This window comes from Allobosea sp. OK403 (genome assembly GCF_900113835.1).
Taxonomy (GTDB): domain Bacteria; phylum Pseudomonadota; class Alphaproteobacteria; order Rhizobiales; family Beijerinckiaceae; genus Allobosea.
In genome coordinates this window covers 112147-169817 of sequence record NZ_FOQV01000010.1, presented here as the reverse complement: position 1 = coordinate 169817, position 57671 = coordinate 112147, and the positions used below count along the sequence as shown (strand labels likewise).

Genomic DNA, 57671 nt, shown 5'->3' with positions numbered 1-57671 from the left:
GAGATGCGGGTCCGCCTGCTCGACGGCAGCTATCGCTGGGTGTGCGCGCGCAGCGTCCCGGTCCGTGACGATGCCGGCGAGATCACCGAATGGGTCGGCGGCTGCATCGACATCCACGCCAGCAAGGAATGGCCCGCGCCGAGCTGTGCGACAGGCGGGCTCAGCGGCGCCCAGATTCGCGGCGGGCGCGGCATCGTCAACTGGTCGGTGAAGCAGCTCTCGGAAGCCACCGGCGTACCCGTCTCGACCATCCGTCGCATCGAGGAGTTCGACGGCTTCGTCGGCTCGCATGCCACTGCGGTCGAAAAAATTTATCACGCCCTCGTGAGAGCGGGTGCAGATTTTGTCACGCCGCCGAATGGCAAGCCGGCGGTACGCCCGGCCTGAGCCGGCACAATGGCCTCGCGATTGCGTTGGATGGTATGTCGAGCAAATTTCGCGTGTGACGTGTATTCTTAAGCGAAAGTTAACGCAAAAATTGCTCGAATTGACCCTAAATGGCATGAGAGGGCTGCAAGAAAGGTAAATTGCTCGTCAATATCCTGTGCCTAGCTTGGTCTCGTCGGCTGTCAACGGCTCAACAAGACAGCCATTCGGGGGACTGGCATGGCGACGAAATCCTTGGAAAAGCACCTTGTCGTTGCGGAGACGCAATCACATCGTGCGGAGGCCGCACATCGTGAGGAAGCCGGCACGTCTGCCTGGCTATCGGCAAGTGCGATGACGGCGCGCAATGAACTGCACGGGCTGGCGACGCTATCGCAAGCGCAATGCGAAACGGCGGACTATGTCGCCGAACTGGCGCAGTCTCTGGCGATCCTGACCCGCAAGAGCGGTCTGCGCTCGCTCGCGGATGTCCTGAACGTCGTCGCTCACGAGGCCGAAGCGATGGCCAGGACGGGCTTTGCGATTCTCGATGAGGCGCGCAAGGTGCCGCAGCGCTCGCAGGCGGGTTAGCAAAGGCTCGCGAGCCGGGGGGCGGGCGTTGCGCTCGATAGGCATCGCAGAGCTCAAACCCGGACAAGCGGGCTCGGTGTCGGGTGAACTCCCTTGGCTACGGCCCCGCCATCGGCTCGGTTGTGTCGACGGCAAGAACTCTATTGACGGCAAGAACTCTATCGATGGCATGAACCGCCAGGCGCAGGCTGGAGCGCGGTCGTTCAAATCCCTGCTGGTCCTGCGGGCGGATCTGCGCCCGCTCGGCCGCTCCCGCCACTGGCGCGGCCACCGCCGGCTGATCCGCCCGCGCGAGCGCCGTTAGGGCATTTTCTGTTCAGCCTGCCCCGTCATTGCGAGGAGCGTGAGCGACGAAGCAATCCAGGAGGGCTCGCTCTACGCTTCCTGGATTGCTTCGCTGCGCTCGCAATGACGGTGTGGCCCACTCCCGGAAACCTCAATACCGCTTGGTCGAGAGCACGTCGAAGGTCTTGCCGATCGTCGCCAGGGCCTTGTCGTAATCGGCCAGCGACAGGCAGGCGATCAGCGCGTCGATGATGGCGAGCTGGGCGATGCGGCTGGTCATCGCCTCCGTGCGGAACTGGGTTTCGCGCGCCATGGTGTGCAGCACGATATCGGCATGGGCGAGCAATGGCGACTTGCCGAAATTGGTGATGCAGATCGTCGTCGCACCGGCCTCCTTGGCGAGCCTGGTCGCCGTCACGGTCTCATGCGTGCTGCCGGAATGGGAGATGGTGATGACAGCCACATCCGGCCCGGTCAGCGAGGCGCTGATCGCCTGGACATGGGAATCGACCACCACCTTGGCCTCGACGCCGATGCGCAGCAGGCGGTAATTCGCGTCCTCTGCGATCGGGGCGGCGCTGCCGATGCCGTAAAGCTCGACGCGACGCGCTTTCAGGATCGCGGCGACGGCTGCCTCCATCGCGCCGGTGTCGAGCACCTTCATGGTGTCGTGCAGGGCCTGAAGATCGCTGCGGAAGATCTTTTCGATCACCGTGCCGGTGCCGTCGCTGCGAGCGAGATCCTCATGGATGAACTGGACTGGCTGCACCAGATCGCGCGCCAGCGCGATCTTGACCTGCTGGAAGCCGCGCGCGCCGAGCTGTTGGCACAGCGAGATGACGCTGCCTTCGCTGGCGCCGGTGCGCTCTGCCACTTCCGTGACCGACATATGCACCACCTCGCCGGCATGACTGATGAAGAAATCGGCGATGCGAGCGGCGGTCGGCGGCAGGTTGGTGCGCAGCGCCCGCAGGCGATCGAGCGCACCCTCCAACCCGGAGGATGACGGGCTCTTACGGATCTCCGCAGGCTTGCGAATCTCTGCAGATTTGGAGGCGGGCTTCGCAGCTGTCATGCGGTCAGGGCCAATGCGCCGGTGCTTCCGTGACGGGACGGGGCGCTTCCCAGGAGAGGGAACACCCCGTCGCGGATCTCGAAATAGCGCAGGCCGAAGCGCCGCGCACCTTCGCCATCGGTCGCGGGATTGTCGCCGACCATCATGACGGCGCGCTTGGGCAATTTGAGCAAGCCAAGCCCGGCCTCGAACAAGGCGGGCTCGGGCTTGCCGATGACGCGGTGCGGTACCGGGCCGGTGCAGGCGATGAGAGCCGCCAGCAGCGCGCCCGTCTCCGGCACGATCGCACCATTGGGGCCGGGATGGACAAGGTCGGGATTGGCGGCGACGAGCTCGGCGCCGTCGCGCACGGCATTGGCCGCGATCATCAGGCGCTCATAGGAGAACTGCCGGTCGCGCCCGAGGAAGACGATGTCGGGTCGTGTCTGCACCGGCACGAGCCCCTGGTCGCGCGCATAGGTCATCAGGCTCTTGCTCGCCATCATAGAGATGCGGGCGCGCGGCAGGCGCAGCGCGATCTCGTCGAGCGCTGTCGTTCCCGCAAGCACGATCCGGCGCTGATTGACTGCCAGGCCAAGCCGCTTCAGGCCGCGCGACAGCTCCAGCGGCGTATGCTCGGCGTCGTTGGAGACGATAACGAAACGGCCCTCCAGCGCTTCGAGAAAGGCGCTTGCGCCCGGCAGGGCCTGCTGGCCGCGCACCAGGGTTCCGTCGAGATCGACGAGACAACCGCGAACATCCTGAAGCGAGCCCATCGCGCGAATCTCAAAATCCACCAGCTAGAGGCCCGCAGCCATGAACTGAGATTATCTCAGTGTCAAATCTGATATTTACTGAGCTAAGTTCATCGTCCTGTCATGAAGCGCTGCCACCACATCGCCATCGCAGCACAGCCCGAGGCGGAAGCCGGGCAGACAACGCGATGTCCCGTGGCGACCCAGGCAGGGGGAAGACATGCTCGAATTCCTCACAGGCCGCGTGCTGCGGATGGCGATCACGCTGTGGGCGATCGTCTCGGTCGTCTTCCTCGCCACCCGCCTGACCGGCAACCCGATCGACTTCCTGATGCCGGAAGGGCTCGACGCTGCCTCGCGGCGCGAGATGATCGCCTATTGGGGGCTCGATCGCACGGTCGTCGAGCAATACTGGCTGTTCTGGCGCTCGCTGCTTTCAGGCGATTTCGGCCTCGGCCTGATGGAGCGCCGGCCGGTCGCGACGATCTTCACCGAGCGGCTCTGGCAGAGCGCCTCGCTGCTGGTCGCGACGCTGGCGCTGACGATCGGTGTCGGCGTGCCCGCCGGCATCCTGGCGGCGATCTGGCGCGGCCGACCGGGCGGAAGCGGCGTGCTCTTCGCGGCTTTCCTCGGTTACGCCATCCCGAATTTCGTGCTCGCCATCCTGCTGCTGCTGGTCTTCTCCTACACGCTGCACTGGCTGCCCAGCGCCGGCTCCGGCACGCTGCTGCATTACGTCATGCCGACGATCGCGCTGTCAGCCTATTTCGTCGCGGCGCTGGTGCGCTACACCCGCAACGCCATGCTCGACGTCCTCTCCGAGGACTATATGCGCACGGCCCGCGCCAAGGGCCTGTCAGAGCGCGCGATCATCCTCGAGCATGGCCTGCGCAACGCGCTGATCCCGGTCATCACCGTGCTCGGCCTGCAGATCACCACGCTGGTCTCGGGCGCGGTGGTGGTCGAGACCGTCTTCGCCTGGAACGGCGTCGGCGACCTCCTGGTCGGCGCGACGCTCAAGCGCGACTACCCGGTGCTGCAATTCGGCGTTCTCGTCGTCGCGAGCGCGGTGATCCTCGTCAATCTCGCGGTCGATCTCACCTATGCGCTGGTCGATCCGCGCGTGCGCCTGGCTGGAGCCTGAGCGGTCATGACCGATATCCTCGACGCCAAGATTCTGGACGCCAATATCGCTTTTCCGCCGCAGCCCAAGCCGCGCGCGCAGCCCAAGTCGCGTCGGCGCTTCGCCTTGCCGGCGGGCGTGAATGTCCTCGTCGCAGGCGCGGCGCTGCTCGCGCTCATCCTCGTCCTTCTCGCGCTGTTTGCGCCGGCGCTCGCGCCCTTCGAACCCGACCAGCAGAAGCTGCTCGCCCGCTTACGTCCGCCGATCGGCTTCGAGCGCGCCAATCCGGCGCATTGGTTCGGCACCGACCAACTCGGCCGCGACCTGCTCTCGCGCTGCCTCCATGGCCTCAGGCTGACGCTGGCGCTGGCCTTGTTCGGCACGCTGATCGGGCTTGCGCTCGGGGTTTCGCTCGGGCTCGTCGCAGGCCTGTTCGGCGGCTGGGCCGATGCGCTGATCATGGGCTTCGTCGACATCATGCTGTCGCTGCCCTTCACGCTCGTCGCGCTCCTCGTCATCGCGCTCGCCGGGACCGATGTCACGGTGCTGATCTGTGTGCTCGGCATCGCCTATTGGGCGCATTTCGCCCGGCTGGTGCGCGCCCAGGTGCTCGGCTTGCGCGAATTGCCCTTCGTTGAGGCGGCGCGGGCCGCCGGCGCGACGCGCTGGTACATCGCCACCGTGCACATGATCCCCAACATCGTCTCGCCCATCGTGGTGATGGCGAGCCTGAACTTCTCCAACCTGATCCTGCTCGAATCCGCGCTCTCCTTCCTGGGGCTGGGCGTCCAGCCACCGACCGCGACGCTCGGCTCCATGGTCGGGCAGGGGCGCGACTACATGGCCTCCGCGTCCTGGATCGTGGCGGTGCCGGCGCTGCTGATCGTGCTCGTCAGCCTGGCTGCCATGCTGCTCGGCGATTTCCTGCGCGACCATCTCGACGTGCGGCTGCGCGAACGCTGACGCCCGCCTGCCTGCCACGCCTCTTCCTCTCCCGCTCGTCTCGAAAGGGCAAAAACCATGCTCAAGACCTTGCTGAAGACCGCGCTCACTGCCGCGCTCGCCACCACGGCGCTCACCGGGCTCGCCGCCGCGCAGGAGCTCAGGGTCGGCGTGCAGAACATGGCGCCCTGGCTCGATCCCGGCCGCGATTTCTCCAATGTCGGCTCGCAATTCTACTTCAATGCCTTCGATCCGCTGATCGGCAAGGACGCCAGCCGCGCCGAGAGCGTCTGGCAGCCCGGCATCGCCACGAGCTGGAAGCAGGTCTCGCCGACGCAGATCGAGCTGAAGATCCGCCAGGGCGTGACCTTCCACAATGGCGACTCGATGACGGTGGAGGATGTGGTCTTCTCCTTCGACCGCATCATCAACTCGACCTTCCCGCCCTATGCCGTGCGCAAGCGCGACACCCTGCCCAACATGGCCAAGGTCGAGGCTGTTGACGCCGAGACGGTACGGATCACCGCCACCAAGCCCGAGCCGCTGTTCGAGACCTTGCTCAATGTGCAGCAGGGCATGATCGTGCCGAAGAAATACGTCATGGGGCTGACGGGCGATCCCAATGTAGCCGAGCCCAGCGATTTCGAGGCCTTCGCGCTCAAGCCTGTCGGCACCGGCCCCTACAAGATCACCGAATTCGTGCCCAACCAGAAGCTGGTCTATGAGCGTTTCGACGGCTTCTGGGGCGAGAAGGCGCCGTTCCAGAAGGTCACGGTCCAGCGCATTCCGGAGCTCTCGGGCCGCCTGACGGCGCTGAAGAACGCTGAGGTCGACCTCATCACCAATATCCCGCCCGACCAGCTCGATCCGATCGCGTCTGATGCCAAGCTCAAGGTCGAGGGCATGCAGACGCCGCTCTTCCACGTCGTCATCTTCAACACCCAGAACCCGAAGATGGCCAATCCGAAGCTGCGCCAGGCGCTGTCCTACGCCATCGACCGCAAGACGCTGAACGAGGCGCTCTGGTTCGGCAAGGCGAAGGTGCCGACCTCCCATACATTCGCGCAGTTCGGCCCGCTCTACATGCCGGAGCTCGACACCTTCGAATATGATCCCGCCAAGGCCAAGGCCCTGCTGAAGGAGGCGGGCTATGACGGTTTCCCGATCCGCTTCGACACTCAGGCCGCCTATTACACCAACGGCCTGCTCGCCGCGCAGGCGATCCAGGAGATGTGGGGCGCGGTCGGCGTCAAGACCCAGCTCAACGTCACCGAGCAATGGACCGGCTCCGAGCCCTCGATGATGGCGCGCAATTGGTCGAACCCGATGTATTTCCCCGATCCCGCCGGTTCCTTCGGCATCATGTGGGCGCCGACCGGCAACTCCGCCTCGGAAGGCCGCTTCAAGGCCGATGAGGCCTATAGCGCGCTGTGGGAGAAGTTCCGCTACTCGACCGATCTTGCAGAGCGCAAGCAGGCCTATGCCGGGCTGATGCAGATGATCAAGAACGACCCGCCGGTGCTGCCGCTCTACCAGCCCTACGAGTCCTACGGCATGAAGCGCTCGCTCGCCTGGCGGCCCCTGCCCGGGCACATCCCCTATGTGCTCGATTTCCGCGCCGGCCGCGTGACGCTGGCGGCCCGCTGACACCGCCTGACGCCGTCATTGCGAGGAGGCGCAGCCGACGAAGCAATCCAGGAAGGCTCGCTCGACTGCCCCTGGATTGCTTCGCTTCGCTCGCAATGACGGCTGCACCTTTGTCCCAGCCATCTCCAACCCTTCCGAGCCCCGCCATGGCCAAAGCCCTTCGCCTCGCCTTCGTCGCCGATATCCATCACGGCGAAAACAGTTTCACCAAGATGGGTGCCCACGCCCTGCCGCTGATGGCGGAGTTCCGCCGCTTCGTCGCGGAGGCACGGCCCGACGCCGTGATCGATCTCGGCGACCGCATCTCCGATTGCGACCAAGCGACCGATCTGCGGCTGGAGCAGGAGGTCGCCGAGGCGTTCTCGGCCATCGCCGCGCCGCGCTTCCATCTCTGCGGCAATCACGACCGCGACCATCTCAGCGTCGCCGAGAACGAGGCGATCCTGGGCCAGGCGCTCGGCCATCGCATCATTGATCTCGGCGACTGGCGGCTCGTGCTCTGGGCCGCGGATTCGAAGATCCACCGTCCCGGCGGCTTCGTGTTGCAGGAGGCCGATCTGCTCTGGCTCGCCGCGACCGTGAACGCCGCCGACCGCCCGCTCGCGATCATGAGCCATGTCCCGATCTCCGGTCATGGCCAGATCGGGAACTATTATTTCGAGCGCAACCCCGAATTCTCGACCTATCCCGGCGCGGAGCGGGCGCGCGCCGTGTTGCGGCAGGCTAAGGTCCCAGTCGTCTGCCTCTCCGGCCATGTCCATTGGAACACGCTGACGACCGTCGACGGCATCCCGCATCTGACGCTGCAATCGCTGACCGAGAGCTTCACCACCCTGCCGGAGCCGGCCGGTGCCTGGGGCCTGCTCGAACTCGACGGCGCGATCACCTGGACCGTCCATGGCAAGGACCCGTTCTCGGCGCGGATCGAGGCGGCGGAGACCCTGCGCCGCTGGATGACACCGCTGCAGCCCTTCCACGAGCATCCCGAGCTGCGCCTGCGCCGGCTGGCGCTCGCGGCGGAATAGACGCGCTCAGGCAGCCGTTATCTGCTCCAGGGCCCGCTAGAAAACGCTCTAGAATACGGCCAGGATGACGTGGGCCTGAATTTTGGCGGCGACCTCGCCGCTGCCATGTCTGTCTGCAATTGCGGATGTGGCGCAGTCGGTTGCCGCATTCAGCTGTCCCGCGCCTCTGGCCTCGATCTCGTTGCGAAGGGGAGTTCCCTGGCAATACGCAATGGCGGGAAGGCGCGGCGAGGCTGCACGGCTCTGCTCGGCTCTCGTCTCGATCGCCACATCGGAGAACCCTGCCGCCTCCAGTTCGCTGCGGATCAGGGCTGTGTCGTGGTAGCCATGCGGCGTGCGCGCCAGAAAGCGCGGCGGATCCTCTGGAAAGAGCCGTGCGAGGGCATTCGTCACATCATCGGCAAACAGGTTCTCCTCGATGCGGTCCCAGACGTTGAACAGGACATGCCCTCCGGGCTTCAGGACACGCCTTGCTTGCCGGTAGGCAGATACGCGGTCGGGAAAGAACATCGCGCCGAACTGACAACACACCAGGTCGAAGGCCGCATCTTCAAACGGCAGCGCCAAAGCATCCGCCTGGCGCCATGTGATGCGTCCATTGGGAGCTTGCCGCGAGGCGGCGTAGTCGAGCATCGGCTGGTTCAGGTCGGTGACAACATAGCTCGCACTGGCGGATAGTTTTGGCGCCAATGCGCGGGTGACGACCCCGGTGCCCGCGGCGATTTCCAGGACGGCGCTCGGCGACAAGGACGCTGCGCGTCGTGCCAGGTCTGCGGCGAACGGCTCGAAAATCAAGGGCACCATATAGCGGTCGTAGTTTTCCGGAAGCGAGCCGGCGAAGACCTTGTCCGTTTCCAACATCGCTATCCCCCGCCATCCGTTTGAGGCCTCGCAAGATCAGCCTATGCGAGACCGGCATATGATCATGCGCGTCGGGTGGTTTTCGACCGGAAGGCGCCCAACTGCATGCGGGCTTATGTCGGCTATAGTTGTGCGACAGCGGACCTAAGCTCGGGCTGCCGAAATCCATCATAACAGCCGCGGACGTTCGCCAATAGCGCCCAGGCGGGTGATTCAGACTCCCAAACGGGTATCTCTCATCATGCGTCGTCGAGCAGGGTCCAAGCCGGGAGAGTCAACGGCAAGGCATATTTCGTTGGTGCTCCGAGCCCGTTGTGTCATAGGCAGTCCTGAAACGGAGACACAATGGCCGAGATAACGATCACGCTGCCCGACATCGCGACATGGACGAAAGCCGTCCTCGTCGAGGCAGGAATTCCAGCCGGGGCAAAATTTACGTCGGTCCGCTTCCTGAAAGGCGGCACGAAGATTGGCCAGTCGACAGGTATGTCTGACACCTTGATTGCTCGCCTGATGTGCATCAAGCGCGGCGGCGGCGTCACGGACGCCAAAATGAACAAGGTTCTGAGCGGCTATGTGTCGTGCACCTTGGTGGCGATGATCGACTGATCGTCGCTTCGCCGTACGCCTCGTTGCATGAGAGCCAACCATCTGCTCCCGCGCTACCATTTGGCCCGCGATTGACAGTGGCCCAGGCCATCTGAATGCCGTAAGGCAGTCATGTCGCTCGCTGCTGGCCAGCTCTGGCCAGACTTGCGACATCCTAGGTTGAGCTACCCATAGCTCCCGATGGAAGGCGGCTCCGCAGTGATGCGGGGCCGTTTTCGTTCCGGCTCGCAACATGGAGCCAGGCGCGCTCCTGCGACCTGAAGCGCGCGATTGCGGCGTGAAGTCAGCGGAAGACGGCCGATGGCGGCAGCATTGATCATGATCGAGCCTGCAACGGCCGCATCGTCACGCGATCCCGGCGGGGGTGAACCATCCCGGAGAGAGTGTGCGGCGGAGAAATCCTCCCATGACGAGATCTCACAATGGAATTGTGATCACGCGGGTCCAGCACCACAATAGCGGCACGCCCTGGCCACCCGCCTTTGCATCTGGCCGGCTCCGGTTTTAAAAAGGACCGATCGATGACGCAGGTTTGCAAATGGCTGGTCGCAGCCGGCCTAGTGCTCGCCACGGCAACAACACCCGCGCTTGCGGGGGCGGACCGTTTCGTGGTGGACCTCGCAGCCGAGCCTTCGACGCTTGATCCGCAGGTTCAGTGGAATCCCGACAGCTACTACGTCTACCGCAACATCTTCGACAATCTCGTCACGCGCGACGATGCCGGGCAGATCGTCCCCGAGATCGCGACCGCCTGGCGCAACCTGTCCGACACGGAAGTTCTGTTCACGCTGCGTGGCGACGTGACCTTCCATGACGGTTCCAAACTCACCGCCGAGGATGTCGCCTTCAGCATCAGGCGCATCACCGACAAGGCCTTTGCGAGTCCGCAGCGCGGGCAATTCGACAAGATCATCGCGGCGGTTCCGCTCTCCGCGACCGAGGTCAAGCTCGTCACAGACGGTCCCTATCCCGCTCTGCTCGCCCAGCTCGTGAAGCTCTCGATCGTACCCAAGGCGGTCGTCGAGCAGGTCGGCAACGACGCCTTCAATCTGAAGCCGGTCGGTAGCGGTCCCTATCGTTTTGAGAGCTGGCAACGCGGCGTCGCCGTCACGGTGAAGCGCAATGATGGCTATTGGGGTACAAGGGGTCCGTTTCCGACCGTGCTCTTCCGGGCGGTGCCGGATGGTGCGACACGCGTCGCCAATCTCCAGGCGGGCAGCTCCGACCTTGCCGTGGGGCTCGACAGCGACCAGCTTGCCCAATTCACCGCCTCGCAGCGGGTCAAGCCGCTGACGGCGCTGACCGAGCGCCTCGCCTATCTGCGCCTCAACCCGAACCGGCCGCCCTTCGACAATCTCAGGCTACGCGAAGCCGTGGCGCGAGCCGTCGACAAGCAGGGCATCATCGACGGCATTCTCAGCGGGCAGGAGAAGCCGATCGCCCAGATGCTGACGCCGGCGCATTTCGGCTGGGCCGAGGGCATCACCGGCCCTGCTTACGATCCGGCGCGCGCCAAGGCGCTTGTCGCCGAGGCCGGGGCTGCCGCCAAGGTCTCGATTCCGCTCACCACCGCGCCGTTCTTCGATCAGCGCGTCGTCCAGGCGATCCAGCAGCAGTTGCGGGATGTCGGGCTCGACGTGACGATCGAGATGGTCGACACGCCGAGCTTCCTGCAACGCACCCAGCGCGGCCCCGTCGACTCGCCCGTGCTGGCGATCAGCCGTTCGTCCTGTGCCTGCCAGGATGCCGACGGCGCGCTCTACCAGCTGTTCCATTCCGGCAATGGCTGGACGATCACCGAGAACAAGGAGGTCGACGGCTTGCTCGACCGCGCCCGTGCGACGCTCGATCCGGCGGCACGGCTCGCCGATTACCGGAAGCTCCACGAAACGGTTGCTGCAACCTTGCCGGTCGTGCCGCTCTACCAGACCGTCGCGGGTTACGGCGCCGCCAAGCCGCTGCAGTTCACCCCGACGCCAAACGAAAGCCTGTTCCTCAACCGCATGCGCTGGGCGGACTGAGCGGGGTTTCGAGCGCGGGGAGGGCCTTCTCCCCTCATGAAGCGATGCCGCCGGCGCAAGCCGGCGCAGAGAATCGCCCAGAGACCCTTTGGAGACTCCGCGAGCCCTCATCCTGAGAGCGTGGCCGATAATGCGAGCAAGGATTTCAGTTGGTTGGAATCTCGTCTCGAAACGCGCCGTCATCCCGGGCGACTGCAAGGAGACCCGGGATCCATGCCGGAACCTCACTCGCAAGCGCTCAGGAATGGATCCCGGATCTCCGCTCCGCTGCGTCCGGGATGACGGTGCGCCTTTCCTTGATGTTCAGGCTTTTGAAAACAGCGGCATCGCTATCGGCCAGCCTCTGAGGAGCCATTTTCTCGGAAATGGCGTCTCGAAGGATGCTCCAGGAGGTTCCGGAACCATTTGGAGCATTCTTCGAGACGCCGCTTCGCGGCTCCTCAGAATGAGGGCTGGAATTTCCAAACGGGCTCTCAGGAGAGCAGGAGATCAATCTCCCTCCAAGGCCTTGCGATGACGAGGCCGCTGCATAGCTTTCAACAGGCGTATCCAGCTTCTGCAGTTGCGCGCGGCTTGCGCAAGGCACTGCCTCCTTTCAGGATGGAATGATGAGTTTCGGCCCGGCTTTGCAATCGATCGTGGGCGTTCGCACCTCGATCCCGGAAGACGCCTTCACGGCTGCCGCCCTGGGCACCCGGAGGGAGGGCAGTGGCGTGGTCATTCGGGACAACGGGCTGGTGCTCACCATCGGCTATCTGATTACCGAGGCTGAGGATGTCTGGCTGACGACCCAGGCCGGCCGCGTGGTTCCCGCGCATGCGCTGGCCTATGATCAGGAAACGGGCCTCGGCCTGGTGCAGGCGCTTGATCGGCTCGACCTGCCCGCCATCGAGTTCGGCGCCGCGACCGAGGCCGAAATAGGCGACCCCGTCGTCCTGGCCGACGGAATCGGTCAAGTGGTGCGGGCGAACATTGTGGCCAAGCAGGAATTCGCCGGCTACTGGGAGTATCTGCTGGATGAGGCGATCTTTATCGCCCCTGCACACCCGTCATGGGGAGGCGCCGCGCTGATCGGAGCGGACGGCAAGCTTCTGGGCATCGGCTCGCTGCACCTGCAAATGGGCCGGGGCGAGGAGATCTCGGAGGTCAATATGATCGTGCCGATCGATCTGCTTCCGCCGATCCTGAACGATCTGCTCGCCCGGGGCCATGTCGACAAGCCGCCACGCCCCTGGCTCGGTGCCTTCTCGGCCGAGAACAACGGCAAGGTCGTGGTGATGAGCGTGGCTGAGGGAGGCCCCGCGGCCCAGGCCGGCATGCGTCCCGGCGACATCATCTCGGATGTTCGCGATGGCGAAATCGATGGCCTGGCCGATTTCTACCGGAAGGTCTGGGCGAGCGGGCCGGCAGGATCGGAGGTTCCCATCAGGGTCGTCCGCAATGGCCGTGAAACCTGGCTGCGCGTGAAGTCGGCCGACCGCGGCAGCTTTCTGAGAAAGCCGCATCTTCAGTAGCGTGCAGGAGGGCCTTGTGGTGAAGGCCCGTCCCAAGCTCGCAATGACGATGGAGCCTCGACAGAGAACCCTCTCCTGTAAGGAGAGGGCAGGGTGAGGTGTAGGCCGTCATCCGCTGGGGCGCGGCCTCACCGCCGCGTGCGGATGGCTTTGCGCTCTACTGGTCCAGGGGCCGACACCTCATCCCTGCCCTTCTCCTTACAGGAGAAGGGTTCCCCGCGCCTCTCGATGAGGCGCGCGCCAAAGCCCTGCAGGCTTTCCCGACGCCTCAGCCATAAGTCAGCCTCAGCGGCCGTTGGTATGACCGTTCATCGCGAACACAGAGACCCGCATTGTCCTGGCAAGGGTCTCGCCATGTCCAAGCACGGCGAGTTTGCCATGCTGCGCGAGGTCACTGCGATTATGGGCGTCCGGGATATGGCTGACCGGCTCGATGCAGACGAAATCGCGATCAGGGCCGACATAAAGATGCAGGTTTGAAAAGGCCTCCTCGCCACTGACCTTGATCGAGAGGCCCGCGCCCGGCCGTTCCAGCGCGACGAGCCGCGGCTCCCAACCGGAATAGTGAGCATCGAAGCCGGCGACATCCGAAAGCGCGATGCCGCCGTCGAGATCGGGCTCGGTTTGCGCCGAAACGAAGCGCACGGGCAGGTATCGGTCGTCGGATTGCGAGCGGTGAGCGGCAGAGAAGCGCAGTCTCGCGCCCGCTTCCAGCCGAAAATAGGGATGCAGGCCGAGCCCAAAAGGCATCGCCGCGCCGCGATTGGTCACGGCAAGCCGCACCGCCACCCCTCGGGCGTCGATGACGATGTCCTGCACCAGATCATAGGCGAAGACATCGCCGCGATGACGATGCAGCAGGCTGATCGCGCCGTCCTTTTGGGACAGGATCTCAAATGGCGCGAAGCGCGAGAACCCATGGATCGCACATCTCTCCTGTGGCCGATTGATCGGCAGCGCGTAGTCGCGGCCGGCATGGCTGAAGCTGCCGCGATCGATGCGATTGGCGAAGGGCGCCATCGGAAAGCAGCCGACGGGCGAGGGTTCGCCTGGGATGAGCGCGGTGTCGTCGCATCCGCGCAGAATATCGATCAGCCGGCCGTCGGGATGCCGCCAGCTCAGAGCGGTGAGGTTGGCGCCGTAATCCGGATTGACGGCGAGTTCATAGCCATGGGCCGCAAGCGTGATCCGCGACATGTCGCTCTCCCAGCTCAGCGATGCCGGCTATAGCCGATGCCGCAATGAGAGCCGCCCTGGAAGCGGCGGGTGACCGCGTCGCCTGCCTCCGGCTCGACCTGATCAGCGAAGTCCTCGGCATTGTCCTGCGGCACGAAACCGATCCGATGCGCGTCGTCGCCTGTCCACCAGCGGCGCGTATTGGCCGAAATCCCCCATACGACGCCATAGCCGACCTCCGGCGCGGCCAGCGCGGCCAGCACGAGGCGAACAAGATCGGGATAGGACAGCCAGGTCGCGAGGTTCCGCGTTTCCAGCGGCTTGGGCAGGCAGGAGCCGATGCGCAGATGGACGCTCTCGATGCCGTGCTTGTCATGGTAGAGCCGGCCCAGCGCCTCGGCATAGACCTTGGAGACCCCGTAATGCCCATCCGGCCGGCAGGGGTCGGTGATCGCAAGCGGTTGCTGCGTGCGCGGATAGAAGCCGATCGCATGGTTTGAACTGGCGAAGATCACGCGCGCCCGGCGCTCGCGCGCCAGCTCGAAGATATTCAGCGTGCCCCAGATGTTGACCCGCAGGATCGCCTCAGGGTCCGCTTCGGTGTTGATGCCGCCGAAATGCACGATGTCGGTCACGTCGTCGGGGCAGGCAGCCGCAAGAGCTGCCTTGTCGGTGAGGTCGGCGGCCGCAAAACGCGCTCCGCCCGGCATAGGATCGGGAAAGGGCAGGAGGTCGCTGAGACGTAAGCGGTGACCGGCGGCACTGAGGCCCGGCGCGAGCACGCGTCCCAAGGTGCCGGACGCGCCCGTCAGCAGCACATGGCCGGCCTCCGTCGGGTGATGCCGTGATACCGGAGCCATCCTCAAAGCCCTTTCATGCGCGCAATCGGCACGCCGGCGACGGGAGCCTCCGCAATGAACAGGTCGCCATCGCCCGGGCCGGGCAGGGGGCTGATGCTGAGCGATGTCACCGCCAATTGCCGCAATCCCGGTCCGCAGAAGCCCGGCATGGTCGGTGCCTTGCAGGGCACTGGATGGCGCGAGACCAGCGTCCCATCCGGGGCGAAGCGATTGAGCATGCCGGCAGTGACCCCGGCACTCCAGTAATGAGCCTGCACATCGCAGGCGCCGCCATCGGGCCGTCCTGTCGCATCGTCCAGCGTCGCGAAGCGGCGTTTGCCGGATAATTCGCCGGTCTGCGGGTCGAAATTATAGGCGTCGATGGTGGGCCCGCGTGAATCGCTGTGATAGAGGACGCGGCCATCCGGCGACCAGGCGAGGCCGTTCGAGATCTTGATCCCTCCGAAAATCGCCTTGACCGCCCCATTGGCCGAGACCTGGTAGACGACACCGAGCGGCTCCTTCTCCGGGCGGTCATCCATGCTGCCGAGATAGAAGCGCCCGTCGGGCCCGACCTTGCCGTCGTTGAGGCGGTTGGTCTCAGGCTCGGGCGTCCCGGCAAAGCGGCTGAGGCTGCCGCTGTCGGGGTCGAACAATGCGAGCTCGCGCCCGAGAGCCAGGATCAGCCGGCCGCTCTCGGTGAGGCCGAAGGACCCGACCGGCTGCTCGAAATTCCAGCTCGCTGTGCGCGTGCCGTCCAGCGCGATGCCATGGATCGCCGGTGCCAGCACGTCGCAGATGAAGAGGATTTCGCGCCGCTCGTCCCAAAGCGGACATTCGCCGACGCGACAGCCGAGGGCAGAGAGCGTGCGGAAGGCGATCACAGATCGGCTCGCCTTGTCTTCTGGATGATCGCCTCGGGATGTTCGAGCACGTAGGGGCTGAGTTCGAGGCCAAGCCCAGCGCCCGCGAAGGGATAGACGTGTCCGTCCTCGATGCGCGGCATCACCGTGACGAGGTCACGGTACCAGGAGCTGTAATAGGCCCTGACGGATTCCTGGAAGATGGCATTGGGGAGGTTCATCGCGAGATGGATCGAGGCGGCGAAGACGACCGGGCCGGTGCAGTCATGGGGCGCGACCGGGCGCTGGAAGGCTTCGGCCATCGTGCCAATCTTCTTGGCCTCGCTCAAGCCGCCGCACCATGACACATCGAGCATGACGTAGTCGGCTGCCCCCTTGCGCAGCAGTTCGAGAAACTGCGACCGGGTTGCGACGGTTTCGCTGGCGCAGACCGGCAAGCCGGAACGCTGCGCATAGATGGCGAGTGCGTCCGGGTCCTGCATCTTGATCGGATCCTCCGCCCAGAACGGCCGGAATTCCTGAAGGCCGCGAGCGATCGCCAGTGCCGATGGCAGGTCCCACATCGAATGCAGCTCGACCATCACCTCCATCCTGTCGCCGACGGCGTCGCGGATCTGGCGGAAGGGCAGGAGCGCCTTGTCGAGATCGGCCCGGTGGATGAAGTTGCCGCCGCTTTCGACCGCGTAAGGGTCGAAGGGCCAGATCTTCATCGCCGTGATGCCTTCCTCCAGCAGGCTTTGCGCCAATGCGCCGGCATCGCGATGGAAGGCGATCTGGTCCTCATAGGGACCTTCCGCCGCCTGGTCGCCGGCACCGATGTAACGGCGTGCACCGCTCTTGTTGTAGGTGTATCCGGCGCAGGTGTTGTAGGTGCGGATGCGCTGGCGCGAGAGGCCGCCGAGCAGCTGGTGGATCGGCTGGTTCGTCGCTTTGCCGAAGAGGTCCCAGAGCGCGATGTCGACGGCCGACGCCGCGCGCATCTCGACGCCCGAGGAGCGGAACCCGACATAGGTCTCAATCAGCAGCTTCGAGATCGCGTCGATTTCCAGCGGATCGCGGCCGATGAGGAGGGGTGCGACGTCGGAATGCAGATAGCGCGCGACCGCATCCGCGCCACGGAAGGTCTCGCCCAGGCCGATCAACCCCTCATCGGTATGGATCTGCAGCCACAGGATGTTCTTGAGGTAGGGGAGCTGGATGGTTTCGAGCGCGGTGATTTTCATGGGCCGATATCCGTGAGAATGCGGGCGAGGTCGGCGCGGAGACGCGACCTCGCGATGGAGACAGGGCGTGTGCCTCTCAAGGCGCCGTTCAGGACGATGCGCAGTTGTGACGGGCATGATGGCACGCGCGGAATGCGATTGCGCGGAGGCGCCCGCCGCGACGGCGGACGCTCCATGGCGAGGCAAGTTACCACCGTCACACAAGACTCGGCGGTCATGCGAGACGCAGCCGTTATTTGGAGCCGATTTCTTCATCCCAGCGCCGGAAGGCCTGGACGAGCTGTACGGGCTCGAGCGGCAGTTCCTTGGGATTGTCGGCGATCAGCTTGTCGTATTCCGGCCGGCCAAATTCGGCGAGCGTGTCCTGGCTTGCCTTGGGCGCCATCGAGAGCGGCACGTCCTTCACCGCCGGGCCGGGATAGAAATAGCCTTCGTCATAGGCATAGGCCTGCTGGTCTTTCTTCAGCATGTGGGAGATCAGGTCAACCAGGATCGGAATGCGCTCCGCCGGGAGACCCTTCGGGATGCTGAGATAATGGGCGTCCACCACCCAGCGGAACCCCTTCAGCGTCTGGATCTTGGCCTCCTTCGGCACGATACCGAGCGCACGCGGATTGATGTCCCATCCCGTCGTGGTGACCATCATGTCGCGCGTGCCGTCGCCGAACTCCTTCATCACGGCGCCGGTCCCGGTCGGGTAATACTCGATCTGCTTGTGCAGCTCCTTCAGATAGGTCCAGGTCTTGTCCCAGCCTTTGACCGGATCCTTCGGATCGGTATCTCCAAGCAGATAGGGCAGCCCCATCAGGAAGGTCCGCCCGGGCCCTGAATTGGCGGGGCGCGCATAGATGAACTTCTTGGGGTTCTGCTTGGCCCAGTCGAGCAGTTCCTCGGCCGTGGTCGGCGGCGTCTTGACGCGCGCCGGCGCATATTCCAGCAGCGGACCGGACGGATAATAGCTGATGACGACGCCGCGGCCCTTGGCCAGGGCCTGCATGCGCCAGGCGGGATCGAGATAGATCGATTGGAGATCGGGCAGGTTCTTCGCCTGCTCGCCGATGAGGTCGTAGTAGATGTCGTCGGCGAGGCCGGCGGAGAGCGCATCGGGGCCGATGATCACAAGATCGATGTCGACGCGGTTTGCGCCCTGCTGGGCCTTGATCTTGCTCGGAAGCTCGGGCGCCGGAGCCTTGGTGAAGGCGATGCGCGAGACGAGCTCGGGATTGGCCTTGCGGTAATTGTCGAAGGCCGGCTGTGTCAGGGCAAGGTTGCCGGCAGCGTCGACCACGTTCAGCAGCAGCGGGGATTTGGGCTTCACCACCTGGGCTGCAGCGGGATTCACGGCGAGCCCGCCGAGCCCGGCCATGCCAAGCCCTGATACGCCAAGCGCGCCGCCGATCAGATGCCGTCTGGAAATGTCATGCGTCATGTTTCCACCCTTTCTGGAACATCGGAAGATTGGTCCGCGGGCGTTGGCTCGTCCGTCGGGGGCCCATGATGGGCTTCTCGTTTTCGTTGCTATGCCGCGAGCCTTTTCCTCAGTGGCGAATGGCTTTTCCGTCCGCGACGGCTGACGCCATCGCCGGGCGCCGATGAGGCCGAGGTTCGAGCAAGCGTCCTTCCGAGCCGGCCTATCCTCATTGTCTGTCGTCCAGCCGGGCACGGCCGAAAACCGTCTCGATATGGCGCTGTCCGGATCGGACGATGTGATCGCGCATGATCCGTTCGGCGGAATCGGGGTCTCCCAGCGCGATCGCCTCGAGAATGGCGCGGTGCTCGGCGAAGGCGCGGCCGCGCTCATCGGCGTCCTGGAGCAGGCCGACGCGCGTCGTATGATCGTAGATCTGCTGCCGGCTCTGGAGACGCCGCAGATACTCGCAGCCCGAGGCCTCATGGATCTGGCCATGGAAGAGTTCGTTGAGCTCGATCAGCCTTTCGACATCGCCTCTTCGCGTCGCGGTCTCCATATCGGCGACCTGACCCCGCAAGGCGTCGACATCCGCAAGCGAGGCGCGCTTGGCCGCCATGCGCGCGATCATGCTTTCAAGAGCGGCGCGGGCGAGCGACATCTCCTCGGCCTGCTGTGGGCCATAGGTCACGAAGACGCCGCGCCGCGGCTCCGTCCGCACCAGGCCCTCAGTCTCGAGCTGTCGCAAGGCCTCCTTCAGCGGCGTGGTGCTGACGCCGAGATCGCGCGCAAGATCGCGCTCGTTCAAGCGCTCCTCGTCGACGAGCCGGCCGGCAATGATCGCCTTGCGCAGATTCTCGTGAACATGGTCGCGCAGATTGATGAGGAAGATCGGCTGGACCGGGGTGACGCGCTCGCCGTGATCCATGCTGGCCTCCGCGATCTTTCCGCCGGGTGGTTTCTAATATGAGATATCTGATATTTCAACAGCGGGCAAAGATAAGCAGCTTCTGCTCGCAACTGCTGGCAAAGCCGCAATTTGCCGATAATCTGAGCCAGGATTTCAGTCGGTTGGAATTTCGGGAAACGCGCCGTCATTCCGGGCGACTGCAAGGAGACCCGGGATCCATTCCGGAACCTCACTCGCAAGAGCAGGATGCGAAAAAGTGGGAACCGGTTTTTCGCATTGATCCTGCTCTCACTCTTTGACGAGAGACGGATTCAGACTTCAGACGGGATCACTCCGTGATTCCGTCTGAAGTCATCCGGCTCTGGCGCTCCGGAATGGCTCCCGGATCGGCGCCGCTGACGCGGCTTGTCCGGGATGACGGCGCGTTTGTCCGCAATGTTCAGGCTTTTGAAAACGGGGCATCGTTGTCGGCCAGCCTCTCAGGATGAGGGCTCGCGGAGTTTCCAAACAGAGAGGACTCTTAGAGCGTTTTCAAGCGAAGCGGATACCGGTTCGCGTGAAGAAAACGCCTTAAAACGAAGAGCAGGAGCCTTGAACGCTCCAAATGGATCGGAAGCGGCTCTAGGCGGATTCTCCACACGAATCCGGCTGGTCAAGCAGGACGCCAGCGAAGAAATCCTCGAATGCGCGGAAGCCGTCCAGCGGCAGGACATGCGCGATATATTGGTCCGGCCTGACGATCACCAGGCAACCACGCTCGCGGTCGATGCCGCGCAGGTCGAAGATGTCGTGACCGCTGCGAAAGTCGGGGCAGAACACCTTCTCGTAGTCGACTAGGCCGAGCCGGCCCTTGCGTGGCAGGAGCAGGCCAGGCAGCGTCTCCACCGCGATGTCGCGATGCGCCTGTTGCAGGATCGCGCGAAGGTCGATGACCGCATCGATATCCTCGCCTAGCCGCCTATGCCGGCGGATGGGCGATGCAGGCGAGGCCGCCAGGAACTCGCAAAGCGCCCGCAGCCGCGACGTTGCCGAGGACGGATCTGCCCTGTCGGCGAAGGCATAGAGGCGCCAGCGGCCGTCGGCCTCAGCGACATGGCCGAGCTCGACCGGCTTGGCGTCGCCAAGGCGCACAACCGGCGCGGAATGGAAGCGCGCGCCGATCGGAAACCCCGTCGCCAGGCCGGCATGGCTCGGCTCGCCGATCAGGGCCGAGGCCGCATAGCGGGTCGCGGTTCCCGCTGTGTAGCGGCCATGTCGGACGAAATACGCTTCGACATCTTTGGGGTCGACGCCGTCCCCGGTTTGCGAGGTTTTCAGCGGCGCGCTCAGCATCTTCGCCCATTCGCGATCGAAATCGATCAGCTCCCTGGCGATCGCCTGGCGTTCAGCCGAGTAGCTGTGCAGGAGTTCCGGCCGGCATTGCCCGCGCAGGACCGCGGCCAGCTTCCAGCCCAGGTTGAAGCTGTCCTGCATCGAGACATTCATGCCCTGGCCGGCTTTCGGGCTGTGTGTATGGCAGGCATCGCCGGCGATGAAGACGGCGGGCAGGCGCTGCTCCACCTCACCCACCGGCACATCGTCGAACTTGTCGCAAAGACGCTGGCCGATCTCGTAGACCGACCACCAGGCGACCTCTTTCACCTCGAATCTATAGGGCCGCAGGATCCGCTGTGCCGCGGCGATGAGATGCTCCACCCCGATATTGCGGCTCGCGACCCGCTCATTCTCGCTAAGCTTGTCGAGTTCGACATAGATCCGGATCAGATAGCCGCCCTCGCGGGGGATGATCAGGATCGTGCCTTCGGCTGCGGACTGAATCAGCGCCTTCAGCCGGACATCCGGGAAATCAGTGACGGCGAGCACGTCCATGACGCCCCAGGCCTGCTGGGCGGAATCGCCATCCAGCCTGCGCCCGATCGACTTGCGCACAGTGCTGCGCGCGCCGTCGCAGCCGACGACATAGCGCGCCTTGACCGTCTCGATCTCTCCCTCATGGGCGGGATCGAGCCGCTCCAGTTGCACGGTCACGCGATGCGATGGAGCGCCGCTAGCGGCCGGACGGCTCGTGTCGATCTGCAGATCGAGCAGGCGCCTGGAGTAATCCGGCTCCAGCCGGCGCGGCGAGCGCCTGATGACGTCGAGGAAGAAATCATGCACCCGCGCCTGGTTCAGGATCACATGCGGGAATTCGGAGAGGCCATCCTCGACATCCTGGATCCTGCCGCTGCGGATGATGCGCTCCGGCCGGGTTGCGTCGGGTTTCCAGAACACCGTTTCGTTGACCCAGTAGCTCTCCTTGAGGACACGCTCGGAGAAGCCGAAGGCGTCGAACATCTCGATCGTGCGGCAGGCGATGCCGTCGGCCTGCCCCAATTCCAGCGGTCCGGGCTTCTGCTCGACGATCCGTGTCGTGATCTCTGGGAAGGCCGCCAATTGCGCAGCCAGCGTCAAGCCTGCCGGCCCGCAGCCGACGATGAGGACGTCGACCTCACCCGGCAAGGAAGCGCTCGTCGAGCAAGCACTTGTCGAGCAAGCACTTGTCGCGGAAGCCGCGAGATCGCTGGCAGGCTCGCAGATGGCGGGATCACCGGTTCGAAAACCGTTGAGATGAAATTGCATGGAGGGCCCCTTCAAACGAGGCGGGATGATCGAGGCGCGAGAGCCGGATGATTTCAGACGGGGTCACTTCGTGATCCCGTCTGAAATCTGAATCCGTCTCTCATCCCGGGAGTGAGAGCAGGATCGATTGCGAAAAACCGGTGCCCACTTTTTCGCATCCTGCTCTGGGTCGAGCCGGATGCCGTCAGCGCCGGCGGGCGCGGGCCTGTTCGAGCCACATCTCCCAGGGGCGATGGACCTGCGCCTCTATGCTCGCGACGCAGGCGCGGCTTTCGCCTTCGGTGAGATAGGTGACCTCGCCGAGCTGCATCGCCTGGAGCTGATAGCGCGCGTTGAGCTCGGCATAGACGGCCCGGTAGACCGCCTGCTTGATCGAGCCGCCGACCACGGTCGAGCCATGGCCGCGCATCAAGACGATGTCGTGGCCGTCGAAATGCTCGGCAAGCGCGCGGCCGAGATGATTGCTGCTGATCAGCAGATCGGTCGCGTCGCCCCCGGCCTCGCGGATCTCGAAGACGGGCGCGCCTTGGCCGACGAAGCCGGCCATATGGAACATTGCTTTGAGCCTTGTGCCCTTGACGACGCTGAGCGGCACGATCGAATGCGAATGGCTGTGAACCACGGCCATCACGTCCGGACGCCTGCGGAAGATCTCGGCGTGGATGAAGCGTTCGAGATAGACCTTGCGGCCAGCCGCGTTCACCGCCTCGCCATCGAGCGTGAATTCGACGATGTCTTCGGCCGCGACCCGGCTCGGCGCCATGTTGCGGGCGAGCAGGAAGCGATCGGGCCGGCCATCATGGCGCACGCTGATATGGCCGAACGCATCGACGACGCCCTGATCGAACAGGATGTGGTTGGCTGCGACGAGGTCCGCGACGATCTCCGGGGAGGGCGCGACCGAGGCCGTGGCGGTGTCGGCCAGGTCGACGGCGATGGGGTGGTTGCCATGGTCCGAGGTGCACATAGGTCGGTCTCTCCTCGCCTTGATCGCAGCGTTCTACAGGCCAGCCATTGGATAGCAGTCGCTCTGCCGTGCCAGCGCGCAGACGATCGGAAGGGATCGATGAGGATGCGAAGCTGCATGCGGCACCGCGGATTCCCGAAGCCGGAAATCACAGCGCCATCCTCCCATCCTTTCGATCTCTGACGGATCGTCCGTATACTGATTAACAGGATACGCGCGGATTATTCACTGTCAACCGGCCGGTGGTATCGGCATCGCGCCGTTCGGCCCGGGCAGGGCAGGGGGACGCGATTGGATGGTCGGGATACCGGGGGCGCTTTGAACTGCCGCGGGCGCCGCGATGTCGGACTTCGCCTCGGCAGCGCTTGCGCGGGCGACGCGACGGGAGCGCCGAGGTCAGTTTGACCGCTTACGGAATGAAAGCATACGATCTATAGCGGAAACGGGCGATCCGGCCGGGCAATATTCGCCCGTGCGGGCTGATCAACAACCTAAAGTGCGGACATTCGAGCGGCGAGACCTGCTGCTGTTTCACTAGGGCAAAGCGACGATGTCGATGGATGATATCTATCTCAAACCTGGCCATCTCATTCGGCGCGCCCAGCAGATTGCCGTCTCGATCTTTCTGGAGGAATGCGCGCCGCTCGATCTGACGCCCGTCCAGTACGCAGCTTTGGTCACGGTGCGCGAGAATCCCGGCATCGACGCGACCCGCCTGTCGGCCCTCGTTGCCTTCGACCGTTCGACGCTCGGCAATGTGCTGGAGCGGATGGAGGCGAAGGAGCTGATCCTGCGCTCGGGCAGCAAGGACGACAAGCGCATCAAGGTGCTGCATCTCTCGCCAAAGGGCGAGCGCGTCCTGAGGGAGGCCGAGCCGCTGGCGCAGCGTGCCCAGGAGCGCATCCTCGCTCCGCTCCTGCCTGCGGATCGCGAGATCTTCATGCGGATGCTCGCGCAGCTCGTCGAGCTCAACAATGACGCCTCGCGTGTACCGCTGCGGCTTGCGGCTGTACGCCCTCCCGACGCGGCCTGACGGCCCGGGCTTTCCCGAAATCGAGATTGCGGTCGAGGCCGTTTCACGAACCGGAGTTCGTGAGCTTGCGGTTTGACAGGCTCGAGATGTGGTGCATACTGATAATGAGTATGCGTTCTTATCTCTTGGCGCGACTTGAAGGAGCCGCCAACGCCTGCTGCTGCCGGGCCCGCTCCACGACGAGATCCTGATCGCAGACCGCCTTTTCGACCTGAAGCGAGAACCGCCACCAAGGCGGCCGTATCTGGAGGAAACCCTAGTGATCATCACACGACGTGCGGCCCTGATGGGGCTCGCCGGCAGCGCGCTCGCGCCCCGGACCAGTTTTGCTCAACGCAAGATCGTGCGGCTCGTCGTGCCCGCCGCCGCGGGCGGCGCCATCGACGTCATCGGGCGGCTCTACGCCCAGCGCATCGCGCCTGCGCTCGACGAATCCTGGGTGGTCGAGAACAAGGCCGGTGCCAGCAATACGCTCGGCGCGGCCGATGTCGCGAGGTCTGCGCCCGATGGCAGGACCTATCTGACCAATGCCGACATCCACATCATGGCGAAACACGTGATGCAAAACGTGTCCTATGATCCGCTGATGGATTTCACGCCGATCTCGCGCTTCGCGACCTCGCCGATGGTGCTGATCGGCTCGAGCAAGACGCCGCAGACCATGCCGGCGCTGATCGCCGATATGAAGGCCAGGCCCACCGAGTACACCTTCGCCAATTCGGCGCTGGGCAGCATGGGCCATCTCGCCACGGAGAGCTTCAAGCGCCGCACCGGCACGCGCGCGGAGCTGGTCAATTATCGCGGCACGGCTCCGGCGATCACCGATGTGGTCGCAGCCCAGGTGCAGTTGATGGTCGCCCCGCTCGGCTCGGCCCTGCCGTTCATCAGCGATGGCAAGGTGCACGCCTTCGCGATCATGGGTGCGCAACGCAGCACGCTCCTGCCGAATGTGCCAACCGCTGGCGAGCTCGGGCTGGCGGATCTCGACTTCACGCTCTGGTACGGCCTGTGGGGGCCGAAGGGCCTGCCGGCGGAGACGGTGCAGCGCGTCAACGCGGCGGTGCAGGCGGCGTCGAAAGATCGCGAGATCGTCGACAAGCTGACCGCGCTCGGCGCCGAAGCCGTGACGGAGGACGCGGCGAGCTTCGTGCGTTTCATCGCAGCCGAGACCTTGCGCGCCAACCGCGTCGTCGAAGAGGCGGGGATCAAGCCGGGAGGTTGACAGAGATTCGGCAGCAGCGGTCTGGTCGACCTCATTCGTACCGCTGGCGCAGCGTAGCGTGCGCCGCGTGCAGACTCCGGGAAGGTCAGTTTTTGTCAAACGGCATGCAGTATTGCCGCCCGATCGGCGTCCAATGTTGACCCCTTGATGAGGTGAGCACGAAACCGACACCGGCAAGGAATCAGAAATATTCGAGGCAGGGAAAGGCCTTCGCCTCGTAGCTTCTCACGATGAGAAGGCAGCCTACGGAGTCGCAGAGAATCTCGCATTGTCCAATGCCGGTCAGGATATCAAAATTTTCGTACAGCAATCGCCTTCTTGAGCCCTTAGGCGCCCTCGCATGCAGACGAAATCATGCGTTGCCATTGCGGCGAGCGGTCGATCGTGGGTTCAATGCGGCGGTACGGCAGCATTTTCCAGCTCGACAGCGATTGCGTTCGCCAACCTTTGTCGGTCGCCAGTTGTCCACCGGACGAGAATGCGGGCAGCGGTGGCGGCCCAATACAGATTCCGCCTCGTCGGCACCGTATTGGCGATATCCAGTTCTTCGGCAAGGCCATGATCGTCGTAGCCGATCTCACGCGCGATTTCGTGCCACCGGTGCCAACGTTCGGCGGGAATTGAAACCGCCTCATGCGCAAGGTCGGCAATCATTGTGACACCCGTTGGCACGTCACGATTGACCGCGAACGCTCCGACGGGACCGCGTTGCGGTGGGGCGGCAACGCCTTCCAGCTCGGTTGCGATCTCATCCGCCAGCCTTTGCCGGTCGCCGGTGGTCCACTGCGCGAGAATGCGAGCAGCTATGGCGGCCCAATACAGATTCCGCCTCGTAGGCGCCGTATTGGCGATATCCAGTTCTTCGGCAAGGCCATGATCGTCGCGGCCGATCTCGCGCACGATTTCATGCCACCGGTGCCATCGTTCGGCGGGAATTGAAACCGCTTCATGCGCAGGGTCGGCAATCATTGGGACACCCAATAGCGTGTCACAATTCACTGAAAAAAGGCTCTACCGAAATGCGATGCGGACGCGCAAACAGGGCATATGGGTCCGCAGTTTGCTACGTGCCGCCGCCCCTGGCAAGTTTTTGGGCCATCCAGCTTGCGCTCCCGCCAGCGGAGCATAAGTCGCCCATGTTGCTTCTTGGAATGTCCGCTCCCCACCAGCCCGGCACTTGGCGTGGCCAGCGGGTCATGAGACCCGCACCATTGGACACAGCCTGTAACGATACGGTATTGCCATCAACGACGGTCTACCCGTGGTTGAGGATATGTCTTGGAAGCTCTGGCTCTGCTCGGCCTCATAGTCCTTGGCTTCCTCATCGCTGTCCCGTGGGCGGCCTTCTCCGCAATCGGGCGAGCCAATAACGCGCTTGCACTGGTTGCGAGGCAGCAGGCTGAAATCGACGACCTGCGATCCGCGGTAGCCGCGCTTCGCAGAGCTCCTGTCGAACCTGGCCAGCCAGAAGCCGGCAGCGCACGCGCAGCCATGCAGTGGTCCGCTCACGATACGGCTTCGCCTGCGGATGCTGTCGTTCGGGCTGAGGCCACCCTGCAACCGACGCCGGATGTTCCATCGGAACCCGCCGTCGCTCCCCCGCCGCCACTCCAGGCATTCGAAATGCCATCGCCCTCCGTGGAGGAGATCGAGCCGCTTGCCGAAGCGGCCCGCGATGCCGAGCTCGAGCCGGAGGTTTCCCCCCAGACCTTCGAAGCCCAGGTCGTATCCTCACCACCGCCGCCAGTGGCTGCAATCACTGAGGCGCCGTTGCCTGCGCCAGTCGCTCCGCGCCGCGATTTCGAAGAGGCGATCGGCTCGCGTTGGGCGGTTTGGGTGGGTGGTATCGCACTCGCCTTTGGCGGGCTCTTCCTCGTTCGATACTCAATCGAGGCCGGAGTCTTCGGCCCTGGCGTACGCCTGTTGATGGGCGCGGCCTTTTCGCTCCTCGCCGCAGCCGCCAGTGAATATCTGAGGCGGACCGATCGGGTCCCCGATCTCGGCCCTGTCTCGGCGGCATTTGGAGGTTTGGGCGGCGCCAACATCCCCGGCGTTCTCGCCGGCGTCAGCGTGCTCAGCGGGTTCGGCGTCGTCTTTGCGGCGCATGCGATCTATGGCTTCATCGGGCCTGGTGTCGCCTTCGCGTTGATGGGGCTGATCGGCCTGGCCGCGCTTGCGGCATCTCTCATCCATGGCCCAATCCTCGGATTATTCGGCCTGGTTGGCTCCTATGCGACGCCCATGCTGGTCGCCAGCACAGCGCCGAGCTACGCGTCGCTATCGATCTTCATCGCCTTCGTCACGACGACCGCCTTCCTTCTGCATGCGCGGCGGCCGAGCCGGGTGGTCACGCTGGGCGCTGTTGCGGGACATGGCATCTGGACCCTCCTGATTGCACTGGCGGGTCACAATCCGGCATGGGCTTCCTTCCTGCTGATCGTCGGCGCGGTGCTTGCTCTTATCCTGCTCAAGGAATGGCCCGCGCTCAGGGGCCGGGCAGCCCAGGGCGTTTGGATGGTTTTGGGTTTCGACGCGATCGGCCTCATCGCCATCGCGGTTCCGCTGGTTCTGTCCGGGGTCATATGGGCAGCCGATGGTGGGCCCGCACCGCTGCACGCAGCCATTCTGATATCGGTGCTGGTCGCAGTGCTCTCATCTGCGCGGCACCGTGACCTTGCGCCGCTGGCGCCTCTGGCTGCGGCCGCCGCGGCGGGAATGGTCTTGCTCTGGCCGAGCCGGGAGGCCGCCTTCGGCATCTCGCCGCACCTCATCCTCGATCTCATCAGGCTGAGCTTCACGGGCAATGCCGGTCCGGGAATCGGATGGAGCGCTGCCCTGCTGGCTATGATCGTTGCCGGGCTTCCCTTCTATGCCCTGCTGACGCGCAAGGGCTCCGGCGCCGGCGGATTCATCATCCGCGGCTGCCTTGCCTTCGCCTCCGCGCTTGGACCGATCTGTTTGCTGCTGGCCGCGGCTCTGCGCAGCAACGGCTTTGAGCGCTCAACCGGCTTCGCGGCGCTAGCGCTCTTGCTGTCGCTGGCGCTGTTTGGCGCTTCGGAAATGTTGCTGCCCGTCGAACGACGCAACACGCCGTCGCGGACAAACCCGCTCGCCTTCATCGGCTCGGCCGCCTATGCCGCCGGCGGCTCGATAGCACTCGGCATGGCTGTCGCCTTTGCACTGCGCGAGACCTGGCTTGTAGTCGGGCTGGCCATTGCGGCAGCAGGCGTTGCCATCATCGCCAGCCTGCGCCCGATCCCGTTGTTGCGCAGCATGTCGGCTGCTTTGGCGACGGCCGCCTTCGCGCGCCTGATCTGGCAGCCGATCGTCACCGACATGGGCTCCTGGCCCATCGTCAACTGGGTGATCCCCGCCTATGCCGGTCCGGCGCTGTGCTTTGCTGTCGGCGCGCTCGCTTTGCGCGCAAAGCAGGACCGGCCCCGCAGCGTGCACGAGGCTTTGGCCGCTGTCTTCGGTGCGGCCTTCGTCTTGCTCGAGATCCGGCAGTTCTTCGCAGGGCCAGATCTCGTGCCGAACATCGCGCTGATCACAGGCCATTATGCAGAGGGGTCACGAAACAGGCTCTTCGAGGAAGCCGTGATGCATGTCGTGGCGATCGGTCTCATCGGGGCAGGATTGCAACGCCTTGCCCGTCGCCTGGCCGGGCGCATCTTCGGCCCGGCGGCAGACATCGCTGCCGTCGCCCTGATCGTGCTGAGCCTCGCTGGGCTTTGCGGCCTGCTCAATCCGCTCTTCGATGGTACGCAGGTGCTCGGGCCGCCCGTCTTCAACCGGCTCATGCTCTACGTGCTGGCCGGCCTGTCTCTTGGCGTGCTGGGTTTCGTGCTCGATCGAGATGAAGCACGCTCGCGTATCGGCGAGAGTCTCACGGCCTGTGCAGCCGTATTGGTTTCACTCGGGGCCATCCTCATCGTCCGGCACGCCTTTGCTGGCCCGCAAATGGCTCCGCGATCCGTTGAGACCGTCGGCTTCGTCGAGGCGGTCATCGTGACGCTCATGCTGCTCGCCCTGACTGCGGGCGCGCGGATCTGGCATTCGGCCGCAAGCAATCGCGTGACCGAATACGCGATGCGCGCGCTGGCCTTCCTGGCGATCGGATGGGCGACACTCGCGCTGGGCATCGTGCGCAATCCGATGATCGATCACAGCGGCGTTTCCGGCCCCATCATCTTCAACCGGATCCTATGGGGATATGGCGCGGCAACCCTTGCCTTCGCCGGCCTTGCCTTCTGGACGCGCTCAGCCCGTCCGACAATCAGTCGGGCCTTCACCAAGACCGCAATCGGCGGAGCGGTGCTGTGCGCCTTCCTGCTTCTGAGACATGGCTTCCACGGTCCACTGCTCGTCTCCGAGGTGCCGGTGACTCTGGCCGAAGCCGGTTGGTACGCGTCGCTCGGCTTCATCGCGGCCATTGCCGGCATGATAGCCGGTTCGGTCAGGGTGTTCGGTCGCCCCATCGTAGTACGCGCGGAAAGCGCGGCTCTTGCCTCCAGCATCGCCTTCGGTCTTCTCTCGGGAGTGCTCGCCAATCCGCTCCTGACCGAGGAGCCGTTGGCCGGGCCGATCATCCTCGACAATGCCTTGGTCGGCTATCTCATGCCGTCACTTCTCGCCTTCACTGCGGCGCGCTGGACACGCGAGTACATCACAGCGCCGCTGGCCAGGCGCATCTTTGGCGCAGCCGCGATCATAGGTGGCCTGATCTACTTGCTGATCGAGGTGCGGCGCTGGTTCGTCGGCCCTGACCTGCTGGTCGATGGTGGAAGCGCAACCGAACTCTACGCCTACTCGGCGGCGCTCCTGCTCTATGGCGTCGCCCTATTGGCGCTCGGCTTCCGGCTGCAATCGAAAGACCTCAGGCTGGCCTCTCTTGCGGTCGTCACTGTCGCGATCTGCAAAGCCTTCCTCGTCGATATGGCCGGATTGGAAGGCCTCTTGAGGGCGTTGTCCTTCATCGGCCTGGGAGCCTGCCTCGTCGGGATCGGGCTCGCCTATCAACGCTTGCTGCGGCGCGAATTTGCGCAGCAGGAGAAGGTCACGGGCGACGCCTCCGTCTCGACATAACCTTGGAGTCTGGCCGAAATGAAGCCAAAGATTTCAATGGCTTTCGATCGCTTGCCGTCATCCGCGCCGTCATCCTGGACAAGCCGCGTCAGCGGCGCAGATCCGGGATCCATCGTAGAGCGCGGCTCTCTACGATGGATCCCGGGTCGAAGCTTCGCTTCGCCCAGGATGACGGCGCATAGATGATCGAGACAGAGCCATTGAAATAGCTCGGTTCATTTCAGGCCAGGCTCTTGGGCGCTTCGGAGAAGACGAGGAGCGGCACGCCGAAAGGAGTCCGTGCGCGCCGTTTCTAAAATCTAGAGAGACGCATGCCCGGCCGGTTCTTCATGCCGTCGGTCGATCGTGGATGGCGGCCACTTCTGTAGCGCGGCGCGGCCGGCCTCGGTGAGCGCGTAGACCCCGCGATCGGCGCGTTCGAACCAGCCATAGACATTGCGATGCAGGATTTTCTGCGCGTCTGGGCAGGATGGCTTGAGATCGCGCGGCCGCTGCGGCGTCGCCATCATCGCCGCGGCGCAGGCAAGTGCCTGTTGCCGGTATGCGGTCATGATCGGCATTTTCGTGCCGCCGCCTGCGACCGGATCGCCCTGGCGCCGCTTGTGCTCCTCGACGAGCTTCGAGCGGCGCTTGGGATCCTTGCGCGGCGTCGGCGCAGCCGGAGAGACCAGGACATCGACGCGCCCGGAGGAGGCGACACCGAGCAGCCCGAAGCCGAGACGCCGGCACAGGTTGCGATACCTGGCATCGCTCTCGCGTCCCTTTCCCCTGGCCGACAGGCGGGCGGCCAGCCAGATCTCGTCGCCGACGCTCATCCGATCCACGCCTTGCAGGACAAGCTCGAGGTTGAAGCTCAGTTTCAGCTCTCCGATCACGACGACAGACGGGTCCCCCTCCTTGAGCCCGACAAGGTCGCATCGGCCGATCTCGCCCTTCACGGCATAGCCGAGGTTTTCAAGGAAGCGTTTGACCGGCAAATAGAGGGTCGTCTCCAACGCGAAATCTCCGGATGCAGCCCAACACCACCTCCCGGAATCGGCTGTCGGGAGATCGGCGGTTGCCGCGACTATGCGGCGGCAGTTGTTTCGGAATGACAAATGGCCCTGAGGTCGCCCGGACGCTTGGAGCCTTGCAAATCTAAACCCTGCTCTCATCAAAGAATGAGAGCAGGTTCGATGCGAAAAGCCGGTTCTCAGTTTTTTGCGTCCTGCTCCGGCTTCGGCCAGTTGGCGTCGGCCCGGGCGATGTAGCTCTGGGTTTTTGCCAGCCAGGTCTTCCGGACGCCGAGGTCGTAGTTGAGGTAGAGCCGGCCATTCACGATCGACCAGGCCTCGGGCTCGATCTTGACGAGATAGCCCCGCGAGGTGCCGTAGGCGCAAAAACCGCCATAGGCCGGCAGATACCTTTCGGGATTGGCTTCGAACAGTGCCTTGTGCTCGGCGCTGGCGAAGCGCCAGGTGGCGCCACTGTGCTGCGCCGAGAATTCCGGCTTGCCGAGCCGCGGGCCGCCATCGCGGAAATAGGCGACCGGATCATAGCCGCGGATGGCGACGCCGTCGCTTGAGCCCAGCGTATTGACCGGCTGTCCGGCATCGGCCCAGCTGCCGGCTGTCGCCAACGGCACCGCTGCAAGGCCGAGCAGTCGAATGAAATGTCGCCTGTCGAACATGGCGTCTCTCCCTGTCCTGCCGGGGCTCAGGCCCTGCGCGCTTCCAGCGCCTCGAAGACATAGGCCGCGAGGTAGCCATAGATCGCGTGGCCGATGAGGCTCATGACGGAGAGGCGCGGCACGTCGTTGAGCAGGAAATGCTGGCCGGCGAGGGGTGCGAAGAAGCCGAGCGCGATGAAATAGGTGATCACGCCCCAGATCCAGCCATCGGCCGGCATGCCGAAGCTCTTCACCCAGCGGGTCAGCCCGTAATAGCCGAGCGGGTAGAACAGGAAGCCGGTGGTGAAGTGCAGCAGCTTGGCCGTCGGCGTCGAGATGGTGAGGCCGAGCTGATGCGCGAAGAGCGACTTGACCAGCTCGGGCGGTTCCAGCGGATATTCGGCGAACCAGGCGGTTGGCACGGCCGAGAACAGCTCCCAGAAGCCAAGCGCGGCAAAGCCGCCGAGAGCGAGGTTGAGCACGGTGCGCGTCGAAGGCAGGGCAAAGCCCTGGGTCATGGTGGCAGTGGTCATGGCATGGGGTCCTGTCGCGAGGGTCCAAGGGGTCCAAAGGGTCAATGGGCGATGGCAAGCGGTGTGGCCGCGACGGCAAGCGCGGCGGTGCGCCCGCTCGGGCGGCTGCGCAGCTGGCTCAGCCTGCGGCTGGCGTAGAGATTCCAGCCACCGCGCCGGGCGAGGCGCTCGCTGAGGATGTGGCTGGCCCGGTCGTGATTGCCGGAGCGGATCAGGCTTTCGATATGGGCCTGCTCGAACAGGTCGCGCTGGGCGTGGCTGCCGCCGATGGCGACAAGCCCGCTGCGGGCGCAGCCGAGCAGGCGGGAGGCCTCGGCATAGTCGCCCTCATGGAAGGCGATCAGGCCGAAAGCCGCGAGCGCGCCATTGCGGGCGGCTTCGCGCCGTTCGCCGCTTCGATGGCTATGGCAATCCTCGACCAGCCCGCGCGCGATGGCTTCGGCCGCGTCATGGCGACCGGCGCCGAGCAGCGCGAGCGCGTAGTGCAGGTCGGCGAAGACGAGGCGGCCGTCATGGACGCGGCCTTCGGCCTTGGCCGCGAGCTCCTCCCAGCGCGAGCCGACATCGACGCCGGCATAGTCGAGCCTGGCCAGCAGCGAGGCGCCGTTGGCGATGTCGCGGTAATCATCGGTCTGCTCGCCGCGGATATCCTCGTCATAGAGGCGCAGCACCTCAGTGGTCTCGCCGCGCTCCAGCCGGAACAGAGCGAGGTGCCAGACGATATGGAAGCGCAGATTATTGGCATGAGCCCAGTTGCGACTATGGCCGAGCCAGGCGACGCCTTCATCGGCGCGGCCGGTCATCTCCAGCACATGCGCCACGGCATGGCGGCCCCAGGCGTCGCGCGGGCTCAAGGCGACCGCGCGGCGCCCAGTGCGCTCGGCCTCGGCATAGAAGCCCTGCTCCTCCAGCGCGAAAGCGTAGCAGCCATTGACATAGCCGGTCAGCGGATGGCTCTCCGCGAAGCCGGGCACGACGCGGCGCAGGCTCGCGAGCATCTCAGCCTGGTCGCCGAGCATGAAGCGCAGGCCGTGCGAGAGCTTCAGCGCCAGCACGTCGAACGGATGGCTGTCGAGGATGGCCTCCAGGCGTTGCGCCGCCTGGCGTGGCGCGTCTGAGAGCCAGAGCGCCAGCGCCTCGACGACCATGCGCTCGCGCCGCGTCGCCGGGCGCTGCGTCATGGCGGCCTGCGCCTTCGCCAGGCAGTCGCGTGCCGCGCCGAGCAGCTCGGGCCGCGCCAGCGAGAGCAGCATCAGGCCCTTGGCGGCATGGGCGAGCGCGAAACCGGAATCGGCGTCCAGCGTGCGGGCGAGATGCTCGGGCGTCGCCGCGGCATGCGCCAGCAGCGCCTCCAGCGTGTCGTTCCAGGCCAGCCGGGCCGCGTCGTTGGCGACGGTGACGCGGTCGCCCGAAAGATCATGATAGGAAAGATCGTGATGCATGAGGCTGCTCCATTGCAGCGCCCGGCAAGAGCGCTCATCGGGAAGTTCGCAACGCGCCGTTCAAACGGACATCAACTCGCTTCACGGACGCGTGTTGGCAGGGCTGCGGCTGTTGCCGGCTCGTCGCGCCGCACTGGCTCTGACTTGGGCTCGGGCTTGGGCTCTTGCTTGGGCGCCGGCCCGGCCCAGGGCTGGCTCTTGAACCAGCCGACGATGACGGCAACCGTGAGGATCAGCGCGAAGCCTGCAAGGTTGAGCAGCGCGACGCTGGCCTCACCGCGCCCCAGCCAGTCGGCGGCCGTGCCGGCAAGGCGCGCCAGCACGACGCTGGTGAGGAAGGTCGCCAGCGACTGCCGGCCGATCAGGATCAGGAGATGGCCCGCGCCGCTGTCGAGCCGCGGGCGCCAGGGTTCGATCAGGCTCAGCACGAGATAGGCCAGAGCCAGGAAGTGCAGCACGCGCAGGATATGCAGGTTGCTCTTCTCGGCATCGGGTATGACCAGATCGCGCAGGGCCTGCGCGGTGGGCCAATGCTCCAGGATACCCCAGAAGGAGAGCGGCACGCTGAGCAGGACGAAGCCGGCGGCGGCCAGCATCAACCGCCTGTCGCCGAGCCGCGGCACCGGCAGCCATTTCATCGCGATGAAGAAGCCGATGAAGAAGACGAGCTGCCAGGCGAAGGGGTTGAGGAACCAGCCGGCGCCGTTCCAGGGGTTGCCGGGCAGGTTGAGGCCTTCGGTCCAGACCAGCGCGTAGAGCAGTCCGACCGTCAGGAAGGGCAGGGCGGCGTGGAGGCGCCTCAGCGCCATCATGACCGGCACCAGCGCCAGGATGACGAGGTACATCGGCAGGATGTCGAGATAGTCGGGCTGCCAGGTCAGGGTGGCCAGGCCGACGAGCGCGGTCTCCGCGTCGCTCAGCAGCGGCGGGAATTGCCTGGCGAGCTCGGCCAGGCCGAAGACGCGGTCGAGCAGGCCTGCGAGTGCGATCAGCGCCAGCACGAGGCCGAGCTGCGCCCAATAGACCTGCCAGATCCGGTAGGCGATGCGCGCCGTGCCCAGCCAGAAGCCACGCCGGACGAAGACGCTGCCGAAGGCGAGCGCGCTGGCAATGCCGGAACAGAAGACGAAGAGTTCCGCGCCGGAGGAGAAGCCGAAGCGCGCCGGGATGAAGGCGTTCCAGCTGTTCTCCGGCAGATGCGCCACGAAGATGATCAGCATGGTCAGCCCGCGAAAGAAGTCGAGCCGCTCGTCGCGCGGCCGCTTCGTCCTTTGCGGGGAGGGGCCGGCTGCGGTCGCGGGCGCTGTGTTCTCGGCGCTGTCTAGAGCGTTTTCGAGCGAAGTGGGCACCGGTTCGCGTGAAGAAAACGCGTCAAAACAAGAATCTGGAGCAATTGAACGATCCGACTGGATCGGAAATTGCTCTGGTGAACTCGTCGCGTGGCGCATGCAGGGTCTCCGGCAGGCCGTGTCTGCGGCTGCGCTGGAGAGATCGCACCAGCGCGCGCTGCGGTTACATCTTCACGGAAATGTGAGCCTGGCGCCGGCGCTCGCCGGCGGCGCCTCGGGTGGCATGATCAGCCTCCAGGCGCGCTCCACCCAACCAGCGGCGGCGATGTGGCCGCCAGTATGCAGGCAGAGCTCGAGCCGCGCCGAGCCGGCGCAGCCGCTCGCCAACCGGCAGGTGAGCTCAGGAGGATCGGCTGGCGCTTGCGTGTCGGCAACCCGAGCGTCTGCGGCCCAATTATCTGCCGCCCAAGACGAGGTGCAGCCTTCCGGCGCCAGGATCGCCAGGCTCTTGAAGACATCGCCCTGCTTGTAGCCGGAGCGCAGGCTGCGCCCAGTCAGCGGCACGGTGGCGTCGCTCGTGCCATGGACATGGATCAGGTTCGGGCGCGGACCGGCGCAACCGCTTGGCAGCGGCTCCCAGAAGGCGCCGGCGATCGGCGCGAACCCGGCAAAGCGCGCCGGCATCCGGCAGGCCAGATACCAGACCATCGAGCCGCCCTGCGAGAAGCCGCTTGCCATGATGCGACTGGCGTCGACCGGGAAGCGCCGCGCCACGTCGTCGAGAACGCGGCCGACATAGGCGAACTCGTCGCGGTGATGGCCGGGCGAGCCGGGATAGGACCAGGTGCGGCCCATTCCATCCGCCGCGATCAGGGCGACGCCAAGGCGTTGCGCCACGCCGACGAGCCCCTGATCGGCGATCGTCTCGTCGGCCGAGCCCTGATAGCCGTGGAAATACAGGATCGCGCCGCTGCGCTGCCCGGCCGGCGCCTGCGGCGGCAGGATGATGCGGTAGGAACCGCCGTCGACGAGACAGCCGCCCTCAGCCGGACAGGAATCGACAGCTTTGCGATCGGCCGGATTCTGTGCCGATGCGGGGCCGGTCAGGGCAAAGGTGGCGGCAAGCGCCACCACGCACCAGGCAAGACGCTGTCCCGCAGCCAAATCCCTCGCGCTCATCTCCGAGGCTCCTGTGCATGCGCGCCGACAGAGCGCCTCCCGCAGGCGCGAGCCTATAGGGTAGACCAGCGGGGTTCATCGCCAGGTCACGGGCTTGTGAGCCCTGTGACGGCATGCGACGGAATAAGCCGGATTTTGCCTCGCCATCCCGGGAAAAGCGCACAGCCTTGTCGCTCGTCGAACTCGAAACGCAGCTGCGCCCCGTCTTCCTGGCTGCACTGGCCGGCGATGCCGCGGCCTATCGGCTCTTCCTCGACACGATCAGCCTGCGTCTGCGCGGCTATCTCAGACAGATGCTGGCGCGCGCCGGCCGCAGCGAGCCGAGCGAGGCCGAGGATGTGCTGCAGGAGACCCTGCTGGCCCTGCATCTCTCGCGCCACACCTATGATCCCGCAAGCCCGGTGACGGCCTGGGCGCATGCGATCGCGCGCTACAAGCTCGTCGACCATCTGCGCCGCAGCGGCCGTCACGCCGCAAACCTGCCGATCGACGAGGAGGCGTTTCAATTGGCTGCGCCCGACAGCGCTGCCCCGGATGCCAGGCTCGATCTGGAACGCGCGATGCAGGCTCTGCCGGAGCGCACGCGCGCTCTGATCGACCGGGTCAAGATTCAAGGGACAAGCGTGGCCGAGGCAGCGAACGCCGCGGGAATGACGGAGACGGCGGCCAAGGTTGCGATCCATCGCGGCTTGCAGGCCATGGCCAAGTTCCTGTCGAAGCGCGGGAGACGTCCGGCATGAGCCCGCTGCGAGATCCATGCGCCGTAACCTTTCGCCGGCTTGGTGCGAATTCCCTCCCGAACCGAACTTATCCGCAAGATCAGACATGCAAACCAACGACCTGATCTCCCTCATGACCGCGAGTCACCAGCCGGTGGACACCGGTTGGCTGAGGCGCGCGACCGGGATCGCCGCGCTCGCAGCGCTTGCGGTCACGGTCGGGCTTGTCCTCATCACGCTGGGTGCGCGGCCCGATCTCGCCCGCGCCTGGATAACGCTGCCGGTCATCGCCAAGGCCTTGTTCGGAGCCAGCGTCGCGACCATCGCGCTCGTGCTGTTCCAGAGGAGCCTGCGTCCCGGGCTGAAGGCGGCGCGGCTCCTGCCGATGCTCGCGATTCCGCTGCTGCTGGTGACGGGCTGGGCCCTGCTGACCCTGAACCAGGCGCCGGTCGCGCAGTGGAGCGCGCTGGTCTTCGGCCGTTATTGGCGCGCCTGCCTCATCGCCGTGCCGCTCTATGCGCTGTGTCCCCTCGTCGTCCTGCTGCTGCTGGCGCGCCGGGGCGCCCCGACGAATGGGCGTCTCACCGGTGCTTGCGCCGGCCTTGCCTCGGCCGGCCTCGCTGCGGTGGCGTACAGCCTGCATTGCCCTGACGACGCGGCGCCATTCCTGGCGACCTGGTACCCGCTCGCCATCGCGATCATGGCCTGCCTGGGCGCGCTCACCTTCCCGCGCTTGATACGCTGGTGAGGCGTCATACGTTGGTGAGACGTCATGGCCGCCAGCTTCGGCAAGCGATATCAAAGGCTTCCGATCGTTTGATATTCCCGCGCCGTCATTCCGGACAAGCCGCGCAAGCGGCGCTGATCCGGAATCCATCGAAGGGCGACGCACTCTACGATGGATTCCGGGCCTCCGCGGAGTTTATCCTTGGGCCGATCAAAGATCGGACCCGGGGGCTGCGCCCGGAATGACGGAGCGTGTTGTCAGGACAGAGCCATCGAAATCTCTGGCTTCATTTCGGACCAGCCACATAGTCGCGATGTCTTGACCCACGCCGCAGTGCAGATGGCGCGGCTGTCGGCGCTTGAACTGCTCGATCGCCTAAAGGGGAAAGCCGCTGATCGACCCAGCGCCTGAATTCGCCACATTGTGCCTTTACAGCTTGTGGCTCGGCGACGATTCGTTCGGCCGGCTCCCGATGCGCTGATCAAGCGCCGAGCCTGTACCCGTATTCATCGAAGTTTGACCGCTGCCTGGATGCAGCGTGCCGCTGCGCTTCTGCGCCCGCCGATTCCCCCCCAAACGTAACTGCTGCGCGGCTCTGCCGCGTCGCGAATGGATGATTATGCACCACACCACTGAAACCAAGCCTACAACCGGGCGCCAGCGCCCCGAGATGACGAGCGCGGCCAACCTGACGAACGCGGCCAAGTCCGCACCCCGAAAATCAGATCCGAACTGGAAGCCCGAGCCCTGCGGCCTCACCCGCGCAGAGCTGCGCAAGATCGTTGCGGACATCCTGGGGTGAAAATCCCGGAGTGAGGATCCTGGGACGACAATCTCACGAGACCGCACCCCACCCGATCACCGGCTTCACCGACCGCTCTCCCCCCTTGAGCAGGATGCGAAAAAAGGGGCGCCGGCTTTTCGCATTGATCGGGCTCCAAGACTCCGTTTGAGAATGCTCAAGGGAAAGCGATCCGGCGAAGGAGCAAGCTCCTCCTGGCGACGTGTATCATGGCATCGAAGGCGTCGAGGCGCTGCTCATATCCGGCGCCGTCGAATCCTTCTCAAGATCCCCGCATTGGCGGGGACACGCGATCCACACAGCGGTTTGCCATCGCGGACGGCGTGTTGTGGCAATGGAAGAATGTCACCAGCGCGTTTTGCACGCGAATGGCATCGCGGCACCATGCTCCGCGCCGATGCGGGCCGCATCGCTATGAGGCTTCAGCGGCCTCCGCTGCCATCGTGGCTTGGGCCCACAAGACGAGAGCGTTTTCGAGTGAAGTGGACACCGGTTCGCGTGAAGAAAACGCGTTAAAACAAGGAGCTAGAGCATTTTCGCGATTCGGAGAAACGCGGAAATGCTCGAGTTCATCCAAAGCCGACTTCGTGCCGGCAAGCAGGGTGCCTCGATGTCTTCGATGGGCGTGTTCGCACCCATTGGGGAGGCCGATACGAAGGTGGCGCCGGGACCCGTCAGGGCTTCACGAACCGATAGGCGAAGCGGTCGGTCTTGCCCTTGATCGAGGGATCGAACACCTTGATCGCGTGCGGATCCTCCTTGTTCGCGAGCAGGGTGCTTTCCGCGTCCAGCACGAAGCCGGCCGCCTCCACTTCCTTGCGAACGGATGCAGGGTCGATCCGATGCAGCGACTGGGCGTCGCTCGTGCCCACGCCTGCAGCGGCGGCGTGATCGACGATGACGTAGCGCCCGCCCGGCTTCAGCCGCTCGTAGACGGCTCGATTGAAGTCAGCCGCCGTCGCGCCCTTGGCCTGCATCAGCGCGGTGTGGAGATCGTGGTAGAACAGGTGCAACCACAGGACATCCGCTGGTTGCGTGGCCCCTGGCATCGCTATGAGGTCCGCCGAGACGGCTTCGACGTTCTCTCGGCCCGGCTCTTTCGCAAGCGTCGACATGCGGCCGAGCGGATCGTTCTTGAAGTGGGCGACTTCCGCCGGCACGAAGCTGTAGATCCGCCCCTTCGGTCCGACGATGTCGGAGAAGAGGCGCGTCCAGTCGCCGTCACCTGGGTACACGTCGATCACGGTGGAGCCCGCATCGATGCCGGCGAACCGGATCAACTCGGATAGTTTGGATTGGTCGTACATCGCAATCTCCTTTGCGGTTGGGCCTATGACGAGCAGGCGGTGGGCGAGGGGGGCAATCCGCGGCTGATCCGCCGCTTACCCCGAGCCGATGGCTGCAGAAGCTGAGGCTACGCAGGCCCGGAGGCGTCCAACTGCGCGGCCCGGGCCAGGGCCTGCGTGTCGATGTATTCCCGGATGCTCGCCAGCTTGCCGTCTCGGAGCGTGATGGCGAAGACCCAATCGTCCACGAACGTCCCGTTCGTGGCTTTGATCCTTCCCCTGGCGAAGCCGACGACGAGGACCCGGTCTCCTTGCGCCACGAACTCCCGGGGTTCCGTGGAGGTTTCCATCGAGTTGGATGCCGTCTCGAGCAAATCCGCCAGCCCGGCGTGCCCATGGCGCGTGCCGGCCAGCGGCCAGTCCTCGCCCGGAATGATCCACTCGATGTCCTCAGTGACTAGCGCCAGCAGAGCCTCCCTGTCGCCGCGGCCGATTGCGGCGAAGAAGGCCTTCACGGTCTGGATGTTCTTCTCAATGCTCATGGGAATTTTCTCCATTTCGCACGGATCGGATCGCGCGCGATCCGATCCGTGCATCATGGCCCTGCCGGTGGGCAGTCGCATTCATCAGTCGAACTTGACCAGGTCCTTGAAGATCAGATGACCCCAGCTGTTTCCGCGCGCCTGGACGAGCAGTCCACCCTCGGAAAGCCCGCCCAGATTGACCGGCCAGAAGCCCAGCTTCTCCGCAAGCGCGCCGATCTCCGACGCGGCGCCGTCATCGTCGCTCGTCAGAAACACGACCCTCCTGCCGCCATGCACGGCCGGGTCCTGGTTGAGGACGGCGGCGCCCAGATGGTTGAAGCCCTTGACCAGTCGGGCGCTGGTGAACGCTCGCGCCACGGCCTTGCCGGAGGATTGGTCCACCAGTTCCTCGACAGGCACGCCGTAGGCATTGGTCACATCGACGATGGTCTTGCCCTGCCAGGTGGGCAGCGCCTTCGCGACATCCGGGTGCGACGCGAAACGAACAGCCAAGAAGATGATGTCCGCCTTGACCGCGTCCGCCAGCGTCTTGGGAATGATCGTAGGCCCGATCGCGGCCGCATCGGCGGCAAAGCTATCCGGGTCGCGCGTGGTTGCGACGGATACTTCGATGCCCTTGCGGGCAAATGCCTTGGCCAGGGCCTTGCCGATATTGCCGAAGCCGATAATTGCGTAGCTCATGATGTGTCTCCGATCTTGCGTGATGTCGGGGGTCAGACTTGCGCCAGCCCTCCGTCGACCGCGAGATCCACGCCGGTGATGTAGGAACTTTCATCGGAGGCGAGGAACGTGACGGTAGCCGCGATTTCCTCTGGCTGGCCCCTTCGACCCATGGGGACCTGCGAGGCAAATTGGGCGGCCGCCTGCTCGGCTTGCTCAGCTGTGAGGCCCGTCGTTGTCGCCAAAGCGGGGGTCTCGATCGGTCCTGGGCTCATCGAATTCACCCGGATCTTGCGGTCCTTCAGCTCCAGTGTCCAAGCGCGCGCGAAGTTGCGCACAGCCGCCTTGCTCGCGGCGTAAGCGCTGAACCCGGGCAGCCCCATCACGTTCGAGACCGACGAGGTCAGGATAATCGAACCGCCGTCCCGGAAGAGGGGAAGGGCTTTCTGCACTGTAAAGAACAGCCCCTTCACGTTCACGTCGAAGGTCTGGTCGAAATGAGCCTCAGTCGCCGCCGCCAGCGGAGCGATTGTCCCCGCGCCCGCATTCGCGAAGAGAATGTCGATGTGACCATGTTTCTCTTTCACGACGGCGTAGAGCCGGTCCAGATCATCCAGGCGCGCCACGTCGCCGACGACCGTCGTAACGTTGTCCTTGATGAGGGCGGCGGCTTCTTTCAGCTCTTTCTCGCGTCGCCCGGTAATCACGACGTGTGCGCCTTCTTCCACGAAGCGTTTGGCCGTGGCCAACCCGATCCCGCTGCTGCCGCCAGTGATGACTGCGATCTTGCCTTCAAGTCTTTTCATGATGTTTATCCTTCGTTGTGCTTGGGCCAGGCACGGCCCCAGGCGGGGGTCAGAGTTGTGCCAGGCCGCCGTCGACGGCGACCTCGCTGGCGGTCATGAAGCTGCTGTCCGACGAGGCCAGAAAGGCTGCCGCCGCTCCGATCTCGGCCGGATCGGCCATGCGCTGGAGCGGAGTCATCGCGCCGTAGGCCTTCTGGCCCTCCTCGCCCAACGCCTGCTTCGCGAGCTCGGTCGCCGTCGCCCCGGGCGACAGCACGTTGACCCGGATGCCGGTGCCCTTCAGGTCCGCCGCCCAGCTCCGCGCGAGGTTGCGCACGGCCGCCTTGCTGGCGCTGTAGGCCGTGAATCCCGGGGCGCCCGTGGTGCCGGCGCTCGATCCGGTCAGGATGATCGAACCGCCCGGGCCCATCAGCGGCAACGCCTTCTGGACCGTGAAGATCGTACCCTTCACATTGGTGTCGAAGGCTTCGTCAATGTGCTCGGCTGTGATCTGGCCAAGCGGAAGCGGGCTTCCTGCACCGGCATTGGCGAAGACGATGTCGAGGCTTCCGCGCTCGGCCTTCACCGCCGCGTAGAGTCGGTCGAGGTCGGCCTCATCCGAGACCGAGCCCTTCACCGCGCGGGCATTGGGGCCAAGCTCGGCCACCGCCGCATCGAGTGCTTCCTGCCGGCGGCCATAGATGAAGACGAAGGCGCCTTCCTCGATGAATCGCTTTGCTGCGGCCAGGCCGATGCCGGTAGCGCCGCCCGTGATGACGGCGGTCTTTCCATTCAATCTGGTCATGTCATGGTTCCTTCCAGGGTTTCGCCTTGGTCTTGGGGGGCGCTCCTTCGACCCCCAACATGGGTCCGCCCAGGTCAGGCGTTGAGTCAGGAGGCACGCATATCGGTGGTGCGAAAACGATCCGGCGGGGGTTCGGCGGCGGGCGAGACGACAAGGTCGCGCCGTTGGGAACTGGGCCGCGCTCATCGACCTATGTTACGGTGGCTGCTCGAACTGCTGGACGATGCGTTAGGAATCTGGAGGGCACCCAGCGGTGCCAAATTGCACCATGATCGACTGGGATGACGTTCGCTATTTTCTCGCCGTCGCGCGCGGCGGCTCGGTGCGGGCTGCCGCAAAGCGCCTCGGCGTGAACCACTCGACCGTGCTGCGGCGCATCGCCCAGCTCGAGGAGCGCCTCGGGGCGCATATGTTCGAAAGGCTGCCTTCGGGCTACCGCCTGACGGCAGCGGGCGAGGAGGTCCTCGAACTCGCGGAGCAGATGGAAGCGTCGTCGCACCAGCTGGAGACGCGCATCTTCGGTCGCGACCAGAGCGCGCGCGGGCTTTTGCGGGTGACGCTGCCACCATTCCTCGCGACACATCTGCTCATGCCGGATCTCGCCGACTTCGCGCGTCTCCATCCCGACATCGAGATGGAGATCGTGTCGACCGGCGAGGTGGCGAATCTGACCAGCCGAGAGGCCGACGTCGCGATCCGCATTCTCACCGACCGCAAGACCCTGCCGCTCAATCTTCACGGCCTGAAGGGACCGGAGCTGTTCAGCGGCGTCTACATCTCTCGCGATCGACTGGCCGCGTGGCGTGCGGGCGCGCCTGATCCCATCCGGTGGATCGTCATAGACAATCATGGACTCCCGGTCTGGGCGCGCGCGGGAGAGGTTCACGCCATAGGCGTTCCGTTCAGGACCCCCGACGCCGAGACGCAGATCGTCGCAGTGCAGCAAGGGATCGGGATGACGAAACTGCCGTGCTTCGTCGGAGATACCGACGCTCTATTGGTGAGGGTGCCGGGGACCGGCCTGCCCATGCATGGGACGCTCTGGCTTCTCACTCAGGGGGAGGCACGCAAGACGAAGCGCGTGCGGCTCTTCACCGAGTTCGTATCCCGCAGGCTCGCCGCCTACGCTCCGCTTCTCGCGGGGCAGTCCATATCGCGCGACTGACGCCCGGCAGGTCGCGCGATCGGCTGCTCTTCAAAGCATCGAGCGCAAGGCCGGACTCTCGAGTAATTTCGAGCGAATTGGACACCGGTCCGTGCGAAGAAAATACTCTAAATCTCCATGGAGGAAACGCAGTGGGAGGTCACCTCACGCGCATCACTGTGCCGAACGCGCTGCTTGCCGATCGTCGGGGAAATTAGACTGGCGCATGAAGCCGGATGCATCGTCATTGTATTCGATAAAGCGATGCGGATCGATATTTGTCTTCTGCGGGCGAAATGTGCTGCGCCCTGGCATGGTTTCTGCTTGCTATCTGTCGAAGCCATTCGCATGGGGCGGTCTATCTTTGACGAAGATTGTCCGCGCAAGTGCTTCGCATATTGACAGCAGCGTCAGATAGCTGCCGCGGCGGGAGGGCGCTCCATCGTGCGACGACCATGTTGGCATAGTGGGACGATCACGACGCCCATGGCGTCTGCCGCCGGCGCATCGAAGCCGAATGCCGATCTTGTGCCGTTTCCGATCCCATTGGTTCGTTCAACAGCCCTCGTTCTTTGTTCTAACGCGTTGTCTTCACGCGAACCGGTCTCCACTGCGCTCGAGAGCCCTCCAGGATGTCGACGTGGCGTTCCCGGAGCGTTTTCGAGGGCAGGTCTCGATCGCGTCCGCGCCGGCCTGTTCGAGGTCCGATGATGGGCAAGCCGTTGCGCCTCTCGGTCGGGCTTGCAACCGCCAATCGCCCCGCCATAGCCGCCGAAATGCTGGAGGTGATCGCCCGGCAGACCCTGCAGCCCGACCGCATCATCGTTTCGATGCCGCAGGCTTCGGATCTTGCTCCCGAATGCGTCGGGATGCCGGGCCTCGAAATCCTTCTGGGCGCGCGCGGTCTGACCCGGCAGCGCAACGCTATTCTCGGCCATCTCGGCGACGCCGACATCATCTGCTTTTTCGACGACGATTTCGTGCCGCATCCCGGCTATCTGGCGGCGATGGTGGCAGCCTTCCAGAGCGATCCGGGTCTGGTCGGGGCGACCGGAAAGGTCATCGCCGACGGGATTACCGGGGCAGGCTACAGCTTCGCCGAGGCCGATGCGCTTCTTGCCGGTTCGCCTCGCGTCGAGGCCGTTCCACGGCCGATCTACAACGCCTATGGCTGCAATATGGCGTTCCGCACCGCCCCTATTCGCGCAAACGCCCTGCAGTTCGATGAGCACCTGCCGCGATATGGCTGGCTGGAGGATGTCGATTTCAGCCGGCAGGCCGCGCGTTTCGGCGCGATCGCCCGCGTGGGCGCGGCGATGGGTGTGCATCTGGGTGTCAAGAGCGGCCGCCAATCCGGGCTGTGCTTTGGCTACTCCCAGATCGCCAACCCACTCTATCTCATCGGCAAGGGCAGCTATGCCTGGCCGCACGCAGCTTGGCTCATGGGGCGCAATATCGGCATGAATCTCCTGCGCGCGCCCTGGCCCGAACCCCATATCGACCGACGAGGCCGCGTCGTCGGCAACATCATGGCAATCGCGGATGGTCTGCGCGGGCGCATGAATCCACAGCGCATCGAGGCCCTGTCGTGACGCCTGCGCGCCACAGGGCGTGGTCATGATCGAGCGCGTGGTCGTCATCACCGACGACGCGGTCGAGAGCGGTGGCGCGGCGGGTATCGCCCTGCGTTCGGTACGCATGCTCAGTCAGCGCGGCATCGCGGTGACGGTGCTGAATGGCAGCGAACCGCCCGGGAATGGCCTGCCCGGTGTCGAGATTGCGTCACTGGGCGCCCAAAGCCTGCTTCAGGGGGGGCGTGGCCAGGCCGCGTTGAGAGGGCTCTTCAGCCCGCCGGCGATGCGGTTCGTCGCGGATTGGATTGCGGCTCACGATACGCCAGGCACGGTCTACCACCTCCACAACTGGCACAAGGTGCTGTCACCTTCAGTTTTCGTTGCGCTCAGGCAGGTTGCGGCGCGCCTGTGCATGACTGCACATGATTATTTTCTGGTCTGTCCGAATGGCGGCCAATTCCATTATCCTCAGGACGCCGTCTGCGAGCGTGCCCCGCTTTCGGCAGGCTGCGTCGCGACGAACTGCGACCGCCGTCACTATGCGCACAAGCTCTGGCGCGTCGGCCGGCATCTGGTGCGCGGCGCCGCGTTCGATCTGGCGAACACTCAGGCCAGCGTCGTCGCCGTGCATGAAGGAATGCTGCCTTATTTGTATCGAGGCGGCGTGGCCCCCACGAGTACGGTCGTGCTGCGCAACCCGGTCGTGCCCTGGGTCTCCCGACGGGTTCTGGCGGAGCGGAACCATGAGGTGCTCTTCGTCGGCCGGCTGGAAAAGGACAAGGGCGTCGATGTCCTGGCGGCAGCGGCGCGCGATGCCGGCATGACGTTGCGCATCGTCGGCGACGGCCCCTTGGCCGAGGAGCTCAAGCAGGACTATCCGGAGGTCGCGATGATGGGCTGGCGCCCAGCTTCCGAGATCGCCGGACTGGCGGCTTCGGCTCGTGTCGTCGTGGTGCCGACCCGCTGGCGCGAGACCTTCGGCCTCGTCACGCTGGAGGCTGTGATGAGCGGTCTTCCCGTGCTTGTCTCGCGCAATGCCCTTATCGCCGAGGAAGTCAGCGAGCTCGGCTGTGCAGAGATCTGCGATCCCGGCGATCGCGCCGCCATGGCAAGACAGCTGCGCCGCCTCGCAGGGGACGACGATGCGGTCAAGCGCATGAGCGAATGCGGCTTCGAACGCGGGCGGACCCTGGCCCCCACGCCCGATGCCTGGTGCGATGCGTTGGTCGCGCTCTATCAGGACAAGCTGAAGGCACCACCCGTGCAGGGCTCTTATGCAGCGGCCTGAATCCAAGGCTTTCCGACTGTAGACGCATTCTGGGCGAGCACTCCGGCTGGCGCGGCAGCAGAACCATCTCGACGAGCGTAAGCCCGGGCAGAGCGGCAATGGCCCTAGACGTGACGCGCCCCAGAGGCCGCGACGCCGACATCCCGCCAACCGTCATCACAGGTGACGGTCAGCATCTGGCTCGCTTCAAGCGCCCTCATGCAGCCGAGGCAAGGATGCGGCCGAGGCGGGGGCTCGAAAATGGCGATACGATGCCGCGGGTGAGCAACCCCGATGCCATGGCAGTGCAGAAGGATATTTGCGCATTGCCGCGTTTCTCCGAAGCGCGGAAATGCTCCAACTTCTTGTTTTAACGGGTTGTCTTCACGCGAACCGGTGTCCACTTCGCTCGAAAACGCTCTGGCAGCCGCTCGTTCATCTCCCGGTCGATGTCGGGGTACCCTGCGACTGGCCATCTTGCGCGGCCAAAGCGAGGTCCGCAGTCATCGTGTCGAGAACGCGCGCGAAGATGGTCTGCTGGGCCGTGAGCGCGGCGAGCCGACGATAGGCTTGCATCATCTCGCGCTCCGCCTCGACGAGCAGCGCCTCGTCGGCAGGCTCGCGTTCGCTATAGATGCCGTCCTCGTTTCCCATCAGACATGCAGCGCGACTGGACGCCTCCTGCACCCGCTTGCTCAAGCCCGCGCATTCCATCTCGATGGAGCGAAGCGCTTTGCGCAATTCCAGCGTGACGGCGTCGATCCTGGCCGTGTCCGTTTCATTGTCGCGCCGCGCCGACCGAAACCGTCCGATCATCGCCATCGCTTGTTCTCTCCAAAATGACAGCAGGTGCTTTGCCGCCTCACCGGTCGCCGCCAATCTGGCCGGAAGGACTGGCCGATAGCCGCGTGAAGCGAAAGGTCGTGAAAACCGTGTGAGAGAGTTGCTCATCGGGCTCCATGGCCCCCGCGCCCAAAGCGGCGAAGCTTCCAGCTCGTGACGTCGCAAGAGCCTTTCATAAAGCGTTAAGCAAAGCTGGTGCCAGACACTGGCACGCGCTCGATGACGGCGGCGACATGAGCCCGCGAAACCGCACCCTTCGAAAGGGTCTAACGAGGTCGGTGCAAGATTAGCCGGACAAGAGGGGCGCCTTGCGCTGTCTCTGAGAGCGCCGTCGACACGCGGTTCGCGTGAAGAAAACCCGTTGGAACCACAGCAGGGAGCAATGCGACGCTCCCATCGGATCGGAAATTCCACCTAAAGCGTTTTCGAGCGAAGTGGATACCGGTTTGCGTAAGGAAAACGCGTTGAAACAAAGAACTGGAGCTGTTGAACGATCCAATCAGATCGGAAACGGCTCTAGCGCGTCATCAGCCGGCTGAGCGCCTCGAGCAGGACACTCGCAGGCCGCGCATCCTTGCCGGACTTGGAGGCAGAAGACCTGGGGGCCGAAAAGGCGGCCAGGGCCAGGGCGGTGATCAAAACGACAGCACTTGCCGCCAGTGGAGCTGCCAAAACAGCCAGGATCGGTCCATATGGCCAGATCACGACCGTCGCCAGGAGTCCCGCTGCCAATGCGACGACCGCCAGAACGATAATCATCAACGTGCCTCGCGAGTCCGTGCCTGCAGGTATTACGTCAATCATAGCGGCGACCTCGATGACGGAAAAGAAGATTTATTCAGGCGGCGACCAATCCGCCGTCTCTTAGCCGATGCAGAATTCTATCGAAGAGCGTCAGTATTCGCAGATGGCTGCGCCATCCAACACGTTGGGGCCGGCCGGCGCTCGGTTCGGCGAAAGTAGATGTCGCCGATTCGTGAAAACAACTAGTTCGCCGCCAAACTCTCGATCGTCTAGCGCATCAAGGTTAATCAATCGTGACCCGGCGCCCCTGCTTGGCCGCGAATTTGCTTTGACACCTTCGGCGGGCGTGTGGAGGCGTTGTGAATGGCTGGTCCTGGTGTGCCGATGCCGACATCGAGCGTTTCGATCATCTCGGCGGCTTCTTGTCTGAGGCTGTGCGCGCGACTGTTGCTGCCGTTGCTTTTGTCGGTGCTGGCGCTGTCCCGTGCGTCGGCAGACGACCTCGACTACCGGCTCGGTCCCGACGACAGATTGCGCATCAAGGTGTCCGAGTGGCGCCCGGTCTCAGGCGACACCTTCGAATGGGCCGCCCTGAACGGGGAATTCACCATCAACTCGGTCGGGATTCTGTCCATGCCGATCATCGGCGCGATCCGCGCGGAGAATGCGACCACGGTTGAGATCGCGGCGATGATCGCCGAACGGCTGAAGGCGGTTGCCGGCTTGATCCGATCTCCGAACGCGGCCGTCGAAATCGCTCAGTATCGCCCGTTTTATATCCTCGGCACGGTCGAGAAGCCTGGCGAGTACGCCTACCGGCCCGGTCTCAGCGTCATCCAGGCCATCAGCATCGCAGGTGGGTTCTTCCGTTCCGACAGCAACGCGTCGCGGTTTGAGCGAGAGGCGATCCTCGCCGAAAGCGAGATCAGGTTCATGGAAGCGCAGCGGCTCGCCTTGCTGCTGAAACGCGACCGGCTGCTCTCGGAGCTGCGGAAGTCCGATAAGATATCGTTCTCCGACGAGGTCGTGCGCCATCCCGATGCCGGTTCAGCCCGGCAAGGCATGGAGGAAGAGGCCATGCTGTTCGCCTCTCGACAGCTCGCGATCAATTCTCAGCGGGATTTGCTGCTCCAGGCCAAGGCGCTGCTCGAAGGCGAGCTCAAAACGCTCGGCGCGAAAACGGTTACGCAACAGAAGCAATATGATCTCGTTCGCAAGGAGCTCGACAATATCAACGCGCTTGTGAGCAAGGGGCTGGCCGTCAACCCGCGCCAGCTCGCCGTTGAACAGAACCTGGCGCAGATCGAAAGCCAGGGGCTTGACCTCGTTCTGGCCATAGCGCGCACGAAGCAGGACATCAGCCGCACCGAACGCAATCTGGCCGACCTGAAAAATCAGCGCGAGGCCGATCTGAACAAGGAGCTGCGCGAAACCCAGGTGAGCCTGCAGCAGGCAACGGATCGGGTCAATTCGCAGCGCATGCTGCTTTATGATTCACGCGTCTTGGCGCCCAGGCTTCAATCCCAGCAGGCGTCCGAAAGCGCCAAGCTCAGCTACAGCATCGTTCGCCGGCAGGACGGGCTGATCCGCGAGATCGCCGTCGATCAAACCGCCCCGGTGCGCCCTGGCGATATCGTCAAGATCGAGCGCGCACCGCTGGCAATGCTTCGTCAGAGTAGCGAAGTCGCCGCGGCCGATTCGGCGAAGCCGGAGCTCGCCATACGGCCGTCGAATTGATCGGCGTCTGGACTTCAAGCGGTGTGCGGCGGCAAAATCTTCGTCGATCCTGACGGGGTTGGCCGCCGTTGCGTATTCAACGGGCCGCGAAGGCCGCGGTAGTCGCACAGGATCCCGCCGCACTCCTGCTCAAAGCGTTTTCGAGCGAAGTGGCCGCCGGTTCGCGTGAAGAAAACGCGTCAAGACAAAGAGCTGGAGCTGTTGAACGATCCAATCGGATCGGAAACCGCTCCAGAGCGTTTTCGAGCGAAGTGGCCGCCGGTTCGCGTGAAGACAACGCGATAAAACAAGGAAGTAGAGCATTTCCGCGGTTCAGAGAAGCGCTGAGAGGCTATAGAGCCCGCTTGATCAGGCGAGCCCTCATCTTGAGGAGCCATTCCTCAGGGAAGAGTGTCTCGAAGGATGGTCCAGCAGGCTCCTGAACCAACTGAAGCATCCGTCGAGACAATGCTTCACTGCATCCCCCAAGATGCGGCCGCGTAATCTAAAATTATCCCTATAATTTGAAGATTAAGCGGCGCTATGAGCGCGAATTATTTCGTATTATGGCCGAAAGCAGAACGTATATTTTGAATAAGGCGCAATATAGTATTATTTATCGTAAAACTCGATCGTTGTATGTGTTGTTTTTCGCATAGTTTCGTTGAATTGCCGGGGTTGTTGCTTGAATATTTTCATCTGTAACCAGACTCAAAGACAATTCCGGTGTGCGATTAATATCGATGGGCATTCTCTAGGCGCCCCTTGTGCAATCGATGAGCACGACCAAGCGTAAGGCAAATACAATGATGATTTAGCGGGCAAGGCGTTGCATTTGAGATCAAATTTTGTGCGGTGCACAAAAAGTGCTTGTAGAAGCCGTTAGATACATTAATACAAAATTAGGGATTAGCTTCTCGCGAGGGTCGCGTATCGCCATGAGTAAGTTGACCAAGTCTCACGCCCTTTCGCTGCCGGTTGCTTTTGGCGATCGTATATTGGCGCGAATCGCGAGTCTCTTCAAGCATACAACTAAAGCGAGCATCGATTTTTCCGCGGCGCTGACGTTGATTTTTCTGTTGTTTCCGCTGCTGCTGCTCATCGCTGCGATGATCCACTACGCTGATGGTGGCCCGGTCTTGTTTCGGCAAGTGCGCGTTGGTCGCGGTGGGCGACAGTTCGTCTGTTTCAAATTTCGCTCGATGAACATGGATTCCGACAGGGCGCTGAAAGAGCATCTCGAACAGAATCCGAGCGCCGCGCGCGAATGGCGCGAGAATCAGAAGCTGACGCATGATCCGCGGATAACCCGGATCGGCGGTCTTCTGCGCAAGACCAGCCTCGATGAGCTGCCGCAGGTTTTCAATATTCTGCTGGGTCAGATGAGCTTTGTCGGGCCCAGACCGATCGTTCCTGACGAAATCGCACGTTACGGCGAGAGTTTCTCGCATTGCTTTTCCGTTCAACCGGGTTTGACGGGGCTCTGGCAGATCAGTGGACGTAGCGATTGCAGTTACGCGCAGCGGATCTCCCTCGACAGCCGCTATGCCAACGAGTGGGGCCTTCTGCTCGATGCGAAGATCCTCATCCGTACGGTTCCCGCCGTCCTTTTCCAGCATGGGAGCCGATAAATGTGCGTGGGGCTGGGCCGAGGCCGTCTGGCCTGTGATCTGGGTTGCAACGAGCGGGTTCATTGCCCGCCTGACGCTCGGGCGATCTGATCATGCTGCATTTCGGCGCAGCTGACGGATTGATTGAAGCGCGCTCGCGGGCCGTTGCGCCGGTTGTGCGCGACCTCGAGCTTGCCGCTGCCTTGCGCGAGCATTGGCGGGGTGTGGCGATCTGCGTCGGACTGTCTCTGGCCGTCGCAACGACGGTCATCCTGATGACGCAGCCCGTCTATGTCGCAAGCGCGCGCGTTCTGTTCGATCCGCGCCGGGGCGACATGTTTCGGCAGGCGCCGGAACGGGAATACTCGATCGACACGGCGCAGCTCGAAAGCCAGATTCAGCTGCTGAAATCCGAGCAGGTTTCACGGCCTGTCATCGATGCGCACAAGCTCGAGCAGGACAGTGAATTCTCCGGCCCACGCTCCTCGCTCAAGGCCGCGCTGCGCGGGCTGATCTCCTCCGAAAAGGAGCCGCGCAGCGGATCCTATGCGGGGGTGCTCAATGCCTTCGACCAGCAGCTCGATGTCAGGCGGTTGGGCCAGTCCTATGTCCTCCAGATCTCGTTTCAATCGACCGATGCCGACAAGGCCGCCAGGCTCGCCAACGCCGTCACCGCCGCCTATCTCAGCCGTCAGATCGCGGCGCGGATCGACAATGCGCAACGCAGCAGCCAGTTCGAACGCCCGATCAAGGAGCTGGGGCTGGACGGCCTGGTCGCTTCCGAGGCGATCGCCACCGGCAAGATCGACATCAAGGCCTTTCCGGCCGCTGATGCGCGGGTGATATCGGCGGCCTTGGCGCCCACCGGCGCCTCTGCCCCGAGGACCTCCCTGATCCTGGCTTTCGCATGCATGCTCGGGCTGTTTGGGGGCGTCATGTTCGCCGTGCTGCGCAGCCAGCGCCGCAAGATCGTGCGCCGCCGATCCCATATCGAGCGCGAATTGGGCGTAGAATACATCGGTTCGCTGCGGAGCGTGACTGTGAAGCGTCGTGGCGCGCAGCTTGCGGGGCTCGACCAGTGGGGCTTCAATCTGATGGCGTCGTCGCCTTTGGTCCCCGCCGCCAGCGACCTGCGCTCGATCAGGACGGCCTTCGAAATGACGGGGGGGCAGCCGAGCGTCCAGTGCATCGGCGTGACCTCCTGTCATGCCGGCGAAGGCAAGAGCGTCGCGGCCTATGGCATGGCGATGGCGTTCGCCGCCGCCGGGCACAAGACGCTGCTGGTCGATGCCAATCCGCGCAATGCAACGCTGACGCAGCGTCTCTCGGCGCATCTGAAGACACGCTCGACCAGCGGCTTCGTGCAGGCCTTCGCAGGGGAAGCGTTCGGCAGCGCGATCTCGCCGACGCATGCGCCGTTTCTGTCTTTCATGCCGATCGGCCACGACTTCGAAGCCGTCAATTTCAGCGATCTTTTCGAGACACCGGCCAGCAAGGAGATCTTCAAGCGTCTGCGTCAGCATTATAGCCGCGTGGTTTTCGATCTGCCGGATTTTCAGAGCCTTCCCGATGCCTGGGCCATCGGCTCCATGATCGACTGCTACATCATCGTCATGGCGGCCGGACGCACCAGCCAACCCGACGCTGCCGGCATGATCGGCGCGCTCAAATGCGCCAATGCATCCATTGCCGGCGTCGTGCTCAACGAGCACGGGAGCTAGGCGATGCGTCGTCGCACCGACAGGTCGACCGGGTCACGACCCTATCGGAGGCGCGTCGAACGATGAAGGTGGCGATCGTCCATTATTGGCTCGTCGGCATGCGCGGCGGCGAGAAGGTGATCGAAGCTTTGTGCCGGATCTATCCCGACGCCGATATCTTCACGCATGTCCTGGTGCCTGAGGCGATCTCGCCGGAGATCAGGCGTCACCGCATCCAGACCAGCTTCATCAACGGCCTGCCGCGCGCACGGCGCTTCTACCAAAAATACCTGCCGCTGATGCCCCTGGCATTGGAGCAGCTGGATTTGCGCGGATACGACCTGATCATCAGCAGCGAATCCGGCCCGGCCAAGGGCATCATTCCTCCGCCGGGCTCGATCCACATCTGCTATTGTCATTCGCCCATGCGCTACATCTGGAACATGTTCCACGAATACCGCAGGCGCTCGGGCTTCTTCACGCGCGCCGTCATGCCGTTACTGGCGCATTATATCCGAAGCTGGGACGCGCTCTCGGCCAACCGCGTCGATCACTACATCGCCAACTCCGAGACGGTGGCCGCCCGGCTGCAGCGCTATTATCGGCGCGGGTCGCATGTGATCTACCCGCCTGTCGATGTCGACGCGTTCGAGGTCTTGGGCGACGACGAGGTCGGGGACTACTACCTGATGGTCGGCGAACTGGTCGGCTACAAGCGCGCCGATCTCGCCGTTCAGGCTTTCAACGAGACCGGTCGCAAGCTCGTCGTCATCGGTGGCGGCGAAGGCCTGGCGGAACTGCACAAGATCGCCAAGCCCAATATTTCCATTCTCGGCCCGCAGCCTTTCGCCGTGCTCAGGCATCATTATGCGCGCTGCCGCGCATTGGTCTTCCCGGGGGAGGAGGATTTCGGCATCGTGCCGGTCGAGGCCATGGCCAGCGGCCGGCCCGTCATCGCCTTCGGGCGCGGCGGAGCGACCGAGACCGTCTTGGACGGCGTCACCGGCGTATTCTTTGAGGAACAGAGCGTCGCGGCGATCATAGATGCGGTGGAGCGGCTTGAGCGGCTCACGCTAAAGCCGGCACAGATCGCAGCTCATGCCCGCAATTTTTCGTCTCGTGTCTTCGATACGAAGATGCGCGCTCATCTCGCCGGCATCATCGACGCGGCCGCGCTTACGCAGGCCGGCGCGCGACGCCATCAGGATACGCCCAAGGAGGCGATCGTGCTTGTCTGAGAGCCGTTCGCTGAACGGCTCCCGTCAAAAATTGGGAGCGGAATTCCTGCGAAAGACCGGCTCCCGCATTCTTCTGGAGCCGGCGCTGGCCGGGATCGTATCGACTGAACGGCCGTCGCAAGACGGCGTCTCTGAACTCCGATCAACCGCGGGCGGTGGCCCTCCGCAACAGTGAGTAAAGACAGTGATCAGCCCCGCGAGCCTTGAGATCAACACCATGGTCGCCTCCGCAGCGGCGCCGGCGAACCAGCTTCGTGCCTTGGTCGGCGAAGATCAGATTGTCCGCCGCTCCGAGAATTCCTGGACCGCGCTCAAGCCGACGCTGCGGCGCATCATTGAAGCGATGCCGGCGCGGACGGTTCTCGAGATCGGCGGCGGACGCCACCCATTCTTCTCGGTTGGGGAGGCTCGCGAACTCGGCTTCAAGCTGACCGTCAACGACCTGGACGCGCGCGAACTTCAGCACGCTCCCGGCGAGTTCGACCGTCTCGTTCTTGATATTACCGCCGACCTCGGCAAGCTCGCGGTGCAGCCGGGACCGTTCGACCTGATCTTCTCGCGCATGGTGTTCGAGCATGTCAGTGACGCCCGAAAGGCGTGGTCGAACGTCTATCAGATGCTGGGCTCCGGCGGGGTGGGCTTTGCCTTCGTGCCGACGCTGTACTCGCCGCCTTTCGTCATCAACCGGCTGATTCCGGAGGCGCTTGCCAGCCGCGTCCTGCGGCTTATCGACAGCACGCGCAATCCCGACGAGATCCCGAAATTCCCGGCCTTCTACGATGCCTGCCGGGCAAGCGAAGAGGCGCTGGCGCCGATGCTGCATGAGATCGGCTTTCGCGACGTCTGCGTCGTCCCGTTCTTTGGAACGCCCTATTTCCCGGCAATCCCGGTTCTTCGTCACCTCGCCAAGGCCTTCGACCGACTGATCGAGCGGCGCGACTGGCGAATGTTTGCGAGCTACGCCTACATCACCGCGCGAAAATAGAGCATTTTCGGGCGAAGTGGACACCGGTTCGCGTGAAGACAATGCTCTAGCGCGCCGTCCGGATTAGCCGGCCAGGGTCTCGCCCGCCAAGGGCCTTATTCCCAGGACCTCATTCCAAGGGCCTTTTCCAAAGGCCTCACTCATAGACCCTGACGTGGTCGATCCAGAGATCGTAATAGGTCGAGGGCGGCACGGTGATCGGCCAGTCATGGCTCATCGCCAAGGTCAGCATCATGAAGAAGGGTGAGACAGTCTGCTGGCGATACAGTTCGGCGCGAAACTTTTCGACTCCGTCGAAACAGAAGATCATCTCGCTATCGGTGATCTCGACGCCGTAGTCGTGAAAGGCGAGCGAATAATCGGGCAGGTCGGTGATGTTCTTCTGCAAGCGCCGATAGCCGGCCCCGTTTGCCGATGGCGGCGGCCAATCATGTTCGGTGGCGACATAGGATGTCGTCGAGTGACCGTAGCCTTCGATCACGTCGACCTCGACCGCGCCCTCGGCCTTGCTGTGGAGGATGCCATGCTGGTCGAGCAGCCAGAAGGAGGGCCAGCATCCCGGCCCGGCCGGCAGCATCATGCGCGCTTCGAAATACCCCTTGCGGAAGGCGCCGCTGCTCGATCCGTCGGGAAAGCCCGTCGAGAGATGCCCTGTGACCCATTGCCGGCCATAGCCCGCCGGATCCCGGCGGTCTGGCAGATAGGAGGCGCGGATGCGCAGAAAACCGCCCCTCACGGCATAGGGGTTGGCCTCCGGCGAGGCATAGCCGAGCAGCGCCGCGGCACCATATTCCTGCCCGTCGGGTTTGGGGCCTGCATGCCAGATCTGTGGCGAGAGCTGCTCGAAGCGGTCTTCCCAGATGAGCCTGCGGGCATGGGCGATATGGCCGGCTGCCCTTTCCACGGGCGGGGTTGCATTCGTCCCGCCCTGTACGAACAGATGAACGCGTAGATTGAGAGCGACCTTGTACCGGTTCGAGTCGGGCGGGGTGTCCCAGCCGTAAACGTCGACGACAAGGGGCCCTGCCGATGCGGCCGACAGGTCGATGATGGCGCTGAACCGGCCGTCGCTCTCTGGTGTGACCACGACCCAGCGCCCGGCAATGACGATAGCCACGCTGCGCAACCCGCGCACCACGCCGGAAAAGGCCGTCGGGGCTGCATCGACACCCATCGCGGCATCGTCGATGCGATGGGTATAGGCCTTTGGACCCGCGACCTGGTTATAAGTCGCGATTCCCGTCGGGCCGGGGGAGAGCAATTGCAGGCTCGGCTCCGCCACGGCCTGGGCCTGCGCATTGCCCGATACGATGGTTTCGATCGGGGCGAGTGCGAACGCGCCGGCCAGGCCGAGATAGCCCCGGCGCGTCGGTTCCTGGAGGCGCAAAGGGTCTCTGCTGTCGCGCGTCACGGCCGGACCATCCTGCAATGATGTCGCTTTCTCATAACGGCATCGCCTTGGACCCGCCGTTGAAAGCTGGCGGCGGGAAGCTCTTTTGCCCTTGCGGCGCGTGGGCGCGCCTGATTGGGGCGCCGGTGGGCGTCGCGGGAACGCCGACAGAGGTGGACGACGTTGCCAGGCCGGCACAGATGAAGAACAGCAGCCCCAGATCTATCGTGGTTCCCGCCAGGCTGCCGCTGATGACCAGCGACAGGCAGGCGAAGGCGGCTGCGCTGCGGATCGTTCGCGAGGTCTCGTCACGTTCCGAGGAAGGCGCGCGCAGGCAGCCGAGAATGAACGCGCCATAGGCGAATGTGCCGACGATGCCGATATTTGCCAGCGCCGCGAGCAGGAAATTGGACGCGCGCGCGCTGCCGATGCCGATACCGATGCCGTAGCTGTCGATGAAATTGACCAAAGCCTGGCTGTTCCAGCTGCCGCGTTCGGCTGCCGAGTCGGTGCCGCCCTTCTGAAAGATGAGTTGATCCAGGAGATCCTGGATTCCGGAGCTGAGCTTCGCGTCGAGCAGAACCGCGCCGATGCCGAGCCCGAGCAGGATCGGCCCGAGTGCCAGGACGCCGTAGCGCGTTTTGCCTTGGCGCCCCGAGAGCGCGGCCCAGCCGTTCACGAGGTAGACGATGGCCAGATAGAGCGTGAGGCTGACATAGGCTGTCGCGGAGGTGGACAGGATCAGAGTGGCCAACAGCAGCAAGGCGAGGGGGCCTGTCGTGCGGGGCTGGTAGCCGTTCAGCCAGAGAGTGGACGAGAACGCAAACAGCGTCAGTGTCGCGGTGGCGAAGGCCGAGGCTTCCGGAAAGGAACCGACCAGCCGCTTGACGCCGACCACCTCC

The 57671-nt window shown here is 64.2% G+C and carries 51 protein-coding genes (2 of these 51 only partly in view); 24 read left to right on the top strand and 27 right to left on the bottom strand.

From position 1 onward, the window contains the following. The 3 genes from BMZ97_RS25265 to BMZ97_RS31780 all read left to right on the top strand — a co-directional run. On the top strand, positions 1-387 hold the 3' end of the coding sequence (locus BMZ97_RS25265; RefSeq protein WP_092176394.1) for a PAS domain-containing protein. The gene continues 636 nt to the left of window position 1, outside the view; 387 of the gene's 1023 nt are visible here — the last part of the coding sequence; the start codon falls outside the window, past its left edge; the stop codon is at positions 385-387. Positions 388-720: 333 nt separating this feature from the next. Further along, complete coding sequence (locus tag BMZ97_RS25260; protein ID WP_092176391.1) at positions 721-957, top strand: hypothetical protein; 237 nt, start codon at positions 721-723, stop codon at positions 955-957. Between the two features lie 169 nt (positions 958-1126). After that, on the top strand, positions 1127-1261 hold the full coding sequence (locus tag BMZ97_RS31780) for a hypothetical protein (RefSeq protein WP_280141785.1): 135 nt from the start codon (positions 1127-1129) through the stop codon (positions 1259-1261). Positions 1262-1393: 132 nt separating this feature from the next. Here the strand turns inward: BMZ97_RS31780 and BMZ97_RS25255 are convergent, their stop codons facing one another. Both BMZ97_RS25255 and BMZ97_RS25250 read right to left on the bottom strand, forming a co-directional pair. Further along, positions 1394-2317, bottom strand: coding sequence for a MurR/RpiR family transcriptional regulator (locus tag BMZ97_RS25255; RefSeq protein ID WP_092176389.1), 924 nt, complete (start codon positions 2315-2317; stop codon positions 1394-1396). After that, entirely contained in the window at positions 2314-3072 is a 759-nt protein-coding gene (locus BMZ97_RS25250) for an HAD-IIA family hydrolase (protein WP_092176386.1), read from the bottom strand. The genes BMZ97_RS25255 and BMZ97_RS25250 overlap by 4 nt, the downstream gene beginning before the upstream one ends. A 199-nt stretch (positions 3073-3271) precedes the next feature. On the opposite strand from BMZ97_RS25250, the gene BMZ97_RS25245 reads away from it, so the two are divergent. The 4 genes from BMZ97_RS25245 to BMZ97_RS25230 all read left to right on the top strand — a co-directional run bounded on the left by BMZ97_RS25245 (position 3272) and on the right by BMZ97_RS25230 (position 7788). Then, positions 3272-4195 (top strand): ABC transporter permease, encoded by a 924-nt coding sequence (locus BMZ97_RS25245; protein WP_092176383.1) that lies wholly within the window; start codon positions 3272-3274, stop codon positions 4193-4195. Positions 4196-4201: 6 nt separating this feature from the next. Further along, on the top strand, positions 4202-5137 hold the full coding sequence (locus BMZ97_RS25240; protein WP_092176381.1) for an ABC transporter permease: 936 nt from the start codon (positions 4202-4204) through the stop codon (positions 5135-5137). A gap of 57 nt (positions 5138-5194) precedes the next feature. Then, positions 5195-6763: an ABC transporter substrate-binding protein gene (locus BMZ97_RS25235; RefSeq protein ID WP_092176377.1), complete on the top strand. Its 1569-nt coding sequence runs from the start codon at positions 5195-5197 to the stop codon at positions 6761-6763. A gap of 146 nt (positions 6764-6909) precedes the next feature. After that, positions 6910-7788, top strand: coding sequence for a metallophosphoesterase family protein (locus BMZ97_RS25230; RefSeq protein WP_092176375.1), 879 nt, complete (start codon positions 6910-6912; stop codon positions 7786-7788). Positions 7789-7836: 48 nt separating this feature from the next. On the opposite strand, the gene BMZ97_RS25225 is transcribed toward BMZ97_RS25230, so the two are convergent. Next, positions 7837-8649, bottom strand: a complete 813-nt coding sequence (locus BMZ97_RS25225) for a class I SAM-dependent methyltransferase (RefSeq protein WP_092176372.1) — start codon at positions 8647-8649, stop codon at positions 7837-7839. Between the two features lie 345 nt (positions 8650-8994). On the opposite strand from BMZ97_RS25225, the gene BMZ97_RS25220 reads away from it, so the two are divergent. The 3 genes from BMZ97_RS25220 to BMZ97_RS25210 all read left to right on the top strand — a co-directional run bounded on the left by BMZ97_RS25220 (position 8995) and on the right by BMZ97_RS25210 (position 12793). Then, positions 8995-9258, top strand: coding sequence for a hypothetical protein (locus tag BMZ97_RS25220; RefSeq protein WP_069690505.1), 264 nt, complete (start codon positions 8995-8997; stop codon positions 9256-9258). A 521-nt stretch (positions 9259-9779) separates the two neighbouring features. Further along, the gene (locus tag BMZ97_RS25215; RefSeq protein WP_092176369.1) at positions 9780-11279 is read left to right on the top strand and encodes an ABC transporter substrate-binding protein; all 1500 of its coding nucleotides are present in this window, start codon (positions 9780-9782) and stop codon (positions 11277-11279) included. A 608-nt stretch (positions 11280-11887) separates the two neighbouring features. After that, complete coding sequence (locus BMZ97_RS25210) at positions 11888-12793, top strand: S1C family serine protease (protein ID WP_092176367.1); 906 nt, start codon at positions 11888-11890, stop codon at positions 12791-12793. Positions 12794-13078: 285 nt separating this feature from the next. Here the strand turns inward: BMZ97_RS25210 and BMZ97_RS25205 are convergent, their stop codons facing one another. From BMZ97_RS25205 to BMZ97_RS25170, 8 genes are all read right to left on the bottom strand, one after another. Beyond that, positions 13079-13990, bottom strand: coding sequence for an aldose 1-epimerase (locus tag BMZ97_RS25205; protein WP_092176364.1), 912 nt, complete (start codon positions 13988-13990; stop codon positions 13079-13081). 14 nt (positions 13991-14004) lie between these two features. Beyond that, a complete protein-coding gene (locus BMZ97_RS25200; RefSeq protein ID WP_092176361.1) occupies positions 14005-14829 on the bottom strand; it encodes an NAD-dependent epimerase/dehydratase family protein in 825 nt (274 codons plus the stop codon). A gap of 2 nt (positions 14830-14831) precedes the next feature. Further along, on the bottom strand, positions 14832-15692 hold the full coding sequence (locus BMZ97_RS25195; RefSeq protein ID WP_092176359.1) for an SMP-30/gluconolactonase/LRE family protein: 861 nt from the start codon (positions 15690-15692) through the stop codon (positions 14832-14834). Beyond that, positions 15689-16894, bottom strand: a complete 1206-nt coding sequence (locus BMZ97_RS25190) for a mandelate racemase/muconate lactonizing enzyme family protein (protein WP_092176356.1) — start codon at positions 16892-16894, stop codon at positions 15689-15691. Before BMZ97_RS25190 ends, BMZ97_RS25195 begins: the two co-directional genes overlap by 4 nt. A gap of 232 nt (positions 16895-17126) precedes the next feature. Further along, the gene (locus BMZ97_RS25185; RefSeq protein ID WP_244546594.1) at positions 17127-18260 is read right to left on the bottom strand and encodes an extracellular solute-binding protein; all 1134 of its coding nucleotides are present in this window, start codon (positions 18258-18260) and stop codon (positions 17127-17129) included. A gap of 271 nt (positions 18261-18531) precedes the next feature. Then, complete coding sequence (locus BMZ97_RS25180) at positions 18532-19230, bottom strand: GntR family transcriptional regulator (RefSeq protein ID WP_092176351.1); 699 nt, start codon at positions 19228-19230, stop codon at positions 18532-18534. A gap of 603 nt (positions 19231-19833) precedes the next feature. Next, positions 19834-21831 (bottom strand): FAD-binding monooxygenase, encoded by a 1998-nt coding sequence (locus BMZ97_RS25175; RefSeq protein ID WP_092176348.1) that lies wholly within the window; start codon positions 21829-21831, stop codon positions 19834-19836. A 184-nt stretch (positions 21832-22015) separates the two neighbouring features. Then, positions 22016-22798, bottom strand: coding sequence for a class II aldolase/adducin family protein (locus BMZ97_RS25170; RefSeq protein WP_092176346.1), 783 nt, complete (start codon positions 22796-22798; stop codon positions 22016-22018). A gap of 550 nt (positions 22799-23348) precedes the next feature. On the opposite strand from BMZ97_RS25170, the gene BMZ97_RS25165 reads away from it, so the two are divergent. Further along, positions 23349-23831 (top strand): MarR family winged helix-turn-helix transcriptional regulator, encoded by a 483-nt coding sequence (locus BMZ97_RS25165; protein WP_092176343.1) that lies wholly within the window; start codon positions 23349-23351, stop codon positions 23829-23831. A gap of 259 nt (positions 23832-24090) precedes the next feature. Beyond that, positions 24091-25053, top strand: coding sequence for a Bug family tripartite tricarboxylate transporter substrate binding protein (locus BMZ97_RS25160; RefSeq protein WP_092176341.1), 963 nt, complete (start codon positions 24091-24093; stop codon positions 25051-25053). Positions 25054-25443: 390 nt separating this feature from the next. Here the strand turns inward: BMZ97_RS25160 and BMZ97_RS30945 are convergent, their stop codons facing one another. Next, a complete protein-coding gene (locus tag BMZ97_RS30945) occupies positions 25444-26022 on the bottom strand; it encodes a hypothetical protein (protein ID WP_139221333.1) in 579 nt (192 codons plus the stop codon). Positions 26023-26676: 654 nt separating this feature from the next. Between BMZ97_RS30945 and BMZ97_RS25150 the strand changes: the two genes are divergently transcribed. After that, on the top strand, positions 26677-30138 hold the full coding sequence (locus tag BMZ97_RS25150; protein WP_175525734.1) for a DUF2339 domain-containing protein: 3462 nt from the start codon (positions 26677-26679) through the stop codon (positions 30136-30138). A 299-nt stretch (positions 30139-30437) separates the two neighbouring features. Here BMZ97_RS25150 and BMZ97_RS25145 read toward each other — a convergent pair whose 3' ends face one another. The 6 genes from BMZ97_RS25145 to BMZ97_RS25120 form a co-directional block, all read right to left on the bottom strand. After that, positions 30438-31133, bottom strand: a complete 696-nt coding sequence (locus BMZ97_RS25145) for a DUF2161 domain-containing phosphodiesterase (RefSeq protein WP_092176333.1) — start codon at positions 31131-31133, stop codon at positions 30438-30440. Positions 31134-31330: 197 nt separating this feature from the next. After that, on the bottom strand, positions 31331-31807 hold the full coding sequence (locus tag BMZ97_RS25140; RefSeq protein ID WP_092176330.1) for a YHS domain-containing (seleno)protein: 477 nt from the start codon (positions 31805-31807) through the stop codon (positions 31331-31333). A gap of 26 nt (positions 31808-31833) precedes the next feature. Beyond that, positions 31834-32319 (bottom strand): hypothetical protein, encoded by a 486-nt coding sequence (locus tag BMZ97_RS25135; protein ID WP_092176328.1) that lies wholly within the window; start codon positions 32317-32319, stop codon positions 31834-31836. Positions 32320-32360: 41 nt separating this feature from the next. Continuing rightward, positions 32361-33761: a tetratricopeptide repeat protein gene (locus BMZ97_RS25130; protein ID WP_092176325.1), complete on the bottom strand. Its 1401-nt coding sequence runs from the start codon at positions 33759-33761 to the stop codon at positions 32361-32363. Between the two features lie 71 nt (positions 33762-33832). Continuing rightward, positions 33833-35110 (bottom strand): OpgC family protein, encoded by a 1278-nt coding sequence (locus BMZ97_RS25125; protein WP_139221331.1) that lies wholly within the window; start codon positions 35108-35110, stop codon positions 33833-33835. A gap of 171 nt (positions 35111-35281) precedes the next feature. Continuing rightward, positions 35282-36229: a CE1 family esterase gene (locus tag BMZ97_RS25120; RefSeq protein WP_092176320.1), complete on the bottom strand. Its 948-nt coding sequence runs from the start codon at positions 36227-36229 to the stop codon at positions 35282-35284. Between the two features lie 167 nt (positions 36230-36396). Here BMZ97_RS25120 and BMZ97_RS25115 point away from each other — a divergent pair, with 167 nt between their 5' ends. The 3 genes from BMZ97_RS25115 (at position 36397) to BMZ97_RS30940 (ending at position 38477) form a co-directional block, all read left to right on the top strand. Beyond that, positions 36397-36969, top strand: a complete 573-nt coding sequence (locus BMZ97_RS25115; protein ID WP_244546591.1) for a sigma-70 family RNA polymerase sigma factor — start codon at positions 36397-36399, stop codon at positions 36967-36969. An 85-nt stretch (positions 36970-37054) separates the two neighbouring features. Further along, positions 37055-37696 (top strand): NrsF family protein, encoded by a 642-nt coding sequence (locus tag BMZ97_RS25110; RefSeq protein ID WP_175525733.1) that lies wholly within the window; start codon positions 37055-37057, stop codon positions 37694-37696. Between the two features lie 517 nt (positions 37697-38213). Next, complete coding sequence (locus tag BMZ97_RS30940; RefSeq protein WP_139221330.1) at positions 38214-38477, top strand: hypothetical protein; 264 nt, start codon at positions 38214-38216, stop codon at positions 38475-38477. A 674-nt stretch (positions 38478-39151) separates the two neighbouring features. Here BMZ97_RS30940 and BMZ97_RS25105 read toward each other — a convergent pair. The 5 genes from BMZ97_RS25105 to BMZ97_RS25085 all read right to left on the bottom strand — a co-directional run bounded on the left by BMZ97_RS25105 (position 39152) and on the right by BMZ97_RS25085 (position 42558). Continuing rightward, on the bottom strand, positions 39152-39784 hold the full coding sequence (locus BMZ97_RS25105) for a class I SAM-dependent methyltransferase (RefSeq protein WP_092176313.1): 633 nt from the start codon (positions 39782-39784) through the stop codon (positions 39152-39154). Positions 39785-39891: 107 nt separating this feature from the next. Further along, on the bottom strand, positions 39892-40305 hold the full coding sequence (locus BMZ97_RS25100) for a nuclear transport factor 2 family protein (protein ID WP_092176310.1): 414 nt from the start codon (positions 40303-40305) through the stop codon (positions 39892-39894). An 84-nt stretch (positions 40306-40389) separates the two neighbouring features. Continuing rightward, positions 40390-40992 carry an NADPH-dependent F420 reductase gene (locus tag BMZ97_RS25095; RefSeq protein WP_280141787.1) on the bottom strand — a complete coding sequence of 201 codons (603 nt, stop codon included), beginning with the start codon at positions 40990-40992 and terminating at the stop codon, positions 40390-40392. 29 nt (positions 40993-41021) lie between these two features. Next, positions 41022-41774 (bottom strand): SDR family NAD(P)-dependent oxidoreductase, encoded by a 753-nt coding sequence (locus tag BMZ97_RS25090; protein WP_092176305.1) that lies wholly within the window; start codon positions 41772-41774, stop codon positions 41022-41024. Positions 41775-41823: 49 nt separating this feature from the next. Then, positions 41824-42558 carry an SDR family NAD(P)-dependent oxidoreductase gene (locus BMZ97_RS25085; protein WP_092176302.1) on the bottom strand — a complete coding sequence of 245 codons (735 nt, stop codon included), beginning with the start codon at positions 42556-42558 and terminating at the stop codon, positions 41824-41826. A 268-nt stretch (positions 42559-42826) separates the two neighbouring features. Between BMZ97_RS25085 and BMZ97_RS25080 the strand changes: the two genes are divergently transcribed. From BMZ97_RS25080 to BMZ97_RS25070, 3 genes are all read left to right on the top strand, one after another. After that, positions 42827-43723, top strand: coding sequence for a LysR family transcriptional regulator (locus tag BMZ97_RS25080; RefSeq protein ID WP_092176299.1), 897 nt, complete (start codon positions 42827-42829; stop codon positions 43721-43723). Between the two features lie 689 nt (positions 43724-44412). After that, entirely contained in the window at positions 44413-45294 is an 882-nt protein-coding gene (locus tag BMZ97_RS25075; RefSeq protein WP_175525732.1) for a glycosyltransferase family 2 protein, read from the top strand. Positions 45295-45319: 25 nt separating this feature from the next. Then, a complete protein-coding gene (locus tag BMZ97_RS25070) occupies positions 45320-46564 on the top strand; it encodes a glycosyltransferase family 4 protein (protein WP_139221329.1) in 1245 nt (414 codons plus the stop codon). Between the two features lie 414 nt (positions 46565-46978). On the opposite strand, the gene BMZ97_RS25060 is transcribed toward BMZ97_RS25070, so the two are convergent. After that, positions 46979-47422, bottom strand: coding sequence for a hypothetical protein (locus BMZ97_RS25060; protein WP_139221328.1), 444 nt, complete (start codon positions 47420-47422; stop codon positions 46979-46981). 480 nt (positions 47423-47902) lie between these two features. Then, on the bottom strand, positions 47903-48145 hold the full coding sequence (locus tag BMZ97_RS25055) for a hypothetical protein (protein WP_139221327.1): 243 nt from the start codon (positions 48143-48145) through the stop codon (positions 47903-47905). A 348-nt stretch (positions 48146-48493) separates the two neighbouring features. On the opposite strand from BMZ97_RS25055, the gene BMZ97_RS25050 reads away from it, so the two are divergent. The 5 genes from BMZ97_RS25050 to BMZ97_RS25030 all read left to right on the top strand — a co-directional run bounded on the left by BMZ97_RS25050 (position 48494) and on the right by BMZ97_RS25030 (position 55379). Beyond that, positions 48494-49867 carry a polysaccharide biosynthesis/export family protein gene (locus BMZ97_RS25050; protein WP_092176284.1) on the top strand — a complete coding sequence of 458 codons (1374 nt, stop codon included), beginning with the start codon at positions 48494-48496 and terminating at the stop codon, positions 49865-49867. Between the two features lie 917 nt (positions 49868-50784). Continuing rightward, positions 50785-51477, top strand: a complete 693-nt coding sequence (locus tag BMZ97_RS25045) for a sugar transferase (RefSeq protein WP_092176281.1) — start codon at positions 50785-50787, stop codon at positions 51475-51477. Positions 51478-51569: 92 nt separating this feature from the next. Continuing rightward, positions 51570-53177: a Wzz/FepE/Etk N-terminal domain-containing protein gene (locus tag BMZ97_RS25040; protein ID WP_092176278.1), complete on the top strand. Its 1608-nt coding sequence runs from the start codon at positions 51570-51572 to the stop codon at positions 53175-53177. Between the two features lie 62 nt (positions 53178-53239). Further along, positions 53240-54394, top strand: coding sequence for a glycosyltransferase (locus tag BMZ97_RS25035; protein WP_092176276.1), 1155 nt, complete (start codon positions 53240-53242; stop codon positions 54392-54394). Positions 54395-54578: 184 nt separating this feature from the next. Next, complete coding sequence (locus BMZ97_RS25030; protein WP_175525731.1) at positions 54579-55379, top strand: class I SAM-dependent methyltransferase; 801 nt, start codon at positions 54579-54581, stop codon at positions 55377-55379. A gap of 136 nt (positions 55380-55515) precedes the next feature. On the opposite strand, the gene BMZ97_RS25025 is transcribed toward BMZ97_RS25030, so the two are convergent. Beyond that, a complete protein-coding gene (locus tag BMZ97_RS25025; protein ID WP_139221326.1) occupies positions 55516-56790 on the bottom strand; it encodes a glycoside hydrolase family 16 protein in 1275 nt (424 codons plus the stop codon). Positions 56791-56821: 31 nt separating this feature from the next. Beyond that, on the bottom strand, positions 56822-57671 hold the 3' portion of the coding sequence (locus BMZ97_RS25020) for a hypothetical protein (protein ID WP_092176268.1). 626 nt of this gene lie beyond the right edge of the window; the window shows 850 of its 1476 coding nt (coding positions 627-1476); its start codon lies off the right edge, out of view — the gene reads right to left on this strand; its stop codon occupies positions 56822-56824.

Coding starts and splice junctions, on each gene's coding strand:
- BMZ97_RS25255 (WP_092176389.1), bottom strand. CDS start 2,317: ATGACAGCTGCGAAGCCCGCCTCCAAATCTGCAGAGATTCGCAAGCCT.
- BMZ97_RS25075 (WP_175525732.1), top strand. CDS start 44,413: ATGGGCAAGCCGTTGCGCCTCTCGGTCGGGCTTGCAACCGCCAATCGC.
- BMZ97_RS25225 (WP_092176372.1), bottom strand. CDS start 8,649: ATGTTGGAAACGGACAAGGTCTTCGCCGGCTCGCTTCCGGAAAACTAC.
- BMZ97_RS25220 (WP_069690505.1), top strand. CDS start 8,995: ATGGCCGAGATAACGATCACGCTGCCCGACATCGCGACATGGACGAAA.
- BMZ97_RS25045 (WP_092176281.1), top strand. CDS start 50,785: ATGAGTAAGTTGACCAAGTCTCACGCCCTTTCGCTGCCGGTTGCTTTT.
- BMZ97_RS31780 (WP_280141785.1), top strand. CDS start 1,127: ATGAACCGCCAGGCGCAGGCTGGAGCGCGGTCGTTCAAATCCCTGCTG.
- BMZ97_RS25185 (WP_244546594.1), bottom strand. CDS start 18,260: ATGGCCGGGCTCGGCGGGCTCGCCGTGAATCCCGCTGCAGCCCAGGTG.
- BMZ97_RS25150 (WP_175525734.1), top strand. CDS start 26,677: ATGCCATCGCCCTCCGTGGAGGAGATCGAGCCGCTTGCCGAAGCGGCC.
- BMZ97_RS25170 (WP_092176346.1), bottom strand. CDS start 22,798: ATGTGCACCTCGGACCATGGCAACCACCCCATCGCCGTCGACCTGGCC.
- BMZ97_RS25175 (WP_092176348.1), bottom strand. CDS start 21,831: ATGCAATTTCATCTCAACGGTTTTCGAACCGGTGATCCCGCCATCTGC.
- BMZ97_RS25090 (WP_092176305.1), bottom strand. CDS start 41,774: ATGAAAAGACTTGAAGGCAAGATCGCAGTCATCACTGGCGGCAGCAGC.
- BMZ97_RS25260 (WP_092176391.1), top strand. CDS start 721: ATGACGGCGCGCAATGAACTGCACGGGCTGGCGACGCTATCGCAAGCG.
- BMZ97_RS25200 (WP_092176361.1), bottom strand. CDS start 14,829: ATGGCTCCGGTATCACGGCATCACCCGACGGAGGCCGGCCATGTGCTG.
- BMZ97_RS25070 (WP_139221329.1), top strand. CDS start 45,320: ATGATCGAGCGCGTGGTCGTCATCACCGACGACGCGGTCGAGAGCGGT.
- BMZ97_RS25035 (WP_092176276.1), top strand. CDS start 53,240: ATGAAGGTGGCGATCGTCCATTATTGGCTCGTCGGCATGCGCGGCGGC.
- BMZ97_RS25190 (WP_092176356.1), bottom strand. CDS start 16,894: ATGAAAATCACCGCGCTCGAAACCATCCAGCTCCCCTACCTCAAGAAC.
- BMZ97_RS25180 (WP_092176351.1), bottom strand. CDS start 19,230: ATGGATCACGGCGAGCGCGTCACCCCGGTCCAGCCGATCTTCCTCATC.
- BMZ97_RS25105 (WP_092176313.1), bottom strand. CDS start 39,784: ATGTACGACCAATCCAAACTATCCGAGTTGATCCGGTTCGCCGGCATC.
- BMZ97_RS25245 (WP_092176383.1), top strand. CDS start 3,272: ATGCTCGAATTCCTCACAGGCCGCGTGCTGCGGATGGCGATCACGCTG.
- BMZ97_RS25210 (WP_092176367.1), top strand. CDS start 11,888: ATGAGTTTCGGCCCGGCTTTGCAATCGATCGTGGGCGTTCGCACCTCG.
- BMZ97_RS25055 (WP_139221327.1), bottom strand. CDS start 48,145: ATGATTATCGTTCTGGCGGTCGTCGCATTGGCAGCGGGACTCCTGGCG.
- BMZ97_RS25140 (WP_092176330.1), bottom strand. CDS start 31,807: ATGTTCGACAGGCGACATTTCATTCGACTGCTCGGCCTTGCAGCGGTG.
- BMZ97_RS25165 (WP_092176343.1), top strand. CDS start 23,349: ATGTCGATGGATGATATCTATCTCAAACCTGGCCATCTCATTCGGCGC.
- BMZ97_RS25050 (WP_092176284.1), top strand. CDS start 48,494: ATGGCTGGTCCTGGTGTGCCGATGCCGACATCGAGCGTTTCGATCATC.
- BMZ97_RS25080 (WP_092176299.1), top strand. CDS start 42,827: ATGATCGACTGGGATGACGTTCGCTATTTTCTCGCCGTCGCGCGCGGC.
- BMZ97_RS25135 (WP_092176328.1), bottom strand. CDS start 32,319: ATGACCACTGCCACCATGACCCAGGGCTTTGCCCTGCCTTCGACGCGC.
- BMZ97_RS25250 (WP_092176386.1), bottom strand. CDS start 3,072: ATGGGCTCGCTTCAGGATGTTCGCGGTTGTCTCGTCGATCTCGACGGA.
- BMZ97_RS25040 (WP_092176278.1), top strand. CDS start 51,570: ATGCTGCATTTCGGCGCAGCTGACGGATTGATTGAAGCGCGCTCGCGG.
- BMZ97_RS25205 (WP_092176364.1), bottom strand. CDS start 13,990: ATGTCGCGGATCACGCTTGCGGCCCATGGCTATGAACTCGCCGTCAAT.
- BMZ97_RS25130 (WP_092176325.1), bottom strand. CDS start 33,761: ATGCATCACGATCTTTCCTATCATGATCTTTCGGGCGACCGCGTCACC.
- BMZ97_RS25085 (WP_092176302.1), bottom strand. CDS start 42,558: ATGACCAGATTGAATGGAAAGACCGCCGTCATCACGGGCGGCGCTACC.
- BMZ97_RS25215 (WP_092176369.1), top strand. CDS start 9,780: ATGACGCAGGTTTGCAAATGGCTGGTCGCAGCCGGCCTAGTGCTCGCC.
- BMZ97_RS25120 (WP_092176320.1), bottom strand. CDS start 36,229: ATGAGCGCGAGGGATTTGGCTGCGGGACAGCGTCTTGCCTGGTGCGTG.
- BMZ97_RS25230 (WP_092176375.1), top strand. CDS start 6,910: ATGGCCAAAGCCCTTCGCCTCGCCTTCGTCGCCGATATCCATCACGGC.
- BMZ97_RS25110 (WP_175525733.1), top strand. CDS start 37,055: ATGCAAACCAACGACCTGATCTCCCTCATGACCGCGAGTCACCAGCCG.
- BMZ97_RS30945 (WP_139221333.1), bottom strand. CDS start 26,022: ATGATTGCCGACCCTGCGCATGAAGCGGTTTCAATTCCCGCCGAACGA.
- BMZ97_RS25100 (WP_092176310.1), bottom strand. CDS start 40,305: ATGAGCATTGAGAAGAACATCCAGACCGTGAAGGCCTTCTTCGCCGCA.
- BMZ97_RS25240 (WP_092176381.1), top strand. CDS start 4,202: ATGACCGATATCCTCGACGCCAAGATTCTGGACGCCAATATCGCTTTT.
- BMZ97_RS25235 (WP_092176377.1), top strand. CDS start 5,195: ATGCTCAAGACCTTGCTGAAGACCGCGCTCACTGCCGCGCTCGCCACC.